The sequence below is a fragment of the Actinomadura rayongensis genome (assembly GCF_009831215.1).
Taxonomy (GTDB): Bacteria; Actinomycetota; Actinomycetes; order Streptosporangiales; family Streptosporangiaceae; genus Spirillospora; species Spirillospora rayongensis.
The window spans coordinates 395,451-452,014 of the sequence record NZ_WUTW01000005.1 but is presented as its reverse complement, the minus strand read 5'-3'; the positions used below and the strand labels follow the sequence as shown (position 1 = coordinate 452,014).

At 72.8% G+C, this 56,564-nt stretch carries 49 protein-coding genes and 1 pseudogene (2 of these 50 cut by a window edge); 26 read left to right on the top strand and 24 right to left on the bottom strand.

The features are described from left to right. On the bottom strand, nt 1–1,431 hold the 5' portion of the coding sequence (locus tag GQ466_RS23600; protein ID WP_202420968.1) for an MFS transporter. 42 nt of this gene lie to the left of the window's left edge; only the first 1,431 of its 1,473 coding nucleotides appear in the window; the start codon lies at nt 1,429–1,431; its stop codon lies off the left edge, out of view. A gap of 104 nt (nt 1,432–1,535) precedes the next feature. On the opposite strand from GQ466_RS23600, the gene GQ466_RS23595 reads away from it, so the two are divergent. Next, a complete protein-coding gene (locus tag GQ466_RS23595; RefSeq protein ID WP_161105174.1) occupies nt 1,536–2,372 on the top strand; it encodes a helix-turn-helix domain-containing protein in 837 nt (278 codons plus the stop codon). Here GQ466_RS23595 and GQ466_RS23590 read toward each other — a convergent pair. From GQ466_RS23590 to GQ466_RS31910, 3 genes are read right to left on the bottom strand one after another with little or no spacing between them, the layout of a single operon-like run. Further along, nucleotides 2,369–2,866 carry a DinB family protein gene (locus GQ466_RS23590; protein WP_337193600.1) on the bottom strand — a complete coding sequence of 166 codons (498 nt, stop codon included), beginning with the start codon at nt 2,864–2,866 and terminating at the stop codon, nt 2,369–2,371. The two genes, GQ466_RS23595 and GQ466_RS23590, sit on opposite strands and share 4 nt — an antisense overlap. Nucleotides 2,867–2,871: 5 nt before the next feature. Continuing rightward, complete coding sequence (locus GQ466_RS32955; RefSeq protein ID WP_161105172.1) at nt 2,872–4,107, bottom strand: nucleotide disphospho-sugar-binding domain-containing protein; 1,236 nt, start codon at nt 4,105–4,107, stop codon at nt 2,872–2,874. A gap of 11 nt (nt 4,108–4,118) precedes the next feature. Then, nucleotides 4,119–6,722, bottom strand: coding sequence for an MFS transporter (locus GQ466_RS31910; protein ID WP_337193599.1), 2,604 nt, complete (start codon nt 6,720–6,722; stop codon nt 4,119–4,121). Nucleotides 6,723–7,012: 290 nt separating this feature from the next. On the opposite strand from GQ466_RS31910, the gene GQ466_RS23575 reads away from it, so the two are divergent. The 3 genes from GQ466_RS23575 to GQ466_RS23565 all read left to right on the top strand — a co-directional run bounded on the left by GQ466_RS23575 (nt 7,013) and on the right by GQ466_RS23565 (nt 16,321). Further along, nucleotides 7,013–13,456, top strand: coding sequence for a type I polyketide synthase (locus tag GQ466_RS23575; protein WP_161105171.1), 6,444 nt, complete (start codon nt 7,013–7,015; stop codon nt 13,454–13,456). A gap of 30 nt (nt 13,457–13,486) precedes the next feature. Then, nucleotides 13,487–14,812 (top strand): crotonyl-CoA carboxylase/reductase, encoded by a 1,326-nt coding sequence (gene ccrA / locus GQ466_RS23570; protein WP_161105170.1) that lies wholly within the window; start codon nt 13,487–13,489, stop codon nt 14,810–14,812. A 237-nt stretch (nt 14,813–15,049) separates the two neighbouring features. After that, nucleotides 15,050–16,321: a PucR-like N-terminal domain-containing protein gene (locus tag GQ466_RS23565; protein ID WP_337193598.1), complete on the top strand. Its 1,272-nt coding sequence runs from the start codon at nt 15,050–15,052 to the stop codon at nt 16,319–16,321. Between the two features lie 197 nt (nt 16,322–16,518). Here GQ466_RS23565 and GQ466_RS23555 read toward each other — a convergent pair whose 3' ends face one another. After that, nucleotides 16,519–16,770, bottom strand: a complete 252-nt coding sequence (locus tag GQ466_RS23555) for a type II toxin-antitoxin system prevent-host-death family antitoxin (protein ID WP_161105168.1) — start codon at nt 16,768–16,770, stop codon at nt 16,519–16,521. A gap of 246 nt (nt 16,771–17,016) precedes the next feature. On the opposite strand from GQ466_RS23555, the gene GQ466_RS23550 reads away from it, so the two are divergent. From GQ466_RS23550 to GQ466_RS23535, 4 genes are all read left to right on the top strand, one after another. After that, on the top strand, nt 17,017–17,835 hold the full coding sequence (locus tag GQ466_RS23550; protein WP_161105167.1) for a helix-turn-helix domain-containing protein: 819 nt from the start codon (nt 17,017–17,019) through the stop codon (nt 17,833–17,835). Beyond that, nucleotides 17,832–18,032: a DUF397 domain-containing protein gene (locus tag GQ466_RS23545; protein ID WP_161105166.1), complete on the top strand. Its 201-nt coding sequence runs from the start codon at nt 17,832–17,834 to the stop codon at nt 18,030–18,032. Before GQ466_RS23550 ends, GQ466_RS23545 begins: the two co-directional genes overlap by 4 nt. A gap of 191 nt (nt 18,033–18,223) precedes the next feature. Continuing rightward, nucleotides 18,224–19,057, top strand: a complete 834-nt coding sequence (locus tag GQ466_RS23540; protein WP_161105165.1) for a hypothetical protein — start codon at nt 18,224–18,226, stop codon at nt 19,055–19,057. 46 nt (nt 19,058–19,103) lie between these two features. Then, nucleotides 19,104–19,646 carry an NUDIX domain-containing protein gene (locus tag GQ466_RS23535; protein ID WP_161105164.1) on the top strand — a complete coding sequence of 181 codons (543 nt, stop codon included), beginning with the start codon at nt 19,104–19,106 and terminating at the stop codon, nt 19,644–19,646. Here GQ466_RS23535 and GQ466_RS23530 read toward each other — a convergent pair. Beyond that, on the bottom strand, nt 19,619–21,127 hold the full coding sequence (locus GQ466_RS23530) for a glutamate-cysteine ligase family protein (RefSeq protein WP_161105163.1): 1,509 nt from the start codon (nt 21,125–21,127) through the stop codon (nt 19,619–19,621). The two genes, GQ466_RS23535 and GQ466_RS23530, sit on opposite strands and share 28 nt — an antisense overlap. 191 nt (nt 21,128–21,318) lie before the next feature. Between GQ466_RS23530 and GQ466_RS23525 the strand changes: the two genes are divergently transcribed. Next, nucleotides 21,319–22,665, top strand: coding sequence for a sensor histidine kinase (locus GQ466_RS23525; protein WP_161105162.1), 1,347 nt, complete (start codon nt 21,319–21,321; stop codon nt 22,663–22,665). A gap of 26 nt (nt 22,666–22,691) precedes the next feature. Here the strand turns inward: GQ466_RS23525 and GQ466_RS23520 are convergent, their stop codons facing one another. The 4 genes from GQ466_RS23520 to GQ466_RS23505 are packed head-to-tail and all read right to left on the bottom strand — an operon-like array spanning nt 22,692 to nt 27,737. Further along, entirely contained in the window at nt 22,692–22,916 is a 225-nt protein-coding gene (locus GQ466_RS23520) for a hypothetical protein (RefSeq protein ID WP_161105161.1), read from the bottom strand. Continuing rightward, a complete protein-coding gene (locus GQ466_RS23515) occupies nt 22,913–24,919 on the bottom strand; it encodes a hypothetical protein (RefSeq protein ID WP_161105160.1) in 2,007 nt (668 codons plus the stop codon). The genes GQ466_RS23520 and GQ466_RS23515 overlap by 4 nt, the downstream gene beginning before the upstream one ends. Then, nucleotides 24,916–26,484 (bottom strand): peroxidase family protein, encoded by a 1,569-nt coding sequence (locus tag GQ466_RS23510; protein WP_161105159.1) that lies wholly within the window; start codon nt 26,482–26,484, stop codon nt 24,916–24,918. Before GQ466_RS23510 ends, GQ466_RS23515 begins: the two co-directional genes overlap by 4 nt. Next, nucleotides 26,481–27,737, bottom strand: a complete 1,257-nt coding sequence (locus GQ466_RS23505) for a cytochrome P450 (RefSeq protein WP_161105158.1) — start codon at nt 27,735–27,737, stop codon at nt 26,481–26,483. The genes GQ466_RS23510 and GQ466_RS23505 overlap by 4 nt, the downstream gene beginning before the upstream one ends. 202 nt (nt 27,738–27,939) lie before the next feature. On the opposite strand from GQ466_RS23505, the gene GQ466_RS23500 reads away from it, so the two are divergent. Further along, nucleotides 27,940–28,890, top strand: coding sequence for an acyl-CoA desaturase (locus GQ466_RS23500; protein ID WP_161105157.1), 951 nt, complete (start codon nt 27,940–27,942; stop codon nt 28,888–28,890). A gap of 7 nt (nt 28,891–28,897) precedes the next feature. On the opposite strand, the gene GQ466_RS23495 is transcribed toward GQ466_RS23500, so the two are convergent. Further along, entirely contained in the window at nt 28,898–29,452 is a 555-nt protein-coding gene (locus GQ466_RS23495) for a YceI family protein (protein WP_161105156.1), read from the bottom strand. Between the two features lie 128 nt (nt 29,453–29,580). Here GQ466_RS23495 and GQ466_RS23490 point away from each other — a divergent pair, with 128 nt between their 5' ends. Continuing rightward, nucleotides 29,581–30,213 (top strand): TetR/AcrR family transcriptional regulator, encoded by a 633-nt coding sequence (locus GQ466_RS23490; protein WP_161105155.1) that lies wholly within the window; start codon nt 29,581–29,583, stop codon nt 30,211–30,213. A gap of 15 nt (nt 30,214–30,228) precedes the next feature. Further along, the gene (locus GQ466_RS23485; RefSeq protein WP_237418263.1) at nt 30,229–31,017 is read left to right on the top strand and encodes a group II truncated hemoglobin; all 789 of its coding nucleotides are present in this window, start codon (nt 30,229–30,231) and stop codon (nt 31,015–31,017) included. Nucleotides 31,018–31,020: 3 nt separating this feature from the next. Here the strand turns inward: GQ466_RS23485 and GQ466_RS23480 are convergent, their stop codons facing one another. Beyond that, nucleotides 31,021–32,205, bottom strand: coding sequence for a lipid-transfer protein (locus GQ466_RS23480; protein WP_161105154.1), 1,185 nt, complete (start codon nt 32,203–32,205; stop codon nt 31,021–31,023). Nucleotides 32,206–32,437: 232 nt separating this feature from the next. On the opposite strand from GQ466_RS23480, the gene GQ466_RS23475 reads away from it, so the two are divergent. From GQ466_RS23475 to GQ466_RS23465, 3 genes are all read left to right on the top strand, one after another. Continuing rightward, nucleotides 32,438–32,857, top strand: a complete 420-nt coding sequence (locus GQ466_RS23475) for a PASTA domain-containing protein (RefSeq protein ID WP_161105153.1) — start codon at nt 32,438–32,440, stop codon at nt 32,855–32,857. Nucleotides 32,858–32,961: 104 nt separating this feature from the next. Then, nucleotides 32,962–33,258: a GIY-YIG nuclease family protein gene (locus GQ466_RS23470; protein ID WP_161105152.1), complete on the top strand. Its 297-nt coding sequence runs from the start codon at nt 32,962–32,964 to the stop codon at nt 33,256–33,258. A 102-nt stretch (nt 33,259–33,360) separates the two neighbouring features. Further along, on the top strand, nt 33,361–34,209 hold the full coding sequence (locus GQ466_RS23465) for a MaoC/PaaZ C-terminal domain-containing protein (protein WP_161105151.1): 849 nt from the start codon (nt 33,361–33,363) through the stop codon (nt 34,207–34,209). Nucleotides 34,210–34,392: 183 nt separating this feature from the next. On the opposite strand, the pseudogene GQ466_RS31905 reads toward GQ466_RS23465, so the two are convergent. The 5 genes and pseudogenes from GQ466_RS31905 to GQ466_RS23440 all read right to left on the bottom strand — a co-directional run. Next, a pseudogene (locus tag GQ466_RS31905) lies at nt 34,393–34,569 on the bottom strand (BldC family transcriptional regulator); the annotation flags it as partial. A 125-nt stretch (nt 34,570–34,694) separates the two neighbouring features. Next, nucleotides 34,695–35,129, bottom strand: a complete 435-nt coding sequence (locus GQ466_RS23455) for an ATP-binding protein (protein ID WP_272918080.1) — start codon at nt 35,127–35,129, stop codon at nt 34,695–34,697. A gap of 105 nt (nt 35,130–35,234) precedes the next feature. Then, nucleotides 35,235–35,852, bottom strand: coding sequence for an HAD family hydrolase (locus GQ466_RS23450; protein WP_161105148.1), 618 nt, complete (start codon nt 35,850–35,852; stop codon nt 35,235–35,237). Further along, on the bottom strand, nt 35,849–36,424 hold the full coding sequence (locus tag GQ466_RS23445; protein WP_161105147.1) for a hypothetical protein: 576 nt from the start codon (nt 36,422–36,424) through the stop codon (nt 35,849–35,851). Before GQ466_RS23445 ends, GQ466_RS23450 begins: the two co-directional genes overlap by 4 nt. A 153-nt stretch (nt 36,425–36,577) precedes the next feature. Then, nucleotides 36,578–36,742, bottom strand: coding sequence for a helix-turn-helix domain-containing protein (locus GQ466_RS23440; protein ID WP_161105146.1), 165 nt, complete (start codon nt 36,740–36,742; stop codon nt 36,578–36,580). Nucleotides 36,743–37,098: 356 nt separating this feature from the next. On the opposite strand from GQ466_RS23440, the gene GQ466_RS23435 reads away from it, so the two are divergent. From GQ466_RS23435 to GQ466_RS30970, 3 genes are read left to right on the top strand one after another with little or no spacing between them, the layout of a single operon-like run. Then, the gene (locus GQ466_RS23435; RefSeq protein ID WP_161105145.1) at nt 37,099–37,944 is read left to right on the top strand and encodes a peptidoglycan-binding protein; all 846 of its coding nucleotides are present in this window, start codon (nt 37,099–37,101) and stop codon (nt 37,942–37,944) included. Nucleotides 37,945–37,990: 46 nt separating this feature from the next. Then, the gene (locus tag GQ466_RS23430; protein WP_161105144.1) at nt 37,991–38,878 is read left to right on the top strand and encodes a peptidase inhibitor family I36 protein; all 888 of its coding nucleotides are present in this window, start codon (nt 37,991–37,993) and stop codon (nt 38,876–38,878) included. 60 nt (nt 38,879–38,938) lie between these two features. Continuing rightward, on the top strand, nt 38,939–39,844 hold the full coding sequence (locus tag GQ466_RS30970; protein ID WP_202420967.1) for a SpoIID/LytB domain-containing protein: 906 nt from the start codon (nt 38,939–38,941) through the stop codon (nt 39,842–39,844). Between the two features lie 43 nt (nt 39,845–39,887). Here the strand turns inward: GQ466_RS30970 and GQ466_RS23420 are convergent, their stop codons facing one another. Further along, the gene (locus GQ466_RS23420; RefSeq protein WP_161105143.1) at nt 39,888–40,727 is read right to left on the bottom strand and encodes an NBR1-Ig-like domain-containing protein; all 840 of its coding nucleotides are present in this window, start codon (nt 40,725–40,727) and stop codon (nt 39,888–39,890) included. 234 nt (nt 40,728–40,961) lie between these two features. Between GQ466_RS23420 and GQ466_RS23415 the strand changes: the two genes are divergently transcribed. Both GQ466_RS23415 and GQ466_RS23410 read left to right on the top strand, forming a co-directional pair. Next, on the top strand, nt 40,962–43,253 hold the full coding sequence (locus GQ466_RS23415) for a sodium-translocating pyrophosphatase (RefSeq protein ID WP_161105142.1): 2,292 nt from the start codon (nt 40,962–40,964) through the stop codon (nt 43,251–43,253). Nucleotides 43,254–43,454: 201 nt separating this feature from the next. Next, a complete protein-coding gene (locus GQ466_RS23410; protein WP_337193597.1) occupies nt 43,455–43,916 on the top strand; it encodes a SixA phosphatase family protein in 462 nt (153 codons plus the stop codon). A 4-nt stretch (nt 43,917–43,920) separates the two neighbouring features. Here the strand turns inward: GQ466_RS23410 and GQ466_RS32950 are convergent, their stop codons facing one another. The 5 genes from GQ466_RS32950 to GQ466_RS23385 form a co-directional block, all read right to left on the bottom strand. Continuing rightward, the gene (locus tag GQ466_RS32950; protein WP_161105141.1) at nt 43,921–46,128 is read right to left on the bottom strand and encodes an FUSC family protein; all 2,208 of its coding nucleotides are present in this window, start codon (nt 46,126–46,128) and stop codon (nt 43,921–43,923) included. A gap of 52 nt (nt 46,129–46,180) precedes the next feature. Further along, on the bottom strand, nt 46,181–47,398 hold the full coding sequence (gene serB, locus GQ466_RS23400) for a phosphoserine phosphatase SerB (protein WP_161105140.1): 1,218 nt from the start codon (nt 47,396–47,398) through the stop codon (nt 46,181–46,183). A 64-nt stretch (nt 47,399–47,462) separates the two neighbouring features. After that, nucleotides 47,463–48,488, bottom strand: a complete 1,026-nt coding sequence (locus GQ466_RS23395; protein WP_161105139.1) for an S-adenosylmethionine:tRNA ribosyltransferase-isomerase — start codon at nt 48,486–48,488, stop codon at nt 47,463–47,465. Beyond that, complete coding sequence (locus tag GQ466_RS23390) at nt 48,485–49,822, bottom strand: MFS transporter (RefSeq protein ID WP_337193596.1); 1,338 nt, start codon at nt 49,820–49,822, stop codon at nt 48,485–48,487. Before GQ466_RS23390 ends, GQ466_RS23395 begins: the two co-directional genes overlap by 4 nt. Beyond that, the gene (locus tag GQ466_RS23385) at nt 49,819–50,493 is read right to left on the bottom strand and encodes an SDR family oxidoreductase (RefSeq protein ID WP_161105138.1); all 675 of its coding nucleotides are present in this window, start codon (nt 50,491–50,493) and stop codon (nt 49,819–49,821) included. The genes GQ466_RS23390 and GQ466_RS23385 overlap by 4 nt, the downstream gene beginning before the upstream one ends. 150 nt (nt 50,494–50,643) lie before the next feature. On the opposite strand from GQ466_RS23385, the gene GQ466_RS23380 reads away from it, so the two are divergent. From GQ466_RS23380 to GQ466_RS32945, 5 genes are all read left to right on the top strand, one after another. Then, nucleotides 50,644–51,777 carry a GAF domain-containing sensor histidine kinase gene (locus GQ466_RS23380; protein ID WP_161105137.1) on the top strand — a complete coding sequence of 378 codons (1,134 nt, stop codon included), beginning with the start codon at nt 50,644–50,646 and terminating at the stop codon, nt 51,775–51,777. Between the two features lie 17 nt (nt 51,778–51,794). Beyond that, nucleotides 51,795–52,424 (top strand): response regulator, encoded by a 630-nt coding sequence (locus GQ466_RS23375; protein WP_161105245.1) that lies wholly within the window; start codon nt 51,795–51,797, stop codon nt 52,422–52,424. A gap of 40 nt (nt 52,425–52,464) precedes the next feature. Further along, nucleotides 52,465–53,250, top strand: coding sequence for a PP2C family protein-serine/threonine phosphatase (locus GQ466_RS23370; protein WP_202420966.1), 786 nt, complete (start codon nt 52,465–52,467; stop codon nt 53,248–53,250). Nucleotides 53,251–53,609: 359 nt separating this feature from the next. Beyond that, nucleotides 53,610–54,041: a DUF2752 domain-containing protein gene (locus GQ466_RS23365; protein ID WP_337193595.1), complete on the top strand. Its 432-nt coding sequence runs from the start codon at nt 53,610–53,612 to the stop codon at nt 54,039–54,041. A 95-nt stretch (nt 54,042–54,136) separates the two neighbouring features. Then, the gene (locus tag GQ466_RS32945; RefSeq protein ID WP_161105136.1) at nt 54,137–54,832 is read left to right on the top strand and encodes an RDD family protein; all 696 of its coding nucleotides are present in this window, start codon (nt 54,137–54,139) and stop codon (nt 54,830–54,832) included. A gap of 50 nt (nt 54,833–54,882) precedes the next feature. Here the strand turns inward: GQ466_RS32945 and GQ466_RS23355 are convergent, their stop codons facing one another. Next, nucleotides 54,883–55,635 (bottom strand): hypothetical protein, encoded by a 753-nt coding sequence (locus GQ466_RS23355; RefSeq protein WP_161105135.1) that lies wholly within the window; start codon nt 55,633–55,635, stop codon nt 54,883–54,885. Nucleotides 55,636–55,812: 177 nt separating this feature from the next. Here GQ466_RS23355 and GQ466_RS23350 point away from each other — a divergent pair, with 177 nt between their 5' ends. Further along, nucleotides 55,813–56,564 carry the 5' portion of an ABC transporter ATP-binding protein gene (locus GQ466_RS23350; RefSeq protein ID WP_161105134.1) on the top strand. Its footprint extends 37 nt past the window's final position, so only the first 752 of its 789 coding nucleotides appear in the window; its start codon is at nt 55,813–55,815; the stop codon falls past the right edge of the window.

Below are 56,564 nucleotides of genomic sequence, written 5' to 3'. Positions count from 1 at the left end.
TGTGGAGAGCAGCGCCAGGATGAGGCCCAGGGTGTGGAACGCGCTGGTGAAGCCCGCTGCCAGGGCGGCGTGGTGGGCCTCGGCGACCTGGCCTTGGACGGCTTCGCCGGCGATGCGCGTTGCGATGGTTGACGGGACGTCGTTCAGTCGGGCGGCCGTCAGGGTTGTGAGGAGCGCTGCTGCTCCGGCTACGGCGACCGACTCGCCGGTGATGCGCATCGTGTTGAAGATGCCCGCCGCCGCGCCCGCGTTCGCGACCGGGACGGTGCTGACGGCCGCGTTGTCCATCACGCCGAACGCCAGCCCCACCCCGGCGCCGAACGGCAGCAGCGGCAAGGCCAGAGCCCACCATGAGCCGCCGCTGTGCAGGGTCGTCAGCAGCAGCGCGCCGAGGACGATCAGCGCGGACGCCCCGGTCAGCACCGCCCGCACGGACGTCCGCGCCGCGAGGCGGCTGGCGGCCAGCGGGAGAAGGAGCACCGGGGCGGTCATCGGGAGCAGGAGCAGGCCGCTCGCCGTGGTCGTCCGGCCGCCGACGCCCTGGAGGTAGGCGGGCAGGTAGACCAGCATGATCACGAAGCCGAGCGTCACCGTGAACGGCTGGCAGACCACCGCGACGAACTCGGGACGGCGGAACAGGCGGACGTCGAACATCGCCCGTCCGGCCAGCCGCAGCTCCACCACCGCGAACAGCGCCACCAAGGCGACGGCCGCCACGAGCAACAGCAGCGTGCTGAAAGCGCCCCAGCCTGCCGAACCCGCCTGGACGAACGCGAACGACAGGCACGCCAGCCCGGCCGTGAACGTCACGAGCCCGGCGACGTCCACAGCGGGCGGGGAAGGGTTGCGCGACTCGGGAGCGCGCGTCGCGCACAGCCATGCGGGCACCGACATGGCCGCGACCAGCAGGAACACCGAGCGCCAGCCCGCCGCGTCGACCAGCGTCCCGGCGACCAGCGGGCCGATCGCAAGGCCCGTCCCGAACGCCGTGCCGAGGAGGCCGAAGGCGAGCTGGCGGCGCCGTCCGGACGTCGAGTGCGCCAGCACGGCCGCGCCCGACGCGAGGACGGCCGCCGCCCCGGCGCCCTGCACCGTCCGCGCCACATCGACCAGGGCCATCGACGGTGCCAGCGCGATCAGCAGCGACAGCGCGCCGACCAGCACGATGCCGGTGAGCAGCACGCGGCGGCGACCGAGGCGGTCCGCGAGGCTTCCGGCGGCGAGGGGCAGCGCGGCGAACGTGATGTTGAAGGCGTTCAGCATCCACTGCGCGCCGCCGACCGACGAGCCGAGGCGCGCCGCCATGCTCGGCAGCGCCACGGCCGCCCCGGTCACCGAGAACGGCAGCATCATGCTGGCGGACGCGACCGCGACGACCGTCGGCCAGTAGCCGCGCTGGGCGCGGGACGTGTCGAGAGTGAGGGTGGACATGCCGCCGATCGTCCGCGCGGGGCGACGACCGGAGGAAGAGAGCGCGGTTCCCTGGGAACGACAGGGCCACCCTCAACAGGACGGACTCGCGCATACTGGACGGCATGGCCGACCTGATCGTCACCAGCCTCGGCGACTACCTGCGCGTTCGGCGGGGCAAGGTGTCGCCGGCGGACGTGGGGCTGCCCGAGACCGGGCGCCGTCGCGTGCCGGGGCTGCGCCGGGAAGAGGTCGCCGAGCTGGTCGGGCTCAGCACCGACTACTACGTGCGGCTGGAGCAGGGGCGCGCGGATCGTCCGTCCGCCGAGGTCCTGGACGCGCTCAGCCGGGCGCTCCGCCTCAACTCCGCCGAGCACGCCCATCTGCACGATCTGGCCCGGCTGACCCGGCGGGCCACGGCGCCGGTCGTCCGGCGCGACGTGCTCCGGCCCGCGCTGCGGCGGCTCGTCACGGCCGTCCCCGGCGCCCCGGCAGTGATCATGAACGACCGCAACGACGTGCTCGCCTGGAACCGGCTCGCGGCGGCGCTGATGGCCGACTTCCCCAACCTCCCGCCGCGCGAGCGGAACATGGCGCGTCGGATCTTCCTGGACGAAGCGGCGCGCGACGTCCACCCGGACTGGGACGAGGCCGCGCGCAACACCGTCGGCATCCTGCGCATGGCCGCCGGACGCCGCCCGCACGACCCGGACCTCGTCAGGCTCGTCGGCGAGCTGTCCCTCGGCAGCGAGACGTTCCGCAGGCTGTGGGCGAGCCACCACGTCTGCGAGAAGTCGCACGGGCCGAAGCGGTTCCGGCACCCGGCGGTCGGCGAGGTCGCGCTGAACTACGAGACGCTCCGGGTGCCCGGCGCGGAGCACCACATGCTCGTGATCTACTCGGCGGGGCCGGGAAGCCCGGCCGAGGAGGCGCTGAACTTCCTCGCGAGCTTCGCCGGCTAGCGCCCGGTGGCGCCGTCGAGCCGTTCGCGCAGGATGTCGGCGTGGCCCGCGTGCCGGGCCGTCTCCTCGATCATGTGGACGAGGATCCAGCGCAGCGACGGCCCGGGCGAGGAACGCCGCGCCCGGACGCCCGGCGCCGCCAGGTCGTCGCACGCCGCGGCGATCGCGTTGCAGCGCGCGGTGGCCGCGCGGTAGGCGGCGCGGACGCTCTCGATCGTCTCGCCCTCGTCCGGCGTGAAGCTCAGGCTGGCGGGCGTGATGTCCTCGCCCGCGTATCCCCAGACGAACCAGTTCAGCTCGGCGCCGGTCAGGTGGTGGACGAGCCCGAGCAGGTTCGTCCCCGACGCGACGCCCGGCGTGCGGGCCTCCGCCTCGGACAGGCCGTCGAGCTTGGCGGCGACGGCCTCCCGCAGGTAGTCGAGGAAGGTCAGGAGCGTCGTCTTCTCGTCGGGTCCGGCGAGCGGCGGGCCGACGTCCCCGCGTGGCGTGGTCACGTCCGTCACGATACGGCGTCCAGAACGTCCAACGCGCGGGCGATGCCGTCCTCCGCGCGCAGCCGGGCGCCGACCACGGCGGCGCGCTCGCGGATCGACGGGTCGCTCGTCGCGCGGCGCAGGCGTGAAGCCAGGTCCGGGACGGTCAGCGACCGGAACGGCAGCGGCGACGGCCCCGCGCCCAGTGCCGCCACCCGCTCGCCCCAGTACGGCTGGTCGCCGAAGAACGGGCACACGATCGTCGGGACGCCCGCGCGCAGGCCCGCCGCCGTCGTCCCCGCCCCGCCGTGGTGGACGACCGCCGCCACGCGCGGGAACAGCCACGCGTGCGGGACGTCCCGGACGGCGAGCACGTCGTCGTCGGACGTCGCCGGATCCCCCTGCACGATGCCGCGCAGCCCCGCGACCCGCAGCGCCGTCCGGACGGTCAGGTCCGTCAGCTCCGGGTCCTTCGCGACCATGCTGCCGAACCCCGCGTAGACCGGCGGCGGCCCGGCGGCGAGGAACGCGGCGAGGTCGGCGGGCGGCTCGTAGGCGGGCTCGTCCAGGAACCAGTAGCCGGTGAGGTGGACGTTCGCGGGCCAGTCCGCCGGACGCGGCACCACCGCGTCGCTGAAGCACGCGAGGACGGGCCGCGCGTCGTCGCGGGGGGCGCCGCGCAGCGGGAGCGGCGCGAGGCCGAGCGCGTCCCGCCGCCACGGGTTGATGAACGGCCGGGAGAGCTGCCAGGCGATCTGGTCGACGGCGGTGAAGCTCGCCCGGTTCGCCCACGGCCCGAGCCGCCGCGCCTGCGGGACGAACGGATGCGGGAACGCGCCCGTCGCCCGGCTCGGCTGGAAGTGGATCAGCGCCCACGGGATGCCGAGATGCTCGCCCAGATGCGCCGGGAGCATGCCGAGCGTCGGGCCGAGCAGCAGATCGGCGCCCTTGCACGCGTCGCGGCACTCGGTGAGCAGCCGTTCGGCGAGCGGGCCGAGGATGCGGCGGAACCCGCCGAGGAAGCGGATCGGGTTGCGTCCGCCCGCCAGCAGCTCCTGTCCCGCGTCGGAGTCCAGGATCTCGGTGGGGTCGGCGGTGAGCGGCGCCAGCTCCAGCCCGGCCGCGTGCGCGAGCGGCGCGTACCGGGCGCTCGCGACGAGCCGGACGGTGTCGCCGCGCGCCCGCAGCGCCCGGCCGAGCGCCGCGCACGGCTGGATGTCGCCCCGCGACCCGGCGGCGAAGATCACGATGGTGCGGCTCACGGGGGCTCCTCTCACCGGGCGTCCGGACGGTCCGGAACGTCCTCGGGAGTGTAGGGCGCGTAATAACCCTCCGGCGGGGGCGGCGGCCACGGCCGGTCGTCGTCCGGCTCCGGCGCCCTCGGCCGGGCGCCCCGCGGTGGCTCGACCTGCCACCACCAGGGCAGATGCCCCCCGGTCGGCGGGACGGACGCGAGCGGATCGTCGTCCGCCGGCCCCCGACTGGAGACACGCAACGACTCGGTCCGCTCGCCCCGCGTCGGCTCTTGACCCGCGGGATTAAGAGACGCCCCGCGCCCTGGGCCGCCCCGCCGCCCGCCGGACGCGGGAACCTCGCGCGGCTGTTCGCCGCGCGGCACGGCGGGAGCTTCGCGCGGACGCTCGTCCACGGACGCGTCGTACGGCCGCCCGGGCGCGGGCGCCGCGTGCGGACGGTCGTCGGCGGGCGCCCCGTGCGGGCCGTCGCCCAGCCGTCCGGCGGTTGCGGGAACCTCGCGCGGGCGGTCGCCGCGCGGCGCGCCGGGCGTTTCGCGCGCCCGATCGTCCGCGGGCGCGCCGTGCCGCCGGTCGCCCGGCCGCCCGGCGGGCGCCTCGTGCAGGCGCTCGCCGCGCGGCGCGGCGGGCGCCGCATGCGGCCGTTCGTCCGCGGGCGCGCCGTACGGCCGCTCGCCCGGCTGTCCGGGTGCAGGCATTGCGTGCGGAAGCTCGTCGGCTGACGCGCCGAGCGGGCCCTCGCCCAGCCGCGCAGCGGGCGTGGGGACCTCGCGGAACCGGTCGCCGGGCGCGGCGGGCGCGGGCGTTCCGTGCGGGCGGTCGCCGCGCGCGCCGTCGCCCGAGCGTGCGATGGGTGTGGGCGCGTCGACCGGGCGGCCGGGTGCGGGCGTCGCGGGCGGGCGGCCGTCCGTGGGTGCGCCGTGCGGGCCATCGCCCAGGCGCGCGGCGGGCGCGGGGACTTCGCGCGGGCGGTCGCCGTGCGGCGCGGTGGGCACCGCGTGCGGACGGACGTCGGTGGGCGCGCCGTACGGGCCTTCGCTCGCGCGCGCGGTGGGGGTTTCGTGGGGGAGGTCTGTGGGCCAAGGGGTCGGGTCGTAGGGGCGGGACGCCAGGAGGGGGGTTGTGGCGTGGGCTCCCACTAGTTCGGCGGGTTCCAGGGCGGGGAGGGGCTGGACGCTCGGCGCCGGGGTCAGGACGGGTTCGGCGGTGGGCGGGGACGAGCGGCGGCGGCCGTGCTTGGGGCCCATCCAGCCGCGCTTGGACGGCAGGGTGACGCCGCTGATCATGCCGCCGAACAGGACGAGGGCGGCGCCGAGGATCAGGCCGGAGGCCATGCCGTCGCGGAAGGAGTCCAGGGACGCGGTGCTGGCGTGGTCGGCGGGGATGTCGTGGATGAGCAGGCCGAGGATCGCGATGCCGAACGCGCCCGACATCTCGCGGATGACGTTCAAGATGCCGCTCGCGACCCCCGCCTGGTCTTCGGGCACGGCCTTGAGGACGTACATCACGAGCGGCATGCACATCGCCGAGCCGAAGCCGGTGATGAGGACGCCCGGCATGAGGTCGGCGAAGCCGTAGTCCCGCTCGATCATCGAGAAGAGGATCATGCCGCCGGCCATCAGCGTCATGCCGCCGCCGATCGCCATGCGCGGCCCGAGCTTGGCCGCGATCCAGAACGAGATCGGCGTCGTGATCATGACGACGATCGCGGACGGCAGCATGACCAGCCCGGCCTTCGGCGGGGAGAAGCCGAGGTAGCGCTGCAGGAACGTCGCCGCGTAGAAGATCATCCCGTTGAAGCCGATGCCCCAGAGCATCTGGGACAGCAGTCCGCCGACGAACACCCGGTTCCGGAAGAACCGCATGTTGATCATCGGGTCGGGCGCCCAGCGCTCCACGACGACGAAGCACGCGAACGCGATGGCCGCGAGCGCGAAGACGCCGAGGACGGCCGGGTCGCCCCAGCCCTGGTGGCGTCCGGTCTCCAGGCCGTAGACGAGCGCGAACAGCATCGTCGCGGAGATCAGCACGCCGGGCAGGTCGACGCGGGCGCTGCGGTTCTCGCCCTTGCTCGTCAGGACGACGAGCCCCAGCAGGATCACCAGGATGCCCGGCACGATGTTGATGAGGAAGATCCAGCCCCACGCCCAGTTCTGGACGATGAGCCCGCCGATCGTCGGCCCGAGCGCCGTCGCGCCCCCGGCCGCGCCGACCCAGGCGATGGTGCCGAGGGAGCGCTGCTTGTCCGTCCGGCCCACGGTGATCATGACCTGGGTGGCGGGCAGGGCGAGCGCGGCGCCCGCGCCCTGGACGATCCGGCCGAGGATCAGCACCGAGTCCACCCCGGCGAGCCCGCACACGGCGGACGCCGCGGTGAAGATGGCCATTCCGCTCACGAAAGCGGTGCGGCAGCCGTAGATGTCGGTGATCCGGCCGCCCGCGATCATGAGGCAGGAGAACATGAGGATGTAGCCGGTCGCGACCCAGTCGAGCGCGGTCTTGTCCATGCCGAGATCGCGCTGGATGCTCGGCAGCGCGTTGGCGACCACGGTGTTGTCCATCGTGATCATGAATGCGGAGACGGCGACGACCGCCAGCGCCCATCGGTATCGGCCACGGGTCACGTTGGTCACGCGGCGACAGGCCCCGCCGCCTGCGGGGGGATCGTCCGCTTCCCCCTAGTTCCGTCGCTGGGTATTGTTCCGGTACATCGACATCTCGGTGCACACCGTTAGCCCGTTACAGCGATGTCGAAACTATCCCATCACGCCACACGTCTGACCAGTCCGTCTTGTCACGACCATGACAAGGAAATACGGAGAAAAGTTGCCTGGGTGCGCATCGTGAGGTGACGATCCTGGGTCATCGTGGTCCCTCCGCTTCGAACGATCCCGTAGTTGGGGGAACCCCGCGCATGCAGAGCAGCAGTGGTCGTTCGGGAGCCGCGCAGGGCGACACGCGCATCGGCGAGGACGTGATTCGCCGGCACCTCATCGAGCAGATCGCGCGCCGCTCCCGGATCGCCGAGAACGAGGTCGACGCCGACCGTCCGCTGGAGGAGTTCGGCCTCGCGTCCCGGGACGCCGTCGCCATCGCCGGCGACCTGGAGCAGATGCTCGGCCGCTCGCTGCCCGCCACCCTGGTGTGGGAGCACCCGACGATCAACCGGCTGTCGGTGGCGCTGGCCAACGGCGCCGACCTCGCGCCCGCGCCCGTCCCGGAGCCGGCCGAGGCCCGTCCGGTGCTGGACCGCGAGCCGATCGCGGTCGTCGGCATCGGCTGCCGGTTCCCCGGCGGCGACCGCGACCTGAACGGCCCCGCCGACTACTGGCGGTTCCTGACCGGACGCGGCGACGCGATCCGCGAGGTCCCCGAGGGCCGCTGGGACCCGTTCGACGACGGCTCGCCCGAGGTCGCCGACCTGCTCGCGCAGACGACCAAGCTCGGCGGGTTCCTGAGCGACGTCGCCGAGTTCGACGCCCAGTTCTTCGGCATCACGCCGCGCGAGGCCGCCGCGATGGACCCGCAGCAGCGGCTCATCCTGGAAGTGGCGTGGCAGGCGTTCGAGCACGCGGGCATCGGCCCGGCGTCGCTGCGCGGCAGCCGCACCGGCGTGTTCGTCGGGGTGTCGGCGCCGGAGTACGCGGCGTTCACGGCGTCCGACCTCGCGTCCCTGGAGGCGTTCACCGCGACCGGCGCGGCGCTGAGCATCATCGCCAATCGGCTGTCGTACCTGCTCGACCTGCGCGGCCCCAGCATGATCGTGGACACGGCGTGCTCGTCGTCGCTGGTCTCCACGCACCTCGCCGTGCAGGCGCTGCGCAACGGCGAGGCGGACGTGGCGCTCGCGGGCGGCGTGAACCTGCTGCTGTCGCCGACCGTCACGATGACGTTCGACCTCGCGGGCGCGACCGCGGGCGACGGCCACTGCAAGGCGTTCGACGCGTCCGCCGACGGCATGGTCCGCGCGGAGGGCTGCGGCGCGGTCGTGCTGAAGCGCCTGTCGGACGCCGTCCGCGACGGCGACCGCGTGCTCGCGGTGATCAAGGGCTCGGGCGTCAACTCCGACGGCCGCTCCAACGGGCTCGTCGCGCCGAACTTCGACGCCCAGCGCGCCCTGCTGCGCGACGTGTACGCGGCGGCGGGCATCGACACGCGCGAGGTCGACTACGTCGAGGCGCACGGCACCGGGACGTTCATCGGCGACCCGATCGAGGCCAAGGCCGTCGGCGAGGTGCTCGGCGCGGGCCGGGACGCCGACGAGCCGCTGCTCATCGGGACGGCCAAGTCCAACCTCGGCCACATGGAGTCGGCGGCGGGCATCGCGGGCCTCATCAAGACCGTCCTCGCGCTGCACCACCGGACGATCCCGGCGAGCCTCCACTACAAGGAGCCGAACCCGCACATCCCGTTCGAGGAGCTGCGGCTCGCGGTCGTCGCGGAGGAGATCCCGTGGCCGGCGCGGTCGCACCCGCCGCGCGCGGGCGTGTCCGGGTTCGGGTTCGGCGGGACGAACGGCCACGTGCTGCTGGAGGCCGCGCCCGCGCAGGTGGTCGAGCGCGAGCCGCTGACCGTCCGGACGTTCCCGCTCTCGGACACGTCCGCCGACCGGATCCGCGACCACGCCGCGCTGCTCGCCGACTGGCTCCCCGAGGACGCCGAACTCGCCGACATCGCGCGCACCCTGCACGGACGCAACGGCCGGGGCCGCGCCCGCGCCGCCGTCGTGGCGCGCGACCGGGCCGGGCTCGCGGCGGGCCTCGCCGCGCTGGCCGAGGGACGGCCGCACCCGGGCGTCGTGTCCGGGACCGCGCTCGGGACGCCCGGCCGCCCGGTGTTCGTGTTCTCCGGCTACGGCGCGCAGCGGCCCGGCATGGCCAAGGCGCTGCTGGAGGAAGAACCGGCGTTCGCCGAGGCCATCGACGACATCGACGCGCTGTTCGCAGAGGAGGACGGCCCCGAACTCTGGTCCCTGCTGGAGTCCGGCGCGGAGCTGACCGGCGGCCCGGCGCAGGTCATGCCGGTGCTGTTCGCCGTCCAGATCGGCCTCGCGCGGATGTGGAAGGCCTACGGCGTGACGCCCGCCGCCGTCGTCGGCCACTCGATGGGCGAGGTCGCGGCGGCCGTCGTCGCCGGACGGCTCTCGCTCGCCGACGGCGCCCGCGTCATCTGCCGCCGCTCCCGGCTGCTGAACGGCCTGGTCGGCGGGGGCGCGATGGCGGTGCTCGGCGCGTCCGCGCAGGACGTCGCCCGGCTGGCCGCCGACCTCCCGGACGTCCACGCCGCCGTGTTCTCCTCACCGCGCCAGACCGTCGTGACGGGCGACGCCGCCCAGATCGGGACCGTGTTGGAACGGGCCGAGGCCGAAGGGCGCCTCGCCCGCCGCGTGCAGGCCGAGGGCGCCGGGCACTCCCCGCAGGTCGACCCGCTGCTGGACGACCTGCGCGCCGCCCTCGCCGACCTCGGCGAGGAGCCGGGCACCCCGCTCGCCGAGGGCATCGCGTTCTACACGACCGCGCTGGAGAACCCGCGCGGCGTCGGCGAACTGGACGCGGACTACTGGGCCGCGAACCTGCGCAACCCCGTCCGGCTGACCGACGCCGTAGCCGCCGCGTCCGAGGACGGCCACCGGACGTTCGTGGAGATCAACGCGCACCCGATCCTGTCGCACGGCGTCGGCGAGACGCTGGACGGAAGCGGCGCGCTCGTCACCCACACGCTGAAGCGCGCCCCGAAGGGCCAGGACACCGACGACGCGGTGACCTTCCACGCCCAGCTCGCGCTGCTCGCCGCGCACGGCCTGGCCGTCGCCGGGCCGGCCGACGGCGGGATCACCGACGTCCCGCACGCGCCGTGGCGGCACGAGCGGCACTGGCTGGACACCTCGCGCCGCGCCGGGTCGGGCCGCGACGAGCACCCGCTGCTCGGCGCGCACGTCGAGCTGCCCGGCGAGGACCGGCACGCCTGGCGCGCCGACGTCGGCACCGCCGTCCACGCCTGGGCGGCCGTCCACGACCTGCCGGTGCTGCCGGTCGCGGCGTTCGCGGAGATGGCGCTCGCCGCCGGGGCCGAGGCGCTCGCGACGGACGCCGTCCGCGTCAACAGCCTGTGGATCGAGCGCCCGCTCGCGCTGACCGACCACACGACCGTCACGACGACGTACGACGAGGTCGAGCAGCGCGTCGAGATCCACACCCGCACCGCCGCCGGGACGTGGACGCGCATCGCCAGCGCCGACGTCGGCGCCGACGCCCGTCCGGTCGTGCCCGGCGAGTTCGCCGGGCCCGTCACCGAGGTCGCGGGCGCCGAGCGCGGCAGCCGCCACTACCGGCTGCACCCCGAGGTGCTGGACCGGGCGCTCGGCGTCCTGTCCGCCGAGGCCGAGACCGTCACCGGCACGCCGGGCGTGTGGCTGGCCGAGACGATCGGGGCGCTGCGCGTCCACGGGCCGACGCACCGGGGCGGGCACGTCCGCGTCGCGGTGACGCACGACGGCGACGACGTCCTCGGCGCGCTCCAGATCGCCGGACCGGGCGGGGAGATCCTGGCCGAGGCGACCGGGATCGTGCTGCGCCGCGCCGAGCGCTCCGACGTGCCCGTGCCGCTCGCCGACAAGCTGGTCGAGCTGGTGTGGGACGAGACCGACGTCCCCGCGCCGCGCGCCGAGGCCGGCGCCTGGCAGATCCTCGCCGAGGACGACGACGCGCTCGCCCGCGCCGTCGCCGCCGGGCTGGCCGAGGCCGGGCACGCGGTCGTCCGCCGCGCGCTGGACGCCGGGGTCGACGGGACGCCGAGCGATGTCCTGTTCGTCCCGCCGCCGTCGCTGGTGGACGAGAACCTGGTCCTCGCCGTCGCGCGCCTGTCCACCGCGCTGCCCGACGGGCCGCGGCTGTGGATCGCGACGCGCGCCGCGCTGAGCGTCCTGCCCGGCGAGGCGGGCCTGCACCAGCAGGCGCACGTCCGCGCGCTGACCCGCGTGCTGGCGTTCGAGCGGACCGTCCAGCGCGCGACGCTCGTGGACGTGGACCGTCCGGCCGACCTGGTCGCCGAGCTGGTCGCGAACGCCGACGCCCGCGAGGTCGCCTGGCGCGGCGGCGTCCGCCGCGTCGCGCGGCTCGACCGGGCCGCGCTGCCGGACGTGACGCCGCGCAAGGTCGTGCGGCGCGGCGGCGCGTACATCGTGACCGGCGGCTACGGCGGCATCGGGCTCGTCACCGCGACGCTGCTCGCCGAGCGCGGCGCCGCCCGGATCGTCCTGTCCGGCCGGTCCGGACCCGGCCCGGACGCCGAACGCGCCATCACGCGGCTCCGCGAGCGCGGCACCGACATCGCGGTCGTCCTCGGCGACATCGCCGAGCCCGGCACCGCCGAACGGCTCGTCCGGGCGGCGCGCGAGGGCGGGCTGACGCTGCGCGGCGTCGTCCACGGCGCGGGCGCGATCGACGACCGCCTCATCACCGACCTCGGCGCGGACGACCTGCACCGCGTCTGGTCCGCCAAGGTCACCGGCGCGCGGCGGCTCGACGCGGCGCTCGGCACCGGCGACGGCCTGGACTGGTTCGTCGTCCACTCGTCCGCCGCCGCGCTGCTCGGCTCGCCCGGCCAGGCCGCCTACGCCGCCGCCAACGCCGCCATCGACGCGCTGATGGCCGAGCGCCGCGCCCACGGACGTCCCGGCACCGCCATCGACTGGGGCACGTGGTCGCAGGTCGGCGGCGCGGCGGAGACGGCCGTCGCGGTCATCGAGCCGATCAGCCCGGCCGAGGGCGCCGAGGCGCTGGAGGCGCTGCTCGCGCTCGACCGCGCCGACACCGGCGTCCTGCGGTTCGATCCGGCCGCCGCCGTGGGCCTGTTCCCCGAGATCCGCAACATGCCGTACTTCGCGGCGCTGACGGCCGCCGCCGCCGAACTCGGCGCGGACGGCGTCGCCGCCGACTGGCCCGGCATCGACGCGGTGAAGGAGCTGGACCCGGCGAGCGCGCGGGCCGCGATCGCCGCGCAGGTGCGGTACCGGATCGCGTCCGTCCTCGGGTTCGCGCCCGAGCGGCTGGACCCCGCGATCCCGCTGACCGACCTCGGGCTGGACTCGCTGGTCGCCGTCCGGATCAAGAGCGGCGTGGAGCACGACCTCGGGCTGACGGTCCCGGCGTCGGTGCTGCTCCAGGGCGCGAGCGTCAACGTCTTCGAGGAGTGGGCGGCCGGCGAGCTGGGCCTGTCGGACGCGCCCGCGCCCGCCACGGGCGGCTCGGCCGTGTCGAACGCCGAGGCCGGGTACGTCCTGGCGCGCGACGAGGCCGAGCGGCTCGCCGTCCGGATCTTCGAGGACGTCCTCGGGCTCGACCGCGTCAGCGCCACCGCCGACTTCTTCGCCGACCTCGGCGGCCAGGACCACCAGGCCGACCAGGCCGCCGCGCTGATCAACCGCGAGCTGGCCGCGGCGGGCGCGAGCGCCGTCGCGCGGACCGAGCTGTTCGCCACGCCGACCCCCGAGCACGTCGCCGAGTACCTGCGCGCGGCGGACGAGGAGGCGGCGCGGCAGACCGTCCGGCCGCTGCGGACCGGCGGCGACCGGCGCCCGCTGTTCCTCGCGCACCCGGCGGGCGGCACCACGGCCTGCTACCGGCAGCTCGTGGCGCTGCTCGGCCGCGACCAGCCGGTGTACGGACTCGAACGCTTCGAGGACGCCCCGTCCGTCGAGGAGCGCGCCGCCCGCTACGCCGAGCACCTGGTCGCGGCGCAGCCCGAGGGCGCGTTCCGGATCGGCGGCTGGTCGTTCGGCGGCGTCGTCGCCTACGAGACCGCACGGCAGCTCACCGCCGCCGGCCGCGAGGTCGAGTTCGTCGCGCTGCTGGACGCGGGCTTCCCGCTCGCCGTGGACGACGAGTCCGAGAGCCTCGCCCGCCGCTTCTCCGCGTTCGCCGACTACATCAACGAGACGTACGAACTCGACGTCAGCCTCGGCTACGACGAGCTGGCCGGGCTGGACGAGGAGGCGCAGTTCGCGCTCGTCCTCGAACGCGCCGCGCCGCTCGTCGACCACATCCCGCCCGCCGCGCTGACGCACCAGCTCACGTCCCACCAGGACACCCGCTCCCTGGAGGCGTACCGGCCCGGTCACTACGACGGGAAGGTCGTCCTGTACTACGCGCCGGAGGAGACGCCCTGGGCCGTCCGGGACGCCCGCTATGTCCTGGACGGGACCAACGGCTTCGGCCCGTACTGCACGGACCTGGAGATCGTGCCGATCGCTGGCGCGCATCACCTCAACCTGCTCGACCCGCCCGCCGTGGAAGCGCTCGCCAGGAACCTGGACACCCGGCTCGCCGCGCGGGACAGGAAGGCCGCACCGGCCCGCTGAGTTCGACCGCCCCGCCAACCCGGAGGAAACATGGCCCAGTCCGACGCACTGCTCGAAGCGGCTCGCAACGGCGCGAGCGAGCGGGAACTCCTGGACATCGACCTGCCCACCCGGTTCCGTGCCGCGTTCACCCTCAAGGACGAGGTCGGGATCTTCGAGGGCGAGAAGGACAAGGACGTCCGCCGGTCGCTGCACGTCGGCGAGGTCGACATGCCCGAGCTGGCCCCGGACGAGTGCGTCGTCGCGGTGATGTCGGCGGCGATCAACTTCAACACCGTCTGGTCGGCGATCTTCGAGCCGGTCCCGACGTTCGCGTTCCTGGAGAAGTTCGGCCGCCAGGGCTGGTACGGCGCCCGGCACGACCTGCCGTACCACATCCTCGGCTCGGACGGCTCGGGCGTCGTCGTCCGGACGGGCGCGGGCGTCAAGCACTGGAAGGTCGGCGACCGCGTCGTCCTGTCCCCGTCGTACGTCGACGAGGAGGACCACGGCTCCTACGACGACGGCATGATGAGCGAGACGCAGCTCGCGTGGGGCTTCGAGACGAACTTCGGCTCGCTCGGCGAGTACTGCATCGTCAAGGCCAACCAGCTCATCCCGAAGCCGAAGCACCTGACGTGGGAGGAGGCCGGCGCGAACACGCTGTGCGCCGCCACCGCGTACCGGATGCTCGTCGGCTCGCACGGCGCGCGGATGAAGCAGGGCGACGTCGTGCTGATCTGGGGCGCGACCGGCGGGCTCGGCTCGTACGCGACGCAGTTCGTGAAGAACGGCGGCGGGATCCCGGTCGGCGTGGTGTCGTCCGACGAGAAGGCCGAGCTGGTCCGCGCGCAGGGCTGCGACTACGTCATCAACCGCAACGACCTGGACCTCGGCGAGCAGGGTCTGCGGCACCCGAAGGCGGGCCGGATGCTGGGCGAGGCGATCCGGCGGCAGGTCGGCGAGGACCCGGGCATCGTGTTCGAGTACCTCGGCCGTGAGACGTTCGGCGCGTCGGTGTACGTCGCCAAGCGCGGCGGGAAGATCGTGACGTGCGGCTCGTCCACCGGGTTCAAGCACGAGTACGACAACCGCTTCCTGTGGATGCGGCTCAAGAGCATCATCGGCTCGCACGGCTTCAACTACCACGAGGCCGTCCAGACGAACCGGCTGATCGGGCTCGGCATGATCCACCCGACGCTGTCGGCGGTGTTCCCGCTGGAGGGCGCCGGGGACGCGACGCGGGCCGTCCAGACGAACCGGCACATCGGCAAGGTGGCCGTGCTGTGCGGCGCGACCGCCGAGGGCCAGGGCGTGGACGACCCCGAGCTGCGCGAGCGCGTCGGCGAGGACAAGCTGAACCTGTACCGGCGCTGACCTGCACGGACGCCTGCACGGACGTCCCGGGGCCGCGACGGCGGTTCCCGGGACGTCTGCTTTTAGCCGGAACTTTTACCTTCGGCCGTTCGGGGAAGGCGGGAGCGCAAGAAAGCTCGTCCTACACTTTGCTCGCATCCGAGCGAAGAGTCATGCTTGGACCACATGAGCCACATTGGTCAGTTATCAGATCTCGTGTCGGGTTCAGTGGGCGCGGGGCACCAGCCGGGAGGACACGTGGCGGAGGACGCGGACCGACGTCCCTGGGCCGAGCTGCCCCGGGACCTCGCCGAGCACATGCGGCCCCACCTGGACGAGGTGGCGGACGACATGATCCAGGAGATCCAGGCCCGGGTGCGCGAGTACGACCGGCAGGGCGAGGGCCCCTACTCCGGGACGCTGCGGATGGCCGTCGAGCGCGTCCTCCAGTACTTCGTGGACCGCGTGGCCGAGCCCGACAGCGAGCCGTCCTCGGTCACCGACTTCTTCCGAGCGATCGGCCGCGGCGAGGCCGGCGAGGGCCGCAGCCTGGACGCGATGCAGACCGCGATGCGCGTCGGCGCCATGATCGCCTGGCGGCGGATCACCGCCGGGGCCGTCAACCTCGGCGTCGAGCCCCGGACGCTCGGCGCGGTCGGCGAAGCCATCATGATGTTCCAGGACGAGCTGGCCGTCGCCGCCGCCGAGGGCTACGCGCAGGCGCAGGCCGCCGTCGCGGGCGAGATGCAGCGCCGCCGCAAGCGCCTGCTGGACCTGCTGCTCGCCGACCCGCCCGCCACCGGCGAGGCCATCGCCGACCTCGCCGCCGCCGCGCGCTGGCCGGTGCCCCGGACGGTCGCGGCCGTCGCGCTGGCCCGCCGCCACTCCGACGGCCGTCCGCCCGCGTTCCCGCAGGACATCCTGGTCGACCTCGCCCGCCGCAACCCCGCGCTGATCTTCCCCGACCCCGACGGTCCCGGCCGCGCGCGGCTGGTGGACCGCGCGCTCGGCGGGATGCTCGCGGTCGTCGGCCCGACCGTCCCGATCGGCGAGGCCGCCCGCTCCATCGCCTGGGCGCGCCGGACGCTCGGGCTGGTCGAGCGCGGCGTCATCGAGGCGCCGAAGAACGCGGGCGTGATCCGCAGCGTCGAGCACATGTCCACGCTGATCCTGTTCCAGGACGAGGCCCTGATCAACGGGCTGGCCGCGATCCGGCTCGCGCCGCTGGCCCATCTGCGCCCGAGCCAGCAGGACCGCCTGGCCGAGACGCTGCTCGCCTGGCTCCAGGCGGGACGCAACGCCAACGAGGTCGCGATGCGGCTGCACGTCCACCCGCAGACCGTCCGGTACCGGCTGCGGCAGCTCGAAGAACTCTTCGGCGACCAGCTCATGGACCCCGACCTGCGGTTCGACCTGGAGATCGTCCTGCGCGCCCGCGCGCTGCTGGCCGAGGGCCCGGGCGAGCACATCGTCCCGGCCGGCAAGGCCGCGTCCGGCGAGTCCGCCGAAGTGGTGACCTTCCGCCGCTGAGGACGTCCGGGCGCCGCGCCCGTTCGGTGTGCTCGTCGTAGTCGGCCTGCTCCTCGTCGCGGTGGACCTGGTGCGGGCCGGCCGACAACTCGGCGAGCGTGATCGCGCTGATGGCCATCTCGTCGGGCAGTTCCGCCGGGTCGATCCTGCTGCGCAGGATCATGATGTTGGTGCCGAGCAGTCCTTGCGCCTACCGCTCAGCGGTCATAGGGGTTGCTCGCGTCCTGGTCGGCCCGGAATGCCTCCAGGGCGAGGGCGGGCGCGTTGGTGGACATGGCCGCGAACTCGGCACGCGGGACGAACCGGCGGCGGCGCCGCAACGGGACCAGCTTGCCGATCTTGTGGCCGTCGCGCGTCACGGTGAACGCCTGGCCGCGCTCGACCGCGTCCATGATCTCTTTGGACCGGCTGCGCAGGTCCCGCTGGGTGACCTCGGGCTGAGCCCTCATACCGGCCAGGCTAGAGCAGGCCGTGGCATGGCGTGCTACAAGGTGCTACACCCCGGCCCGGCATGACGGCGCATAGCGCCGACCGATACTCCGCGAGACGCCGCTGATGGAAGCCTTGATCCTTTCGGCGGTTCGCCTTCGTCCTCTATCTCCGCGCTTTCGCGGGAGTTCCGTCACGGGCGCGCGTGTCCGATGTAGCCTCCGTCGAGAAGGCCGAAAGCGCGCCGAGGCGAAAGGTTCAGCATCATGGCCCGCCCCCCGAAGAAGCTCAACCCGAATGAGTCATTCGCCCAGCATTACGGGGCGAAAATCCGGTCATATCGGGAAAAGAAGGGCTGGACGCAGGATGAACTGTCGCGCAAGCTCCTGTGCGACGAGTCCCAGGTCAGCCGCTACGAGCACGGGCAGGCCGTCCCGGACGACAAGGGCGCCAAGATCCTCGACATGCTCTTCGAGACGGACTACTTCACGGAGCACCGCGAGGTGGCCGCCGTCAGCCGCATCCCGCCGAACGCCCGGGAACTCGCCAAGTACGAGTCCGAGGCCAAGAGCATCCGCGCCTTCTCCCATGGCGCGGTCATCGGCCTGCTCCAGTCCCCGTCCTACGTCCGCGCGCTGGCGAGGGGTGGTCTGACGCCGCAGGACGCCGACGAGATCGTGGAGGAGCGCGATCGGCGACAGGGCATCCTCGACGCCGACCCGCCCGTCAAGCTTCAGGCGATCATGAACGAGGCGGTCATCCGCAGCCTCGCTCACAATCCGGATATCGCCCGGGAGCAGATCCAGAAGCTCCTCGATCGTGCGGATCAGTGGAATGTTCAGATCCAAATTGTGAGGCTGGCCGATTTCACGCACCCGGGGCACCAGGGCGGAATCCATCTCATCGAATCCCGTAAGAAGGGATCCGTGGTCGCCTGGCATAGCGGGGTCGGCAGGTCGGGCCGAATCATCGACGATGACGAGGTGATCGTCGATCTGGTCGAGGGCTATGATCTCATCAGGTCAGCGGCGATGCCTGCGGCCGAGAGCTATGACCTGCTGAAGAAGATTCAGGAGTCCTTGTGAACCAGATCAGTCCCCGCAACTGGCGCAAGTCCAGCTACTCCGGCGGCGAGCACGGCGAGTGCGTGGAGGCTGGGTCGATGAGCGGTGTGGTGGCCGTTCGTGACACGGCGGCTCGCGACGCGGGCGTGATCACGCTCCCGGCGGCGCAGTTCGCGACCTTGCTGGCGGCGGCCCGCACCGGCGCCCTCGCCCTCTGAACAACTCCCGGAACCCCCGCCCCCCGGCGGGGGTTTCTGCGTTCCTGCCGCCGGGTTGTGACCCAGAAGAGCGTGGTGGCGGTTCGGGTGAGCAGGTGGGGCTTACCCGGGCGCGAGACCTGGGTCCGGGGAAGCTGAGAGAACCGTCACTCGGGCCGCGCCGTACATGCCTCCGGCGCTACAACAGGAGCGTGCTCCCGCCACGACGGTTCCTCTTCGTTCTCGCCTTCGCCTCCCTCCTGCTCGCCGCGCCCGCGTCCGCCGCGAGCGCCGCCCCCGCCGCTCCGGTCTCGCCGCGCGCCTGCGCGGAGACGCTGACCTGCCGGATCGGCGACATCGCGCGGATGCCGATGGCCGACCGCCTGGTCCTCGTCCACGCCCTCCAGGAGGGCCGGGCGCAGTCCTTCGAGAAGGGCTTCGCGCGCTGGAACGTCATCGAAGGCGTCATCCAGGTGTTCCTGGACGAGAAGATGGGCGCGCCCGGCACGTGGGCGTCCTACACCAACGCCGGGGACATCGAGGCGATCCTGCGCGGCGTCGCGCTGGCGGCGGGCGTCAGCGACGACGACTACGGCGATCCGGGCGCCCGGCCCTGGGCCCGCTACCTCACCGATCTGAAGGCGGGACGGCTGGCGCGCAAGGCCGTCCACGACAACGAATGGGGGACCGCCGAGCAGGCCGCCATCGACTGGGGCCGCGACCCGGCCAACAATCCGGCCCGGCCGGACCGCAGCGAGAACGCCATCTTCGTGGCGAGCCAGGCCTACCGGGCGCTCCTGCGCAACGAACCGGCCCTCATCACCGTGCTCCGCACTCTGCACGACCCGGTGCTCAGCCGCTGCTACGACTGGCTGACCGACGTCACGAACCGCAAGGCGATCCGGGTGGCCGGGAACACGATCATCACCATCGCCCGGGACCCCCTGAACGTCCCGGCCGTCGCCCACGCCCTCGCCCGGCTGGGGTCCCTGTTCCCCGAATGCGCACGCGGCCCGGACCCACGGGCCATGAGCACGGACGCCTGACCGCCCTCGGCGGCTCGTGCGGCGGGCGCGCTCCTAGACTGCGCGGATGAGCGACGTACGGAGGCTGGGCGGACGGGTCGTCTACGAGAACGCGTGGATGAGCGTCCGGGAGGACGAGATCGAGCGGCCGGACGGGTCGCGCGGCGTCTACGGGGTCATCGACAAGCCGGACTTCGTGGTCGTCCTGCCGTTCGAGAACGGCGGCTTCCACCTGGTCGAGGAGTACCGGTACCCGGTCGAGCGGCGGTCGTGGAACTTCCCGCAGGGGTCGCTGCCCGGCCGCCGCGCCGGGGACCCCGAGGAGGTCGCCCGGCGCGAGCTGGCCGAGGAGACGGGCCTGCGCGCCGCGACGCTGACGCGGCTCGGCCGGCTGGACGCCGCGCACGGCATGAGCAGCCAGCGCTACGCCGTGTTCGTCGCGACGGACCTCACGGCAGGCGAGCACGCCCGCGAGCCGGAGGAACAGGACATGCGGCAGCAGTGGTTCCCGGAGGCGGACGTGCGGCGCATGATCCGGGACGGCGTCATCACCGACGACTCGTCCGTCGCCGCGTACGCGCTCTACGTCCTGAGCACCGACGAGACCTGACCCGTCAGGCTCACGGGCCAGGTGTGGACGGGCTCGTTCGTCCGCATGTGCTCGGCGTACCGGCGGACCATCGCGCGCAGCGCCTCCTGGCGCGGCACGCCGGTCTCTTCGAGCGCGGCGACCGTCCGGATCTGCCAGTCCGCGCCGGTCTGCCCGGTCTCGGCCCGTCCGGCGATGATCCCGAGCAGCCGGTCGCGCCGCGCCGGGTCGACGCCCCACGCGTCCAGGCCGCGATGGGCCAGCGGCAGCAGGTGGTCGAGGACGAGCGAACGCGCGGAGATCTCACCGGCGCCCGGCCAGTACAGCGTGGACTCCATGCCGTGGCGGGCGGCGCGGTGGAGGTTGTCGCGGGCGGCGTCGAAGGACATGCGCGTCCACACCGGCCGTTCCTCTTCGGCGAGCGTCCGGACGAGCCCGTAATAGAAGGCGCCGTTGGCGATCACGTCGGCGGCGGTCGGCCCGGCGGGCAGCACCCGGTTCTCGATGCGCAGATGCGGACGGCCGTTCAGCACCGCGTAGATCGGGCGGTTCCAGCGGTAGATCGTCCCGTTGTGCAGCGACAGCTCGCCCAGCTCGGGAATGCCGCCCGATTCCAGCACGGCGAGCGGGTCCTCGTCGTCGCAGAGCGGCAGCAGCGCCGGGAAATAGCGGGTGTTCTCCTCGAACAGATCGAAGACGGACGTGATCCACCGCTCCCCGAACCACACCCGGGGCCGGACGCCCTGCGCCTTCAGCTCCTCCGGGCGCGTGTCGGTGGCCTGCTCGAACAGGATGATCCGCGTCTCGTGGTGCAGCCGGTGCCCGAACAGGAACGGCGCGTTCGCGGCCAGCGCCACCTGCGGCCCCGCGATGGCCTGCGCGGCGTTCCAGTACGCGCCGAACTGGTCCGGGCTGACCTGGAGGTGGAACTGGACGCTCGTGCAGGCGGCCTCGGGCAGGATCGTCTCGGTGTGCATCCGGAGCGGTTCGGGGCCGTCCACCGCGATCCGGACCTCTTCGCCGCGCGCCGCGATGATCTGGTCGTTGAGCATCTTGTAGCGCTCGTTGCCGGAGATGGCCTCCTCGCCGATGTCGCCCCGGCGCAGCGTCGGCAGGATCCCGATCATGATGAGCCGGCCGCCGACCTCCTCGGCGCGCCCGTCGGCGTGCTCGACGTGCTCGCGCACCTCGGTCTCCAGCTCGCCGGTCCGGTTCCCGCCGAGCTGCCGGGGCGGGATGTTGATCTCCAGGTTGAACTGGCCCAGCTCGGTGTCCCAGGCGGGGTCGGCGATGGCCTTCAGGACGTCGGAGTTCCGCATCAGCGGGTCGCCGGCGGCGTCGATGAGGTTGAGCTCGATCTCCAGCCCGATGTGCGGGCGCTCGAACTCGAACTGCGACTCGCCGAGCATCCGCGCGAGCACGTCCAGGCACTGCCGGACCTTCTCCCGGTAGCGCCGCCGATCCTCTCCGCTCACGGTGATCGCCGTGACGTCCCTGCCCATGTGACCGTCCCTGCGTCCGGATGAGTGTCACAAAACGGATGTCCCCGGTGGACGAGGGCGAAACCCGGCCCCGGGTTTCGGATGCCCGTTTTGTTACCCCCGGGTACCTTGAGGTATTCGGCGGACGATCCCGCCGTTGTGACCCACAGTGAGAGAACGACCCCGGCGGGCTCATCACGGGCGGGAGGACCATGCGGCTGCGACCCCGGTCGATCCGGGCACGCGACACGCTCGTCTCGGCCGTGCTCGCCGTGCTCGTCTTCGGCGCGATCGCGGCGGCGGCGGACTTCTCGATCCGCGCGGGCGTCCAGGCGTCGCTGCTGTCGCAGGTGCAGCAGGCGGCGTTCCGCGTCAGCGGCAGCGTCCGCGACGGCACGCTCCGCCACCCCATCCCCGACGACTCCGGCGGGCGGATCGCGCTCCAGGTCGTCGCGCCCGGCGGACGGGTCGTGGACGCGTCCGCCGCGACGCGGGGCCGTCCGCCGCTGAGCCGCCGGTGGCCGCGACCGGATCGCCGCGTGCAGAACTACACGCAGTGCGTTCCGCGTCCGGGGCCCGGGGATCGGTGCACGCTCGTTGAGGCCGTCCGGGCTACGACCGCGCCGGATTCGGTCGTGGTGTACGCGGCGCGGCCCGTCCCGTCCTACCTGTCCAACGGGGTGCTGGAGGCGATGCTCGCGCTCACGGCGCTGGTGCTCGCGGCGCTGGCGGCGGGCATCACCTGGGGCGTCGTCGGGCGGACGCTGCGTCCCGTCGGGCAGATCCGCGCGCAGCTCGCCGAGATCAGCGGCAGCGACCTCAGCCGCCGCGTCCCGCAGCCCGCCGGACAGGACGAGATCGCGCAGCTCGCCCGTACCGCCAACCAGACGCTGGACCGTCTGGAGCGGGCCGTGGCGCGGCAGCGGCAGTTCGCGTCCGACGCGTCCCACGAGCTGCGCACGCCGATCACCGGGCTGCGCGCCAACCTGGAGGACGCGTCCATGCATCCGCACGACACCGACCTGGTCGAGGTCGTGCGGACGGCGCTGCGCGACACCGACCGGCTGGAGTCGATCATCACCGACCTGCTGCTGCTCGCCCGGATCGGCACCGGCGGGACGGCCGCGCAGGAGACCCTGGACCTCGCCGCGCTCGCCCGCGCCGAGCTGGCGTCCCGCCCGGCGGTCGACACGGTGCTGGCGGACGGCGTGCGGGTGCGCGGCGTGCGGATGCAGCTCGTGCGGCTGCTCAACAACCTGCTGGACAACGCCGAGCGGTACGCGGGCGGGCCGGCGGAGATCCGGGTCGTCCGGTCCGACGCCGAGGCGCTGCTGATCGTCGCCGACCTCGGGCCCGGCATCGACCCGGCCGACCGCGAGCGCGTGTTCGAGCGGTTCACGCGGCTGGACACCGCGCGCAGTCGGGGCGCGGGCGGCACCGGGCTCGGGCTCGCGATCGCCCGGGAGATCGCCCGCGCGCACGGCGGCGACCTGACGATCGAGGACGCCCGGGCCGGGGCGCGGTTCGTCCTGCGGCTGCCGCTTGATCCGGCGCGGTGAGGGTTTTCCCCAGGCTGTGGAGAACTTCAGGGCGTGACGGCGCGGGAGTAGAGGCGCGCGGCGGCCTCGGCGAGGTCGTTGGACGCGATCACGCACGCGGTGATGTGGTCGTTGAGCGCGTGGAAGACCCAGGGCGGGGCGTCTTGTTCGCGGAGCCGCGCCGCGAGCGCCCGCAGTTTCCCGGCGCGGTCGGCGAGCGCGGCGGCGTCGGCGTCCAGCGTGCGGGCGTGGTCGATCAGCGCTTCGGTCATCCGGGGACGCTCCGCAGGCTCCGGTGGGCGCGGGCGACGACGCAGAACACCGGGCGGGCGCCGTCCAGGCCCAGTTCGCGCAGGTGGCGGGCCATGGGATGCTCGTCCGGCCCGGCGGTCAGGCGCAGGCCCGGCGCGGGGTGGGCTTTTCGCGGGCCGCGTTCTTCCACGCACGACGGGGTGAGCGTGCCGTTTTTCAGCGTGCTGACGGTGTGCGTCCCGCCCGCGAGCGGGACTCCCGGGCCGAGCGCGCCCGCGAGCGTCAGGACCGGGCCGCCCGCGTCGACCTCGGCCCGCGTCCACCGTGCGCCGCCGCCCGCGCGGACGTCCGCTTCCGTCGCGGGCTGGCCGAACACCTCGGTCGCGACCGCGTGCGCGAGGCCGGTGGACTGCGCGGACGCGAGCAGGCACGTCCCGAACCCGCGCGTGAGGACGCCCACGCTCGCCTCCCCGAACCGTCCGAGCGTGCCGCGCCGGTGTTCCGCTATGTGGACGGCGACGAGCGCCCGTCCGCGCACGGTCACGGTCTCGTCCGGCAGCCCGGCGGCTCGGACGGTGAAGTAGGCCGTGACCGCGTAGCCGTCGTCGCATCGGACCGGCAGTTCCACTGGCCCGTGGGTGGTCGTCGCCCGCCGCGTCACGCCGCCGTCGCTGTCGTAGAGCTGGTAGACGTGCGTGCGCGTCACCGGCCCCCGCAGCGGCGACAGGCGCGCGTCGACGGCGTCGCGCGCTTCGGGCAGGTCCTCGGCGAGGTTCCGCGTGTAGTGCTCGATGCTGTGGCACGCCGGGAAGACGTGGGACGGGTCGGTGTAGTCCACCACGTACCAGTCGGGGTGCAGGTCGAAGCAGTTCCCTGCGCCCTGGCCGTCCAGCGTCGGGATCAGGTCGTGCTGGTTGGTGATGCTCGCGACCCACGTCCGGGGGTCGGCGGGCTGCTTGAAGTCGACCGGCGAACCGACCGCCACGATGTGCGTCACCGTCCACCTTGCGCAGAACGCGGCGTCCTGCGCGAGGCTCAGCGCCGCCGCGCCGCCCGCGCTGTGCCCGACGAACGCGATCTCGGCGCCGTCCGGGACGCAGTCGGCGACGGCCCGGCCGAGCGCGCGGCTGTACGGGCCGCTCGCGCGGACGGTCGCGCTGAACGCGCCGAGCAGGTCGGCGGGGGAGGCGTCGTCGGGACGGCCGAGCCGCATGCCTGGGACCAGGACGACGTAGCGCTCGGTGCCGTCCGGGCCCTGCACTGCGCGGATCGCCACGCGTCCGGTGGGGCCGAGGACGCCGATGTCGCCGAGGAAGGCGAGCAGGGAGCCGTCCGTCGACAGGTGCTCGTCCGGTGCGAGGACGGTCCGGCGCGCCGCGCCCGCGCCGACGTCCAGCGCGGCGACGGCCCGGTTGCTCAGCCCGGTCAGCGGGTCGGCGGTCGCGGTCGCCGTGCCGGTCGCGATGAGCCAGGCCGTGCGGTCGTTCAGCGGGCTGCGGTCGCGCAGGGCGCGCAACGCGAGGATCTCGCCGAACACCGGCGCGAGGGCCGTCAGCGCGCGGGCCGCGCCCCGGTCCCGGACGAGCGCGACCAGCGCCCGCGCGGCCTCGATCTCCCGGCCCTCGGTGACCGCGTCGTTCAGCCGCTTGAGCAGCGGGCCCTCGGCGAGTTCGGGGTGGGAGAGCGTCACCGCCGCGATACGCAGGCGTAGCGACGTCGTCAGCACCCGGACGGCCAGGCTCTCGGCCCGCAGCGCGCCGCCGAGCTTGGCGCCGAGCGTCCCGAGCGGGCCCCCGGCGGGCGCGCCGAGGCCGCGCGGGTTCGTGACGGCGCGCAGCAGCGCCCGCTGCGCCCTGAGGCCGGGCCGCCGACGGGCCGTCGGCGCGGTGCCGGTCAGCGCCGCGGTGGCGTGGACGGACGCCGTCCGGATCGCGTCCGCCGTCTCGGCCAGCTCGCGCGCGGCGTCGCGCAGCGCGTCGCCGGTCGGGTCGGGGGTTGGGTCGGGGGTCGCGTCGGGGGTCACAGTGCGCCTCGCCAGGTCATGCTGACGAACCTCGGCTTCGGGTCCTCGGGGATGTTGCGGTGCAGGACGTCCGACAGCGTCCGCGTGCTTCCGATGATCCGCATGCCGAGCGGGGTGAACGTCCGGGCGTTGGCGACGCGGGGCGCGAGCAGCGGGTTGGTCAGCGCCTGCGAGAACGCGTCGATCGCGATGATCTTCGTGAGCAGCGGCGGCAGGATCGCGCGCGGCGACCCCGGCTCCTCGGCGAACAGGCCGACGTAGAGGTCGACGTCGTCCACGCTCGCGTACAGGTCGCGCAGTGCGCCGCTGACGCGAGGATCGGTGCTGACGTGCTCGAACCGGCGGGCGCGCGGGAACCGGCAGTGCTCGCGGTAGGCGTTGTAGGGGGCGAGGTGGAGCGCGCGGGATCCGGCGATGGAAGCCACGTCCACGTCGCGCAGCGCCGGGTCGGTGTTGAACAGGCCGATGCGTCCGGCCCGCTGCTCGGACGCGTCCTCGAACAGGCGGCCGAGGCCCGGTCCGGGGATCAGCGCGCTGCCGAACAGCGTCGCGGCGAGCGGCAGTTCACGTCCGCCGACGTCCAGCGCGGACGGGACGAGCTGGTGCCACCGGTACACGAGGTTGAACTCCACCGACGCCCAGTTCTGCCGGTGCCACACCGCGCGCGACAACCGCCGAGTCAGCGCCGGATCCAGGACGAACCGGAAGTGGTACGGCGTGATGTGGTTGATGTACTCCTCAAGGACGAGCTTGATGACGATCGCGATGACGATGTTGCGGGCCGTCTGGAACAGCCGCTCGTCGTCCCAGCGCGGGTTGTCCTCGGCGAGCAGCCGCGCGACGCGGTTGTGCTCGCGCAGGAACAGGATCGTCAGCAGCGCGAACCCGATCTGGGCGTTGCCCCGGTCGCCGCCGAAGGCGAACAGCGTGTCGCGGGCCGGCGCGTCCAGCAGGTCCATCCGGGCGACGCTCAGCGCCGCGAACTCCGGCTTCACCTCGCCCTTCTCGCACAGGTGGGGCGGGAACTCGCCGCCGTCGATCTCCTGGGACTTGAGCAGGCCGCCGTCGAACGTCCGGACCGCGGCGGTGGCGGCGGCGTCCAGGCCGTAGAGCTGGTTCAGGTCGATCTCGTGGTTGGAGCTGTTGACGCGGGGGTCGCGGGGAAGCTTGGTGTCACCGCGCAGGAAGCCGTCGGTGAACCACTGCGCGAAGTACGCGAACAGCACCGTGGACTTCGGGCACGGGACCATCGTGTGGCCGCGCGTGAACAGGTCGGCGGCGCGCTCGGGGGACGGGCGGGCGTCGTCGTTCCCGGGGTCGGGCGGCAGGTGGCGGCCCATGAAGGAGCGGTCGGTGAGGGACGTCCAGGACGTGTAGGGCGCGAGCGTGCTGAGCGGTTCGGGCCGTCCCGGCATCTCCCGGACGGCCCGGTCGATCAGCGCCGCGTTCAGCCGCAGCCGCACCGGCGGGACGGCCTCGGCGAGCCGCCACAGCGGACGGCCGCGGGTCAGCGCGAGCAGGCGCAGGCGGTTCTCGACGCCGTCGGCGGCGATCGTCCGGGTCATCGGCGCTCCCCGAGCTCCAGGACGAACCGGTCGGGGAAGACGTCCCGGTCGCGGACCACGTCGCCGTCGGGGGACGGCAGCAGCCGCACGCCCGGCCGGCGCAGCAGCCGCCGGACGGTCTCGGCGATGACGACCGCGCCCGGATGCACGCCGAGGCACGCGTGCGGGCCGTGCCCGAAGTGCAGGTAGGCGTGCGCGGGACGGTCGAGGCGGAAGCGCTCCGGGTCGGGGACGACGTCCGGGTCGCGCATCGCGGACGCGACCGCCGCGAGCACCGGCGACCCGGCGGGGACGGGCGTCCCGGCGAGGACGTGGTCGTCGGCGCAGGTCCGGGCGATCATCTTCAGGAACGGGTCGAACCGCAGCGCCTCCCAGACGTACGGGTCGAACCGGGCGGGATCGTCGGCGCGGGCGGCCTCGGCGGCCTCGGCGCGCAGCACCGCGTCGCCGAGCAGGTGCCGGACGATGTGCGTCATCGACCCGGCCGCGTTCTCCACGAAGCCGAGCAGCAGCGCCGCGACGTTGGCGGCCAGCCGTTCGTCGTCCCACCCGGGCGGCGGCGCGACGCGCAGGAGGCGGCCGAGGACGTCGTCGCCGGGCGCGGTGCGCCGCTCGGCGACGAGTTTCCGCAGGTAGGCCATCATCTCCGCGCCCGCCGCGACGGACTCGGCGTGGATCTCCGGATCGCCGGCGAGGTTCGCGGTGACGTCGGTGATGATCGTCCGGGACCAGCGCGAGAGCGTCGCCGCGTCCGGGCCGGGGAAGCCGAAGTACTCCGCGCAGACCGCGAGCGGGACGTGCCGGAACAGCGCGCCGACCGCCTCGATCGTCCCGCCCGGCGCGGCCGTGTCGAGCGCGGCATCGGCGCGGCGTCCGGCCAGGTCGCGGACGCGCCCGGCGTCCTCCGGGGCGAGGACGACCTGCATCAGCCCCTTCTCGCGCCAGTTCAGCGCGGACGCGTCGCGGCTCAGCATGACCGGGCCGCCGAGCGCGCCGTCGAGCCGCGGCGCGTACGCCGCGACGGTGAAGGCGCGGTCGCGAGTGAGGACGGCGGTGACATCGGTGTACCGGGTGACGAGCGTGAAGCCCGGGGTGACAAGGACGGGTTGTCGTTCGCGCAGTTCGGCGAATAACGGCTGCGGATCGGTGCGCAGCCATCCGGCGAGCAGGACGGTCGCCCCGGCCGGGTCGCGCGCCGCCACGTTCGTGTAGCGCTCCAGGTAGCCGTCCGTCACGTGATCGTCGTCGTTCATGCGACCGGACTCTCGTCGGGGGCGTGGGCGCCCGGTGGGTGTGCGGGAGCCGACCGTAGCAACGCCTTCTGCCGATTCGCTACGCCATGTAGGGATAATGACGCAAAGGGTAATGGTTGAGTGTCCTGTCGGTTACTACCTTGTTGCACAGAGTGGCCGTTCTATAGAGGGGCCCGCCTGTTCCGATGTGAAGGAGGGCGGTATGCCCGACCCATTACGCCGGGAGACGGCTCCGGTTCCGGCCGGACGCCGGGGCGCCTACCTCGTCGTGCTCGTCCTGCTCCCGTTCGCGGCGCTCGCCGCCGGGGTCGCCGTCGCCTGGGAGGACGGCGTCGGGCCGCGCGACCTGGCCATCGCGGCCGTGCTGTACGTGGTCAACATCTTCGGGATCAGCGTCGGCTACCACCGGCTGCTCACCCACCGCGCGTTCCGCTGCCGCCGGTTCCTGCGCGTCGGGCTGGCGGTGGCGGGCGGGCTGGCGCTGGAGGGCCCGGTGTCGCTGTGGGCGGCCGAGCACCGCCGCCACCACAAGTACGCGGACCGTCCGGGCGACCCGCACTCGCCCTGGGCGTACGGGGATTCGGGGTTCGCGCTGGTCCGGGGCCTGCTGCACGCGCAGATCGGCTGGTTCTCCTCGGCCCGGCGCCGGTCGCTGCGCGAGCACTGGGTGCCGGACCTGCTCGCCGACCCCGACATCCGGCGGCTGGACCGCGCCTATCCGGCGGTGGTCGTCCTGTCGTTCGCGCTGCCCGCCGCCGCGGGGGGCCTGCTGTCGCTGTCGTGGACGGGTGCGCTGACGGCCCTGTTCTGGGGCGGGCTCGTTCGGTACGCCGTCGTCCACCACGTGACCTGGTCGGTCAATTCGGTGGCGCACATGTTCGGGGGGCAGGAGTTCAGGACGCGCGATCGGTCCACGAACGTCCGGTGGGTGGCGATGCTGACCCTGGGCGAGGGGTGGCACAACTGGCACCACGCGGAACCGACGTCCGCGCGTCACGGCGTCCTGCGCGGACAGCACGACGCGAGCGCGTGGCTGATCCGGCGCTTCGAGCGGCTGGGCTGGGCGTACGACGTCCGCTGGCCCGATCCCGAGCGCGTCGCCGCGCGCCGGACGCACCGCGAGGCCGCCCTGACGGACGGCCTCGCGAAGTGACGTGCGGTCAGGCGCGGACGGCCTGGATCTCGAGCTGGATCGCGACCTTGTCGCCGAGCAGCGCCTTGTCGCCGCCGAGCGGGACGTTGAACTCGATGCCCCAGTCCTTGCGGTTGATCTCGGTGCTGGCGGTGAAGCCGGCGCGGAAGCCGCCCCACGGGTCGTCGCCGACGCCGTTGAACTCGACCGCCAGGCTGACCGGACGGGTGACGCCGCGGATCGTGAGGTCGCCGTCCAGGTAGTGGTCGCCGCCCTCGGAGCGGACGCCCGTGGACGTGAACGTCATCGTCGGGTGGTTGTCGACGTCGAGCACGTCGGCCGTCCGGACGTGCTTGTCGCGGTCGGCGTTGCGCGTGTCGATCGACGCCATCTGGATCTCGACGGTGGCGGTGGAGTCGGCCAGCTCCTCGGCGATCTGGAAGGCGCCGGAGAACTCGGTGAAGCTGCCGCGGACCTTGGACATGAGGTGCCGGATCGCGAACGTGACCTCGGAGTGGGACGGGTCGATGTTCCAGGTGCCGGCGGTCAGGCCCGGAGCGACGGCGGCGGTGGCGGTGCCCATGGCGTTCTCCTTACGTTTGAACGTTCAACGATGAACGCTGCGAGGTTAGTTGATTTTTCAAGAACGTGTCAATCGGCGGGGTTGTTCCCGGCGCGGCGTCCGGTTCGTTCCTGGATAGGCTGCGGGACATGCCGACGCCGACCCGTCCGCGCCGCACGCAGGAGGAGCGGACCGCCGCGACCCGCCGCGCCCTGCTGGACGCCACGATCGACTGCCTGGTCGAGTACGGCTACCACGGAACCACGACGACACGGGTAGTAGAGCGCGCCGGGGTGTCCAGAGGTGCACAGGTGCACCACTTCCCGACGAAGAACGCGCTGGTGCTCGCCGCCGTCGAACACCTGGCCCGCCGCCGCGCCGCCCAGTTCCTCACCCACGACCTGGGCCGCCTCGGGTCCGCCGACGACCGCGTCGGCCGCGCCCTGGACCTGGTCTGGGAGGTCTACCAGGGGCCGCTGTTCGACGCGTCGATGGAGCTGTGGGTGGCGTCCCGCACCGACCCGGACCTGCGCGCCCACGTGGCCCGGTTGGAACGCGACGTCACGGCCGGGATCCTGGAGATCGGCCGCGCCCTGCTCGGCGATCGCGTCGAGGACCCGGAGATCCGCAACGACCTCTACCTGGTGCTGGAGACGGTGCGCGGCCTGCGGATGCACCAGTTCGTCCAGCCGACGTCCCCCGACCGCGTGGCCGCCCGCTGGGACCGCACCCGCGAACGCCTGCGCATGATCGTCGGTCGCTGGAACCTGGAGGTAGGGTAGCGATTACTTGATTACATGATTACGAGGGCGGTCGCGATGATCGTGGAGTACATCCGCTACCGGGTGCCCGCCGACCGGGCCGCCGAGTTCGAGGCCGCCTACGGACGGGCCGCCGTGCCGCTCGCCGCCGCGCCGGAGTGCGTGGACTACGAACTCGCCCGCTGCGTGGACGAGCTTGGCGTCTACATCCTGCGCATCACGTGGACGTCCGCCGAGGACCACCGCGACGGCTTCCGCCGGGGCGAGCACTTCGCGGCCTTCTTCGCCGAGATCAAGCCGTACGTCGAGCGGATCGAGGAGATGCGCCACTACGAGCGCACCGCCGTGGTGGGGTCCGGGTCGTCCGTGCCGACGCTCTACGCGTGGGCGGGCGGCGCCGAAGCGTTGGCCCGCCTGACCGAAGCCTTCTACGCCAAGGTGCTGGCCGACGACCTCATCGGCCCGCTGTTCGCCCACATGGACCCGGGCCATCCGCGGTACGTCGCGCTGTGGCTCGGCGAGGTCTTCGGCGGGCCGTCCGCCTACAGCGAGACGCGCGGCGGCTACCACCACATGCTGACGCAGCACCTCGGCAAGGCGATCACCGAACCGCAGCGCCGCCGCTGGGTCGCGCTGCTGATGGACGCCGCCGACGACGTGGAACTCCCCGACGACCCCGAGTTCCGCGCCGCGTTCGCGAGCTACATCGAGTGGGGGACGCGGCTGGCGCTCGGCAACTCCCAGCCCGGCGCGCGCCCGCCCCTGTCGGCGCCGATGCCGCACTGGGGCTGGGGCGTCGCGCCGCCGTACGTCCCCGGGACGTGAGCGTCAGCGCCGGTAGAGCGTGACGACGGCGGCGCCGCCGAGCCCGATGTTGTGCTGGAGGGCGCCGGTGACGCCGTCCACCTGCCGCGCGTCGGCCGTCCCACGCAGCTGCCAGGTCAGCTCGGCGCACTGCGCGAGGCCCGTGGCGCCCAGCGGATGCCCCTTGGAGATCAGCCCGCCGGACGGATTGACGACCCAGCGCCCGCCATAGGTGTTGTCCCCGGCGTCCACGAGCTTGCCGCCCTCGCCTTCGGCGGCGAGCCCGAGCGCCTCGTAGGTGATCAGCTCGTTGGTGGAGAAGCAGTCGTGCAGCTCGACGACCTGGACGTCGTCCACGCCCATCTGCGCCTCGTCGTACGCCCGCTCGGCCGCGAGCCGGCTCATCGTCGCGCCGACGATCGTGATGGCGCTCTTGGACGTGAACGTGTCGGCGGTGTCGGTCACCATGGCCTGCCCCGCGATCTCGACGGCGCGGTCCCACAGGTCGTGCTCGTCCACGAAGCGCTCACTGGCGATGACGGCCGCGCCCGACCCGTCCGACGTGGGCGAGCACTGCAGCTTGGTGAGCGGTTCATAGACCGTCCGGGACGCCAGAATCTCGTCGAGGCTGTACTCGTCCTGAAATTGGGCATAAGGATTGTTCACCGAGTGCCGATGGTTCTTCCGCCCGATCTCAGCGAACTGCTCGGCCGTGGTCCCGTACTTGGCCATATGCTCACGCCCGGCCGCACCGAACATGTAAGGCGCAAGAGGCTCCCCGCCCCACTCAAAAAGCGGAAACAGCTCCTTGAGGTGGTTGAGCATAGGCTGCTCGCGGTCTTCAAACGTAGACCCCAGCGACCCCTTCTGCATCTTCTCGAACCCGAGCGCCAGAACACAGTCCGCAACCCCGGACTTAACAGCCTGCCGAGCAAGAAAAAGCGCAGTAGACCCAGTAGAACAGTTGTTGTTCACATTGACCACAGGAATCCCAGTGATCCCCAGCTCGTACACGGCCCGCTGCCCGGACGTCGACTCGCCGTAGACGTACCCCACGTACGCCTGCTGGACCAGGTCGTACGCGATGCCCGCGTCCGCCAGCGCCTTGCTCCCGGACTCCCGCGCCATGTCGGGGTAGTCCCACTCCCGGCTGCCGGGCTTCTCGAACTTGGTCATGCCGACGCCGACGACGAACGTCCGGTTGCTCATCCACGCCTCCTCATCCGCCTGCGACGCTAGCCCCCTCCAAAGAAACAGTCAAGCCTGTATGTATCTTGCCCGGGCCCCGCCCAGGCCGGGTGAGGCCACGGTGACAACGCGCCGCGTCCACCGGCCGTCCCACCGTCACGCCCCACGCCGCCACCGAGCCCCAGGAGCCACCGTGTACCCGCCGCCACCACCCCCGCTCGCCCCCGCCGGGCCGCCGCCCCGGTCGGTCCCGATGCGGATCGCGATCCTCGCCGGCGGCGGCGCCGGCCTGCTCGGCCTGCTGTTCGGCTGCGGGGCCGGCGTGGGAATCGGCGCAGCGAGCAGCGCTCCGACCGCCACCGCGACGGCGCGCTCGACGGTGACGGTCACGGCGAAGGCCCGCGCGGCGGCCCCCGCCAGAAGGACCGCGGCGCCCTCACCGAGCGCAAAGCCAACCACCGTGCGCATGCCGAACCTGATCGGTCTGAACGGGACCGTGGCGACCAACCGGCTGCGAACGCTCGGCATCACGGACGTCACCTACGGCAGCGCGGACCCGAACGCGTCGGTGGTGCTCCTGCCCCAGAACTGGAAGGTCACCGCCCAGGACCCGGCGCCCGGAAAGAAGGTCCGTCCGAACGTCGCGACAGTGCTGACGATGGTGAAGCAGTAGCCCGAACGGCCCGGCCCTCACCGCGGACGGCGGGCCGTTCGGCCGGGCTTCGGTGTAAGCCTTTCGGGTCTCGTTATGGGAGACGTCGGCATAGCATGCATCGCATGGACGCGCGGCGCTTCAAGGTCGTCTACCGGATCACCTATCCGAACGGGAAAATCTACGTCGGCAGCGACACGACCGGCAGCGCGAACTACTTCGGGAGCGCCAGCAGTGACTTGATCGCGCAGGACTTCACGCGGGAGGAATTGCGGGACTTCACGATCCGCAAGGAGATCCTGTGGGAGTCGCAGGATGCGGCGGACTCCGAGGTCCGCAGGATGGAAGGCGAGTTCATCCGGAAGCTCCGCTCGAACGATCCGTCCATCGGCTATAACCGGACCCACCGGCCCAGGCGCTAGCCGCCGAGGGCCCGCACGCCCGTCCGGGCGCATGGGCGGGGGGTTTGGGGGCAGAAACCGGCAGAGCTGTATGTTTCTGGCAGAGTCCTCCGGAGGTGCGCCATGTCCGAGCCGCAGCTGAACACCGAACGCCTCGGCGTCTGGAGCGACCCGTTCGAGTTCAAGGTCGAGCGGGATCGCACCGTCGCCTACGCCGAGGCGACCAACGATCCGAACCCGCGCTACCTGGACGGGACGATGGCGCCGCCCGTGTTCGCCATCGTCCCGGTGTTCGACGGCATGATCGCGCCGCTGTTCGAGGTCGTCCCGGACAGCCTGATCCCGTTCGTCGTCCACGGCGAGCAGGACATGGTCTTCCACCGGCCGATCGAGCCCGGCATGACGCTGGTGTCGCGGGCGAAGGTGACGGGGTTCTCGTCCAAGACGTCCGGCACGACCGTCGCAGTGAAGCTGGAGAGCCGCACGGACGGCGGCGACCTCGTCAACGAGCAGTGGATGGTCTCGTTCTTCCGCGGCTTCCAGGCGGGCGAAACGGTCGGCGAACTTGCTCCCGCGCACCGCTTCCCCGAGGACCTGCGCGCCGCCGCGCCGCTCGCCGAGGTCGTCCAGCACGTGGACGACGACCAGACGTTCCGCTACGCCGAGGCGTCCGGCGACCCCATGCCGATCCACCTGGACGACGAGTTCGCCCGCTCCGCCGGCCTGCCCGGCATCATCGCCCACGGCCTCTGCACGATGGCCTTCACGTCCCGCGCGGTGATCGAGTCGGCGGCCGACGGCGACCCGTCTCGCCTGCGCCGCCTCGCCGTCCGCTTCTCCCGCCCCGTCCTCCCCGGCCAGGACGTAACAACCCGCATCTGGCGCCAGGACTCCACCACCTTCGCCTTCGAGTCCACCTCCACCACCGGCGACGTCGTCATCAAGGACGGCCTAGCCGAAATCACCCCCTGACCCATCGCGCAGGGCGCGGCAGGCCCAGCCCGCCGCGCCCCGACGTCACGCTCGGCTGAGGACGTCGACGACGGCAGTGACATCCCCGTCGAAGTAGTCGCGGACAACCCCGTGCAGAACCGCGAGCGCCCGGCCGGACGGCGCGGACGGCGCCGCGTCGGCCCCGCTCGCGTTGCCGAGGTCGAGCAGCTTGTGGATCTCGGACGCGCGGTAGCGGCGATGCCCCGACGGAAGCGTGACCGGATGCAACGTCCCGGTCTTGGCCCACCGCGTGACGGTCTTGGGATCGACGCGGAAGAGCTGCGCGACTTCGGCCGGCGTGTAAAGGGTCGGCTGTTCTGGCTGCTTTTTCTGTTTCATCCTCAGTTCCCGGTGAAGGACGGCCCGGCGGTCGGCGCCGTCTGATTCTTGGCGAGCGGCAGGTGGGCTTCCCGACCGCCCCGTCCCCGCTCGGCGGGACGGCGTCGGAGACCGCAGGGAAGGCGTCAGCACGTCCGTTCCTGCCCGCAGGCCAGGGCTGCGCAGACCCATTTGCCGCGCGGCGGCGTCGGCTCGACCCAGTACGCGGAACAAAGGCTCTGGACGATCGCCAGGCCCCACCCGCCGTTGTCATCCCAGTCGCCCTCGCTGAGATCGAGCTTTTCCCGCAGCGACTCGACCTGCTGCGGGCGAGGGAGCGAGGCGGCGCCGTCCCAGACGGCCAGGATGACCTGGTCGCGCTCGACTCGGACGTGAACCGTGACCGTGTCCAGGACACCCGAGGCCTCGATCGCATTGGCCATCAGCTCCCCGACGACCAGGACCGCGTCCGGCACCGCCAGATCCCAGCGGCACAGTGCGTTCCGAACCTGGTCGCGTGCGACCCCGGCGGAGGCGCGCGATGTCGGATACCGCCGTGTCCGCTCTCTCCGGCGTTGCATCGACGGCCTCCTCCAGGACGGCTACCTCGTGTCCTGGACGGTAGGCGCGGACGAGAACGCTCATCGGCAATCCGATGACGGGGTGGCAGTGACGTTCCGGGTCAGCTATCCCAGACGCAGGAGCTTTTCGATCTTCGCGATTCCGGTAGAGACGTCAGAGAAGTGGACCGTCGCCATGCCGAGCTTCTCGGCGGGCGGCAGGTTGTGGGCGGTGTCGTCGACGAACACGCATTCGCGCGCGTCAGTCCCGATCTTCTCGGCGGCCAGCAGGTAGATCTGCGGGTCGGGTTTGCGCAGACCGACCTGGTCGGAGATCACGACGGCGTCGAACCGTTCCTCTAGGTCGTAGCCGTCATAGGGGTCGTACTCGCCGGTGCCCCACGAGTTCGACAGCACCGCCGTGGCGATCCCGGCGGCCCGCGCCCGACCGATCAAATCGAGAACCGGCGGGCACGGCTCCAGGTCGGCCAGCATTCGGCCGAGCAGACCCGTCGAGTCCACGCCGAGCAGGCGAGCAAGAATCCGCTCGTACTCGCGTTGGGGGAGGCTGCCATCCTCGACGCCCGCCAGTGCGGATCTACCTTCGTCGGTGTCGCGCAGGATGTGCTCCACCGCGTTGGCGCCCAAGCCCTCGCGGACGCCGAACGCGCGCAGGGCCGCGTAGAAGTCGGTGGTGACCACGCCGCCGAAATCCACGATCAGCCCGCGATGAGAGGCGGTCATGCCGTGGCCTTCAGCTCGATCAGCTTCTCGCCCAGGCTCCGGACGGCCGGTGTCCGAGTCGCCTTGACGATGTCGTAAAGAGCTTCCACCCTGCGGAGGCTATCGGCGTGCCGCGTCGAGGCGACGATCATCAGCGCGTCGATCGTGTGAGCGGCGCCGTTATCAAGGCTCCGGTCGCGGATGAACCCCTCGGCCAGGTCGATATGTGCGGTATGAACGGTGGCGGCATCGACCAGGCGCTCGCAGGCGAGGTCGTCGCCGCTGTAGGCGGCGTGGAAGGCCCGGCAGCCGAGCGTGAAGGCCATGAGTTCGGGGTCGCCGATCTGCTGGGCGGCACGCGCGGCAATGCTCAAACAGTGTTTCGCGGCCTCGTGATCGCCGACGTCGAGCGTCAGCATCACGCCGATCAACCCGCCCATCTGGCCGATCATCGACACGATCCGGTTCCGATGCTCACCCGCGTCGGGAGCCAGCTCGACCAGGACGTTCATGGTCCCGTAGGCCGGGCCGAGCAGAGCGAACGCCGACACCGACCGGTACGCGCGCGGGTAGCCCAAGGTGGTCTGCTCCAAGCCGGTGAAAGTCTCGTCGTCCAGTCGGACGCGCCCAGCCCGGACGGCTTGCATTCGGCTCGCCGTCTCGTCCGCGTCCGCTTGGCGACCCAGAAGGTCGAGGACTGACACGACGGTGGCGGTCGCCTGCGCGAAGAACCATCGGTGCTGCACCTACCGGGCCAAGCTGAGATTGTCCAGACGGATCACACCCGTCTCGACTTTCGACACCCAGCTCTCACTTCGTCCGATCATGTCGGCGAACTGAATCTGGGCCAGCCCGCGCCGCCGCCGCGCGACGGCGATCCGCTGGCCGACCATTTTGTCGCTCTTGTCCAAGGCGTGCATACCTTCGGGACAGAAGTTGCGTTTCATAGCTCGCGGCCCTGGCGGCGTGCATTCGAGGTGCCGTTGGGGACGCGGACTGCCTCGCTGACGATCTTCGGCGGCGAGCGCGTTGGCGGGGAGATCGACCGGGGCCTCGACGGTGTGTCGAGGGGTCGGCGGTTGTCCTGTGGTGGTGCGGTGTTCAGGGCTCTGACCTGCGTTAACGCTGTCAGATGACGTGGACATCTGTCCGAAAGAGTCCGTCGGACAAGCTGACAACACGATCTTGTTGTGCGTTCACCGATCGCTCCGTGAGGGTGGGGCTTGCCACGGGGACCGGCCGTGGCGGGTCGCGCTTGGGAGGGTCGATGAAGATTCGTGTGTTCGGTGTTGTGCTTGCGGCGGTGGGGCTTGGGTCTTGTCTTGTTGGGGGGTCTGCGGCTTCGGCTGATCAGGGGGTCGGGGTTCGGGCTTTGCCTGTCTTGGACATGGAGGCCACGGTCAAGGCGGCGCAGATTGATCCTCGGCGGGCGGATGACGCGCTCACGCCGGGGGCCAAGGCCAGTGTGCTTCTTGTTGAGCGGGCTTTGGTCGCTCGGCGGTTGCTCGATAAGAAGTGGGTGGACGGGTACTTCGGTACCACCACTGTTGCTGCTTATGTGAAGTATCAGAAGTCGCTCGGGTATTCGGGGCTTGCCGCCAATGGGTTGCCGGGGAAGGCTTCGCTTGTTCGGCTTGGGAGTGGGCGGTTCACGGTTGGGCGGGTTGTTGAGCCGGGGCGTCGGGTTTTTCTGGATGGGTTTGTTGTTAATGCTCGTACGCGGGCGATGCTTGGTGAGGCTGAGCGGCTGGCTGGGCGGGATCTTGTTTTGGAGCAGGGGTCTTATAACCCCGGTGGGGATCCTACTTCTGCTGGGACTCATGACGGGGGCGGTGTCATCGATGTCTCCGTCAAGGGGATGAGTGGCGCCACCCGGACTTCTGTTGCTCGTGCTTTGCGGCGTGTCGGGTTTGCTGCTTGGGTGCGTTCGCCTCAGCAGGGGGACTGGCCTTGGCATATTCATGCCGCCGCGATCAATGACACCGACCTTTCGCCGCAGGCTCAGCATCAGGTCGGCGACTACTACCTCGGGCTCAACGGGCTTGCCAACCGGCGTCCGGACGACGGGCCCAAGGTGCCGATCGTGACGTGGGAGGAATATCGGCGTCGCTGATCTTTTTCGGAATCCGAAACACGCAAGGAAACCCCAGGAGGATGGCATGAAGACGTTCAGCAAGTTCGGTGCCGTGGCGGCTGCCGTGTTCGCGCTCGGCGGGACGGTCGTCGCCCTCGCGTCGCCCGCTTCGGCGGCGGGGCGCAACGGTGTGTGCGACAGCGGCGAGTTCTGTTACTACTACAACAGCGACAACAAGGGGTCGGTGTCGGACTTCACCGGGTCGGTCGCCGATTACGGGGCTTCGCAGCCCTCGTGTTACGACTTCAAGGGGGCGGGGGCCGGTAAGGGCGTCTGCGTGAAGAACCACGCCGCCTCGGTGTGGAACCGCAGTAGTAAGACCGTCCGGGTCTACTACAACAGCAACTACGGCGGCACGTACCAGGACTTCAAGGCCGGTGCCAAGGGCAACCTGAAGGCCGGGCTCAAGAACCAGAACGCCTCGCACCAGTTCGCCCCGGCGTCGCGCACCAACATGTCCTACGCGCTCTACAAGACCAGCGGCGGACGGATCAGCTGCGGCTTCGACGGCTACTCCAGCACCCCCGGGCGGCACGAGGGCATCGACATCGCCCGGCGGGTCGGCTCGAACGTGTACGCCCTGGTCAGTGGGCAGGTCATCTACATCGCGCGCGGGCGCACCGGCAGCGGCGGGCTCTCCACGATCGCCGTCTACAACGCCTCGCTGAAGAAGACCGTGATCTACCTGCACTCCGCTCCGCTGTCCTCGCTGCGGACGGGGCAGACGATCGCGCGCGGCCAGCTCATCGCGCAGGAGTCGTGGCGCGGCGTCTCCAGCAGCGGGGCCGGGCACACGCACGTCGAAATGCGGCTCGGGCGGCAGACGCACGCGGCCAAGAGCGTCGGCGACCCGCACCTGGACAACCCCAACCCGACCTCGTTCTGGCAGTCCCAGGGCTACAACGTCCGCTGACGCGCGGCCTCGGAGAAAGGGACGGCTGTGTCGAGACGGACCATTCGGCGGATCGGTGCGGTGACGGCCGCGGCGGCGCTCGGCGGGACGGCGTTCGTCGTCGCGTCGTCGCCCGCCCTGGCGGCCAGCCGCAACGGTGTGTGCGACAGCGGCGAGTTCTGTTACTACTACAACAGCGACAACAAGGGGTCGGTGTCAGACTTCACCGGATCCGTCGCCGACTATGGCGCGGCGCAGCCGTCGTGCTACGACTTCAAGGGGGGCGGCGCCGGAAAAGGCGTCTGTGTGAAGAACCATGCCGCCTCGGTGTGGAACCGCACCGGTAAGACGGCGCGGGTCTACTTCAACAGCAATTACGGCGGCCGGTATCAGGACTTCAAGGCCGGCGCCAAGGGCAACCTGAACGCGGGGCTGAAGAACCAGAACGCCTCGCACCAGCTCCTGAGTTCGACGCCGCCGAGCCAGTGCAAGACCGACGGCACGAACAGCAAACTGCCCACTTCGATCCTCGTGTACCGGGTGTCCGCCGGACGCGTGGACCGGGTGGACTTCAGGACCTACGTCAAGAACGTCCTGCCCAACGAGTGGAAGGCGGGCTGGCCGCAGGAGTCGCTGAAGGCCGGCGCGATGGCCGTCAAGAGTTACGGCTGGTACTGGGCGCTGCACTCCACGCGCAGAACGTCGTGGAACCAGTGCTTCGACGTCTACGACACCACGTCGAGCCAGGTCTACAAGCCCGGCTCGGCGCAGCAGCGGACCAGCGCCGCCGTGGACGCGACCTGGGGCACCCGGATGACCCGGGACGGGAAGATCCTCCACGCCCAGTACTGCTCGACCACGACCGCGTGCGGCGCGTGGGTCGACGGGAACTGGATGTCGCAGTACGGCTCGCGCGACAAGGCCAACGCGGGCTGGACGTACGCGCGGATCCTCAAGGCCTACTACCGCGGGATCGCGCTCTCCTGAGGAAAGGGTTCCCCGCCGTCCTACGAAACGGCGGGGAACCCCTTCACCGGACGATGAGCTGGAACGTGACCGGACGGCTCCCGGGGAACGCCACCTTCCCGGCCGCGTCCACCATCTTGAACCGGACGTAGCACAGGCCCGGCTTTCTCGGCGTGAGGACGTCCGTGCGGATGTCCACCATCTTCCCGGGCTCGGTGTCGTTCACCGGCACGTCGGAAATGGTCTGGCATTGGTCGGCCCGCTGCGGGACGCCGAGGCGCCGCAGCGAATAGCCCTGCCACGGAACGGTCCCGGAGTTCTTGAACCGCCACACCTTGGTCAGGCTCCGGCCGCCGGGGACGGTCGTGCAGTCGGGCAGCGTGATGTCGGCGATGAACGTCGCCGCGTCGCCCCGGTGCGTCGGCGGGGCCAGCGGCGGGCTGGACGCGTGCACCGGGCAGTCGGCCGCCGACAGCGCCGCCTGCGACGGGTCGGCGGACGGGCCGCGCCCGGATCCGGGACCCCGGCTCAGGAGGGTCGCGCCGATGACCACGGCGCCCACGGCGCCCGCCGCGAGCGCGACCGTGATCGCCGCGCGGGCGGGCCGGCGGCGCACCGGCGCGGGGCCGTCGGCCGCGGTCTCGCCGGGCGCGGTCTCGCCGGGCGCGGCGGGCGTGCGCTCAGGCGTCTCGCGGTACGGCTCGGGAGCGACGGGCTCCAGGGCGCTCTCGGCGCCCGCCGAGCGGACGGCGCGGTTCGCCGCCTCCCAGCGTTCGCGGTAGTCGGCCGGGTCCGCGCCGCACGCCTTGACGAACTCGGCGGTCGTCCCCCAGCTCGGGAGCCGGTTGCCCTTGGTCGCCTCGTGCAGCGTCGTGTGGGAGATCGCCCCGGAGCGTCCGGACATCTCGCGAAAAGACGGGTTGCCGACCGAGGCGCGAAGATCTCGTAAGGCTGATGCGAAGTCACCGATCGTCTCCGCGCGTGCACGCATGTCGCCCACCGGACGAAGTTAACAGCAACGCGAGCGGCCAAGGAACGCCTCCCGCGAGGTGTGTGTTCTGTGTCACGTTTAGTGGGTATGAGTGGTGAATCACCCCTCGTGTGGTGCGGCGTCACCACCCCCCGTCGAGGAGGACGGATGTCCGAATCCTCCCTCTCTGCCAGTGATCTCGAACTGCAGGGCGCCGATCTCGCACTGGTCGTCATCGTCGCCGGAGTCGCGCTGCTCGCCCTCGCCGTCGCCGCCGTCCTCGTCCGCGAAGTGCTCGCGGCGGGCCAGGGCACCGAGAAGATGCGCGAGATAGCGAAGGCCGTCCAGGAGGGCGCGCTCGCCTACCTCCAGCGCCAGTTCCGCACGGTCGCCGTGTTCGTCGTGCTCATCCCGTTCGCCCTGCTCCTGCTCCCCGCCGACGGCACGGGCGAACGGATCGGACGGTCCGTCTTCTTCGTCGTCGGCGCCCTGTTCTCCGCCGCCACCGGCTTCCTCGGCATGTGGCTCGCCGTGCGCGGCAACGTCCGCGTCGCCGCCGCCGCGCGCGACGAGCAGCAGGGCGAGCGCGCCGCGCTGCGCATCGCGTTCCGCACCGGCGGCGTCGCCGGAATGTGCACGGTCGGGCTCGGGCTGTTCGGCGCGGCCGTCGTCGTCCTCGCCTACCGGGGCGACGCCCCCAAGGTGCTGGAGGGCTTCGGGTTCGGCGCCGCGCTGCTCGCCATGTTCATGCGGGTCGGCGGCGGCATCTTCACCAAGGCCGCCGACGTCGGCGCCGACCTGGTCGGCAAGGTCGAGCAGGGCATCCCCGAGGACGATCCACGCAATGCCGCCACCATCGCCGACAACGTGGGCGACAACGTCGGCGACTGCGCGGGCATGGCCGCCGACCTGTTCGAGTCGTACGCGGTGATGCTCGTCGCCGCGCTGATCCTCGGTGTCGCGGCGTTCGGTACGCAGGGGCTCGTTTTCCCGCTGCTCGTACCGATGATCGGCGTCGTGACGGCCGTGATCGGCATCCTCGCCGTCGCCCCCCGCGCCAAGGACCGGACGGGCATGACGGCCATCAACCGCGGCTTCTTCGTATCCGCGATCGTCTCAGCGGTCCTCGTGGCAGTGGCTGCGTTCACCTACCTGCCGTCGTCGTTCGCAGACCTCAAAGGCGTGACCGACCCGCACGTCCGCGCCCTGGACCACGACCCACGGTGGATCGCGCTCGGCGCCGTGCTCATCGGGATCGTCCTCGCGAGCGTCATCCAGCTCCTCACCGGCTACTTCACCGAGACGACGCGCAAACCCGTCCAGGAGGTCGCGAACAGCTCCCGCACCGGCCCGGCCACGGTCGTCCTCGCCGGGATCTCACTCGGCCTGGAGTCCGCCGTCTACACCGCGCTGGTGATCGGCGCGGCCGTCTATGGCGCGTTCCTGCTGGGCTTCGGCAACACGACGGTGGCGCTGTTCGCCGTCGCGATGGCCGGGACGGGCCTGCTCACCACCGTCGGCGTCATCGTGTCGATGGACGCGTTCGGTCCCGTCTCCGACAACGCGCAGGGCATCGCCGAGATGTCCGGCGACGTCACCGGCGAGGCGGCGGCGGTGCTCGAACGCCTCGACGCCGTCGGCAACACCACCAAGGCGATCACCAAGGGCATCGCGATCGCGACGGCCGTCCTCGCCGCGACCGCGCTGTTCGGCTCGTTCCGCACGACGGTCGTGGACGCCCTCGGCGGCACGAGCGCGGACGCCAAGGACGCGCTCGGCCCGTTCGCGTCGTTCAGCCTGTCCATCGACAGCCCGAACGTCCTGGTCGGCCTCATCGCGGGCGGGGCCGTGGTGTTCCTGTTCGCGGGCCTCGCCATCGCGGCCGTCGGACGGGCCGCCGGACGCGTCGTCGTCGAGGTCCGCGAGCAGTTCCGCACCAAGCCCGGCATCATGGACGGCACCGAGAAGCCCGACTACGACCGCGTCGTGGACATCTGCACCCGCGACGCCCAGCGCGAACTGGCCACCCCGGGCCTGCTCGCGATCCTCACCCCGATCGCGCTCGGCTTCGCCCTCGGCTACGCGCCGCTCGGCGCGTTCCTCGGCGGCGCGATCGGCACGGGCGTGCTCATGGCCGTGTTCCTGGCCAACTCCGGCGGCGCCTGGGACAACGCCAAGAAACTGGTCGAAGAGGGCGCGCATGGCGGCAAGGGCGGCGACGCGCACGCCGCGACCGTCATCGGCGACACGGTCGGCGACCCGTTCAAGGACACCGCGGGACCGGCGATCAACCCGCTGATCAAGGTGATGAACCTGGTCGCGCTGCTGATCGCGGACGCCGTCGTCACCCACGCGGGGAACCCGTGGCTGCGGACCGGCATCGCGGTGGCGGCGCTCGCGGTGGTGGTCGCGGCCGTCGTCGTGTCCAAGCGCCGCGCGGACCCGATCGCGGCGGCCTGAACGGCGCGTGCCCCGCCCGGACCCCGCCCCCGGGCGGGACACGCGCGGACCGCCCGTACGCTGGGGACGACCCCAGTCGAGGAGGCGCCCGGTGAGCGGCGGAAAGTCCATGATGTCCGGCCCCAAGGGCTTCACGATCGCCCTGGTCGGGATGCTCGGCATCATTCTCGTCCTGTTCGGCCTCGCGGCCCTGGTGGCGCCGTGACGTCCACCCTCCTCGTCCTGCGGCACGCCAAGGCCGTGGACGGCGGGGACATGCCCGACGCGGCCCGCCCGCTGGCCCCGCGCGGACGCGCCGACGCGGCGGCGGCCGGCGACTGGCTGCGCGCGAACGGCCTGGTCCCGGGCGCCGCGCTGTGCTCCACCGCCGTCCGCACCCGCGAGACGCTGGACGCGCTGGCGATCGACGTGCCCACCGACTACGAGCCGCTGATCTACGACAACGACGCGTCCGTCCTGGCCCGGCTCGTCCGCGAGTCCGACGCGCCGGGGACGCTGCTGCTCGTCGGGCACAACCCGTCCGTGCAGCAGCTCGTGTTCGACCTCGCCGGCGAGGGCCCGGCCGCCTACCCGACCTGCACGCTCGCCGTGATCACGTTCGACACCGGCTGGCCGGACGCGTGGCCGGGCACCGGGACGCTGAAGACCGTCCGCACGGCCTGAAGCCTCAGGACGTCCGCAGCGCCGCGCCGATCAGCTCGGCCACGTCGTCGCGCAGCTCCCGCAGGGCGTGCCGCGTCCCGGACACCTGGACGAGCGCGTGCTGCAGCGGCGTCAGCTCGTCGCGCGGCGTGCCGCCCTCCACCTCGGCGCGGCGGCGGCGGGCGAGGCCGGACAGGTGGTCGTCCAGGTCGGCGAACTCCTCGTCCAGCCGGACCTTGGGGGAGACGTCCACGTTGTCCCGCTCGTCCATGATCGACGCGGCCTCGTTCAGCTCGTCGGCCAGCCGGTCCAGGATCTCCGGGATCGGCCCGGAATCGACGCTCTCCTCCCGCGACATCCGGCCGACCGCGATGAGGTGGTCCCGGATCCGGTAGGCGGTCCGCGCGACGCCGCGCAGCTCCCCGATCAGCTCGGTGTCGGGCACCCGCTCGTTCTCCAGCCGCCGCCGCGTGTCCGCGACGGACTCGATGGCCTTCTCCGCCGCGCGCAATGTGTCGGGCGCGACCGATCCCGCGCCGTCGCGCACCACCGCCGACGTCGCCCGGACGAGGTCGGCCTGCGTGCTCAGCACCTTCACCACCTGGACGGGCATCCGCTCGTTGAACCCCGGCGGCCACAGCAGCCGGACGGCCAGGAAAACGAGCACGCACCCGGCCAGCGTCAGCGCGATCCGCTCGGCGGCGACCGTCCAGCCCGAACGGGTCGAGAAGCTGAGCAGCATCATCGCCAGCGGCGTCCCGAACAGGCCCCAGAACGTGAAGTTCACCCGGCGCAGGCTGAACCCGACGGCCGCGAACGCGAACACGACGAACGCCGCGCCGAGCTGGTCGGGCGCGACGGCGAGCAGCACGGCCGCGATCGCCGAGCCCGCGACCGAGCCGCCGACGCGCTGGAGCAGGTTCGTGACCGTCTCGCCGTACGTCGTGCGGACGCCGTTCATGACCGTCAGCGTCAGCCACTGCCCGTGCCTGAGGTGCAGCGCGGCCGTGAGCGCCATCGCGACCGCCACCGCGACGGCGACCCGCGTCATCTGCCGGAAGCCGGGCGAGCGGGTGCGCAGCGCGCTGCCCGCGCGGTCCAGGACGGCGGCGGGCGAGATCAGCGGCAGCCGGGGCGGGCCGACCCCGACCCGGACGCCGGACGCCGCGATCCGCCGCGCCGACTCGACGTTCCCGATGATCCGGTCGACCGAGCCGCGGATCTGGGAGACGAGCGCGGCGGCGACCATGTCCTCGTCGCCGGCGAGGCTCGCGCGGCGGATCTCGTCCGTCCGCCGGACGAGCCGCCGCACCGCCGGGGACCCCTCCGCGCCGAGCGGGAACTCACCGCCGGACCGGACGGCCCCGCCGATCAGCCGCAGCCGTGCGGCGAGCGCGAGGATCGCCACGCGCGCCTCCAGCTCCCACTCTCGGCCGGGCGGACGGCGATCGGCGGCGTCGACGAGCGTCCGCAGCGCGACGGTCTCGTGCATGATGCGGCCGAGCGCCTCCACGAGCCGTTCCGGCCGGGACGGCCCGCCGCCCGCGGCGTAGTGCCCGAGCGTCGTGCGGGCGTTGCCGAGCGCTTCGCGGGCGGTGCGGCGGCGGTCGTCCCACGCCTTGGCCCGCGCGACGTCGGCGAGGTCGGACCGGACGGCGTCCAGCGCCCGCGTGTCCCGGTCCCCGATGTCGGCCGCGACGGTGTCCAGCGCGGCGGCGACGGCCTCGGCCGCCCCGCCGAGCGCGCTCCGCAGCGGCTTCAGGCGGCGCGCGGGCCACGGCGAGAGCAGCAGCAGCGCCACCCACACGCCGCCGATCAGCTCCACGACCCCGTTCAGGACGATGTGCGTGCCGGGCGGGCGGACGGCCGTGAGCAGCACCGTCAGCGCCGCCGTCTCCCCGATCCACCGGACGGTGCTGCCGAGCGCCACGATCACCGGCACGACCGCCGCCGCGACCCACGGGTGCCCGGCGAGGTTCCCGCCGACCGTCGCGCCGACCGCGACGATCAGCGCCGCGCCGAACAGGTTCTTGGCCTGCTTGCCGTAGGGGCCCTCGGGGCCGCGCAGCGCCACCAGGTAGGCGCCCTGGGCGAGGACGGACCCGAGCGCGGCCCGTCCGGTGAGCGCGCCCGCGACGAGCGGCGCCGCCATCGCGAACGCGACGGTCGGCCCGTAGAAGAACGCCGCGCCGCCCTCGAAGCGCGCGTACGCGTCCCGCACACGCTGGAGCACGCTCGGTTCACCCCCGGTCCGGGACGTACCCGGAAACCGGTGGAACGATCTTTCAGTGACCCTCGGGGTGCGGAGCGTCGTCGGCGGCGTCGGCCGCCTCGACCTCCTCGCGGGAGATGCCGAGCAGGAACAGGATCGTGTCGAGGTAGGGCACGTTGACGGCCGTGTCGGCGGCCCGCCGGACGACCGGCTTGGCGTTGTAGGCGATGCCGAGCCCCGCCGCCTGGAGCATGTCGAGGTCGTTGGCGCCGTCCCCGATCGCGACGGTCTGGGCGATCGGCACGCCCGCCTCGCGCGCGAAGCGCTCCAGCGCCGCCGCCTTGCCCGCCCGGTCGATCACCGGTCCGACGACCCGGCCGGTGAGCTTGCCGTTCTCGATCTCCAGCGTGTTGGCGGCCGAGTAGTCGATGCCGAGGTCGTCCACGAGGGCGTCGGTGACCTGGGTGAACCCGCCGCTGACGATCGCGAACTCGTAGTCCAGGCGCTTCAGCGTGCGCACCAGCGTCCGGGCGCCCGCCGCGAGCTGGATCTTGTCGCGGACCTCGTCGATCGCGGACGCGTCCAGCCCGGCCAGCAGCGCGACGCGCTCGCGCAGGGAGCCCTCGAAGTCCAGCTCGCCGCGCATCGCGGCCTCGGTGACCTTGGCGACCTCGGGCAGGCAGCCCGCGTGCTCGGCCAGCAGCTCGATGACCTCGCCCTGGATGAGCGTCGAGTCGACGTCCATGACGATCAGCCGCTTGGCCCGCCGGAACAGCCCGCCGTGCTGGACGGCGACGTCCACGCGCTGCTCCACGGCCTCCTGCGCCAGCTCGGCGCGCAGCCGGTCCGGGTCGGCGCCGGAGACGTGCATCTCGATGCAGGTCACCGGATAGTGCGCGAGCCGGTCGATGCGGTCGATGTTGGCGCCGCTCGCGGCGATGCGTCCCGCGATGCCCGCCATCGCGGCGGGCTTCAGCGGCGCGCCGAGGACGGTCACGTGCAGCCGGCCGCGTCCGCGCGGGAAGCCCTTGTCGCGCCCGGTGGACACCTCGACCTCCATGTCGAGGTCGGCGGCGACGCGCTCGGCGGCGTTCCAGACCCGTCCGATGTCGGTCCCGCGGGCGTAGGAGACGAGCACGCCGAGGACGAGACGGCCGCGGATGACGACCTGTTCCACGTCCACGACCGTGATCGGGAAGTCGGCGAGGGTGGCGAAGAGGCGCGACGTCACTCCGGGGCGGTCGCGGCCGGTGAGCGTGATCAGCAGCGTGCGCCGCTCTGATGCGTTCATGGCGATCTCCACGTTACCGGCCGCCGGGGACCGTCCGCGCAGCGTGTCCACCATGCGGACGCCGTCAGGGCAGCAACAGATTCGCGTCCCCGAACTCGTGGAACAGGTAACGCTCGGTGAGCGCGGCGTCGTAGACCCTGTCCAGCAAGGCGTTTCCGGCGATGGCGCGCAGCATCCGCAGGTGCGACGAGCGGGGTTCGTGGAGCCCGGTGAGCAGGCCGTCCACGATGCGGACACCGGATTCGGGCGTGACGAGATGCCGCGTCCAGCCCGAGCGGGCGCGGACGCGCCCGTCGGCCCCGGCCGTCTCCAGCGCGCGGACGACCGTCGTCCCGACCGCGATGACCCGTCCGCCGCGCGCCCGGACGTGCTCGACCAGCGCGGCCGTCGCCGCCGGGACCTCGTACGGCTCGGCGTAGGGCGGTTCGTGCGCCTCGGGGGACGCGACCCCGGTGTGCAGGGTCAGCGGTGCGATGAGCACGCCGCGTGACACGAGCCGGGTGACGATCTCAGGGGTGAACGCGCGGGCCGCGCTCGGCATCTCGGCGCTGCCCGCGCCCCGGTCCAGGGCGAACGCGGTCTGGTAGGCGCTGATGGGCCACTCGCGGTCCACGTACGGGTAGGCGATCGGTACGCCGTGGCGTCGCAGGTAGGGGACGACGTCGGTGGTCAGTCGCGCCTCCCACAGGCGGGGTGTGCGGCGTCGCAGCAGGGTGAGGGTCGCGCCGCCGGGCATCGGGATCCACTCGCCGGGGGTGCCGCCCCCGTACGGGACGCTGGACGTGCCGCGCCGGCAGCGCAGTTCCACCAGCCACGCTCCGTCACCGTCACCATCATCGGGTGCCGGGGTCGAGAAGTGGACCGTCAGCCGGTCGAGTCGAACGGCCGCCGGAAGCGTGGGTGAGACATTCACCACAAGGAGGTCGGCGGGCCGGAGCAGGTCCGGCAGATCGGTGAACGCGTGGTGGGTCACGGCCTGTTCGGAACGCCGTCCGACGAGCAGGCGGACGCCGTCGCGTCCCACGCCGCGCGCCTCGGGCGGCTCGTGCGCCTCCAGGGCGCCGGGCAGGGTGAAGGTGTCGGTCGTCATGAGGTCTCCAGTCGTCGTGCCGCGATCACCGCGAGGACCGCGACGGCCGTGCAGAGCAGGCCGGCCACCGCCAGCCCCGGCGCGAGCCGGGACCCGAAGGCCGACAGGACGGCGCCGGACGCGCCGATGAGCAGCGCGGACCCGAGCGTGTCCCCGATCTGGAGCGCCGAGCTGTGGACGCCCTGCGCCCCGTCCGGGGACGCGCCGAGCAGCAGCACCGACAGCGCCCCGGTCGCGCAGCCCATCCCGGCGCCGCCGAGCGCCCACACGGGCGCGACGGCCCAGCCCGACGCCTGCGCCGCGAGCGCCGCGCCCGCGACGCCCGCCGCGAGCAGGACCGCGCCGAGCACCGCGAAGAACGCCTGCGGCCGGGACGAGCGACCCTGGTACTGCGCCGCCGCCGACCACGCGATGGCCCCGGACGTCAGCGCGACGCCCGCCTGCGTGGGGCTGAACCCGTGCAGGCCGGTGAGCGCGAGGGGGATGAACGCGTTCGTCCCGAAGAACGCCCCGCCCATGAGTCCGCGCGCGAGGACGATGCTCGGCAGGCCGCGCCGCAGCCGCAGCGTCCCGGCGGGCAGCAGCCGGGGCAGCCCGAACCCGAGCCCGGCCAGGCCCGCGATCCCGAGCGGCAGGGCGCGCGGATGGTCCAGCGCGTACAGCAGCACGGCCGCGCCCGCCGCGACGGCCACCGCCGCCCCCGTCCGCCGCCGGTCCCGCGCGGGCGCCGACCGCCCGTCGCCCGTCGGCGCGGGGGGCAGGGTGCGCAGGGCCGGGACGAGGAGCGCCGCCGCCGGGACGACCAGCGGGATCAGCCCGAGGAACACCCAGCGCCAGCCCGCGTGGTCGGTGATCAGCCCGGCCAGCGCGGGACCGGCCAGCGACGGCACCACCCACGCCGCCGCGAGCGCCGCGAACACACGGGGCCGCAGCGCGTCGGGGTAGGCGCGGGCGATGAGGACGTAGAGCGCGACGAGCGTCGTCCCCGCCCCGAGCCCCTGGACCGCCCGGCCCGCGACGAAGACCGGCATGGACGGCGCCGCCCCCGCCGCCGCGAGCCCGGCCGTGAACAGCGCCAGGCCGGTCAGGACGGGCCGGGCGGGACCGCGCCGGTCCGTCCAGCCGCCCGCGAGGACGGTCGCCAGCAGCGTCGCGATGAGCGTCGCGCTGAACCCCCAGGCGTAGAGCGCGAGGCCGTCCAAAGAGCGCGCGACGGTCGGCAGCGCCGTCCCGACGGCCATCTCCTCGAACCCCAGCAGCGTCGTGACCAGCACGATCCCGGCCGTGGGCCCGCGGTGGCCGGCGGCGAGCAGGGGCGGTGCCGTGAGCGTCACGGTCTCTCCCGCAGCCCGGCGGCGCTGTACCGACCGCTCGGCGACCGATCGGCGACCAACCGCAGCAGGGCCGCCGCCGCGTGGTCGGGGGACGGCGCGGCGTCCGCGTCCTCGCCCGCCGCGCGCAGCATCGCCGTGTTCATCTCGCCCGGGTCGGCCCACCAGACGCGCAGGCCCGGCTCCTCGACCGCGAGGACGGCCGAGAGCTGGTCCAGCGCCGCCTTCGTCGCGCCGTAGCCGCCCCAGCCCGGATACGCCTCGCCCGCCGCGTCCGAGGTGATGTTCAGGACGGCCCCCGACCGCGCGCGCAACGCGGGCAGCACCGCCTGGACGAGCGCGAGCGGCGCCAGGACGTTCGTCGCGAACGCGTCCGCGAGGTCGTCCACCGGCTGGTCGGCGAGCGCGGGCAGCGGGACGGTCCCGAGCGTGCCCGCGTTGTTGACGAGCAGGTCGAGCCCGTCCGCCACCGCCGCCGCCAGCTCCGCCCGGTGCGCGGCGGACGCGACGTCGCCCGCGATCGCCGCGGCGCCCAGCTCGGCCGCCGCCGCGTGCAGGGCGTCCGCGCCGCGCGCGTCGAGCACCAGCCGCCAGCCGTCGCGCGCCAGCCCCCGCGCCAGCGCCAGGCCGAGTCCGCGCGAGGCGCCCGTGATGAGTGCGGTCCGTTGTGTCATGTCCTCGACGCTAGAAATCCGTGACCGTTTCCCGCATCGGCCGTCCGAGCCCCGTCTCGTCTGCCCTTGGTCGTAGGACCTGCGGACCACCCGGCGCCGGACACCGCGCAGCGAGTACGGTCGTTACCGAGGGGCATGAAGGGGGGCGTGATGGCCGAGCGGGACGCGAACGCGACGCTGCACGCCGTCAGTTCCGCCGTCCTCGCCGTCACCAGCCACCTGTCGGTGCACGAGGTGCTCCAGGTGATCGTCCGGGCCGCCGCGCGGCTGCTGGACGCCCGCTACGCCGCGCTCGGCGTCCCCGACGACGAGGGCTCGTTCGCCGAGTTCGTCGTCGCGGGGATCAGCGCCGAGCAGTGGGAGGCGATCGGCCCGCTGCCGCGCCAGCACGGGATGCTCGCCGCGATGCTCAGGGACGAGACCCCGCACCGCCTCTCCGACATCCGCGCCGCGCCCGAGTTCGAGGGCTGGCCGGTGGCGCATCCCGTGCTCAAGGACTTCCTCGGCGTCCGGATCACCGACGGCGCGGACGTCCTCGGCATCATCTTCCTGGCCAACAAGGAGTCCGGCGGCGGGTTCACCGCGGCCGACGAGGAACTGCTCACGCTGTTCGCCGCCCACGCCGCCATCGCGATGTCGAACGCGCGGCTGTACGAGCGCAACCGCGAGCTGACCGTCGTCGCCGAGCGCAACCGGCTGGCGCGCGAACTGCACGACGCGGTCGCGCAGAAGCTTTTCTCGCTCCGGCTCACCGCCCGCGCCGCCGCCGCGCTCGCCCCCCGCGACCCGGCCCGGTCGGCGGCCGAGCTGGCGCGGGTGGAGGAGCTGGCGGGCGAGGCGCTGGCGGAGCTGCGCGCGGTCATCTTCGAGCTGCGGCCCGCCGACCTCGCCGACGGGCTCGTCCCGTCGCTGCGCAAGCACGTGGACGTCCTGGACCGGGTCAGCGACGCGTCCGTCCGGTACACCGGCGCCACGGCCGTCGCGCTGACCGAGGAGCGCGAGACGGTCGTGTTCCGGATCGTCCAGGAGGCGCTGTACAACGCGCTCCGGCACGCCGACCCCGCGTCGGTCGAGGTGCGGCTCACCGCGGACGGTGGGGCGCTCGCGCTGGAGGTCGCCGACGACGGGACGGGCTTCGACCCCGCCACCGAGACCGGCGGCAAGAACGGCGGCGGCCTCGGGATCGCGTCGATGACCGAACGGGCCGCGTCGGTCGGCGGCGCGCTGACGATCGACGCGACGCCCGGAAAGGGCACGGTCGTCCGGCTGGAGGTGCCGCTGTGAGTTCGCCCGACCCCGTTGTGATCCGCGTGCTGATCGCCGATGATCATCCTGTGGTGCGCCAGGGGCTGCGGACGTTCCTCGGCGTCCAGGACGACATCGAGGTCGTCGGCGAGGCCGCGGACGGCGTGTCGGCGGTGACGCTGGCCGAATCCCTGAAGCCCGATATCGTGCTGCTGGACCTCAAGATGCCGGGCGCCGACGGACTCGCCGCGCTGACGGAGCTGCGGGCTCGGGGGGTTCCGGCACGGGTGCTCGTCCTCACGAGCGTGACGGAGCGAGGGCACGTGCTGCCCGCCGTACGGGCGGGTGCCGCCGGGTACCTCTACAAGGACGTCGACCCGATGGCGCTCGTCCAGGCGATCCGGGCCGTCCACGACGGGCACGTCCTCTTCGCGCCCGACGCCGCGGAGGCGATGCTCGGCGGCGGGGCCGGCGACGACCGCGGCCTGGCCGCGCTGACCGAACGGGAGCGGGAGGTGCTCGTGTGCATCGCACGGGGCGGGTCCAACCGGGAGATCGCACGCGCGCTCGTGGTCTCCGAGAAGACGGTCAAGACCCACGTCAGTAATCTGCTCATGAAATTGGGAGTGCAGGATCGGACGCAGGCGGCTTTGTACGCCGTCCGTCATGGGCTCGCCGGCGACTGATACAAACAACTTCCCTGACAGGATCGTCATCGAAATCGGTATGAACGTAGCAATCAGATACGCAGCAGGCAGCGACATCGGCTGCAGCCGGGAGAACAACGAGGACTCCGGCTATGCCGGTGCGCGGTTGATCGCGGTCGCCGACGGCATGGGCGGGTACGCGGGCGGCGAGGTGGCCAGCTCCACCGTCATCGGATCGCTGCGCTCGCTCGACACCGACGAGCGGACGGACGACCTCGTCGGGAGCCTCGGCCGTGCGGTGGCGGAGGCGAACGAGAAGCTGCGCATCGTGCGCGAGGAGCGGCCCGACCTCAGCCGGATGGGCACCACGCTGACCGCGATGCTCTGGGCCGGGACGTCCGTCGCGCTCGCCCACATCGGCGACTCGCGCGGCTACCTCCTGCGCGACGGCGAGCTGTTCCAGATCACGCAGGACCACACGATGGACGAGCTGCTGAAGGCCGAGGCCGAGCAGTCCGGCGGCACGGCCGACCCGGCGGAGACGTCGCGGCTGTCGCACGTCCTGTACCGGGTGCTGGACGGCCGCGACGACCGCGAACCCGACCTGCGGCTGCGCGAGGCCCGGCTCGGCGACCGGTACCTGCTGTGCTCGGACGGCCTGAGCGGCCCGGTGGACGCCCAGACGATCTACGAGGTGCTGACGGCCGAGGCCGAGCCCGCCGGGGCCGTCCGGCGGCTCATCGAGATCGCCCGCGACAACGGCGGCCCGGACAACATCACCGGCGTGGTCGCCGACGTGGTCGAGGCCGACCACCTCACCGAGCACTCGGGCCCCACCACCGTAGGCGCAGCCGCGCAGGCCTGAGCAGCCCGGCGCGCACCCGCGCCCGCACGAACGCGCGTGCGGGCCGATACCCCCTGTGTGACGTTCCGCACCGGTCGAGGAAGCCTCCCGGTGCGGCCCCGCCCCGCGCGCAGCCGCGCGTACCCGCGCGCTCACCGGCTCCGGAGTGACGGTGCGGGGTCCCGAGGCGAACGAGAACAGTGGGTGAAGTTCGCCCATGGCCGACGCGTTTGTCCTAGTGTGGACCCCCGGACGAGGCGGTCTCGGGGGAGATAACAGTCTGATCGCGGATTTTTCCCTGGGGTTGACCTCAGCCCGGACCAAGCAGATATACGGGTCACTGGACTCATGTCATCGAGGCGGAGGATGCGTTGGGGGGAGTGCCCGGGGCGACCGTGCGCGCCCGCGCGTCCGGCGGCGGTTTCGGCCGTGTCCTCGGCTCCGCGCGGCACGGCCCGAAAGGGACGGCGCTGCGCGTCGCGGTGATGGCGCTCGCCGCCGTCGGCGTGGCATGCGTCCACCGCGTCAACGACCCCGGCGTGCTCTGCCCCCTGCGGGCGATCACGGGGATTCCCTGCCCCCTGTGCGGCGGCACCACGGTGTTCATCGAGCTGGGCTCGGGCCGTCCGGTCCAGGCCGTGCTCGCCAACCCGGTGGCGTTCGCCGGCGCCGTCGGCCTCGCCGTCGCGCCGCTCGGGGCGGGAGTCCGGTGGTGGGCACTCCGGCCGGGGACCCGCGCGTGGATCCTCGGCGCAGCCCTCGTGGCGTCGGAGCTGTGGCAGCTCGCCCGGCTCGGGCTGTTGCGGGTCTGAGGCCGGCGCCGGCGGAAACCGGCCGGGCTCGCGGAGCCTTCAGGGCTCGGCGGACGTCACACCAACCACAGGGTCGAAACGACTAAGGAGCAAGTGTGGGCAACCCCTACGACCCGTACGGGCAGCAGCAGCCCGGCTACGGCCAGCAGCCCCCGCAGCAGCCGGGGTACGGGCAGCAGCCCGGGTACGGTCAGCAGCCGCCGCAGCAGCCGGGATACGGTCAGCAGCCGCCCCCGCCCGGGTACGGCCAGCAGCCCCCGCCGCAGCCCGGCTACGGCCAGCCCCCGGCCCCCCAGCCGGGCTACGGGCAGCCGCCCGCGCAGCCCGGCTACGGCCAGGAGGTCCATCACCACCACTACGGCTCGACGGGCCAGCTCGCCGAGTGGGGCAGCCGGGTCGGCGCGACGCTCATCGACGGCCTCATCATCGGTGCGCCGGTCGCCATCGTCTACTTCATCGGCAGCCTGCTCGCGGCCAGCGGCAGCGGAGCGGCCGGGGCGCTCGGCGCGCTGATCATCCTGATCGCGCTCGCCGGGTACGCCGCCGGGATGATCTGGATGATCTACCAGGAGGGCACGACCGGCCAGACCATCGGCAAGCGCCAGATGGGCATCCGGGTCGTCAGCGCGCAGACCGGCCAGGTGCTCGGCTTCGGCGGCGCGTTCGTCCGTCGCCTCGCGCACGTCGCCGACGGCTTCGCCTGCTACATCGGCTTCCTCTGGCCGCTGTGGGACGACCGCAAGCAGACCTTCGCCGACAAGATCTGCAACACGCTGGTCGTCCGGGCCTGACGGTCCGGAAGACGAACGGGGCGTCCGGCCGGACGCCCCGTTTCGCGTTTCTACGGGACGGGATCGAACGCGCTGTTGCAGGCCGCCACGAGCGCGCGCCGCACGGCGCCGTCCAGCATCCGCAGCGCCTGCTCGCGGCGGTGCATCGCGTCGGACGTGAGGCCGCGCGCCTCCATCCGCCGGGCCAGCGCGACGACCCGCGACAGCCGTCCGGCGAGCGCGGCGACGCGGTGCGCGCGGGCCGGGTAGCCGGGCGCCAGCGGATGGCCGTGCTGGCCGGGGTCGCGCAGGTCGGCGAGGGCGTCGGCGACCTGCGGCGGGACGCCGTCGACGTCGTCCACGGTCAGCAGCGCCTCGGTCGCGTCCCGCATCGCGAGCGTGAGGTGCCGGTCGGCCTCGGCGAGGGACGGGACGTCCGGCGGGGAGGGCGCGGCGTCGCACGGCTCCCAGCGGACCCCGACATAGGACGAGCCGCGCCGGTCCTCGGCCGGGACGAGCCCGATGGCCCGTTCCCCGAGCGCCGCGACGACCGCCGCGCCCGCGTCCACGGCCCGCGCGTTGAACGCCGGCGGGCCGGTCAGCCCGAGCGGGTCGCCGGGCGCGGGCAGCGCGAGCCGCAGCCCGGTCAGCCCGCCGACGCGCAGGTCGCCGAGGCCGCGCCGCAGCGGCGCCTCGGCGGGGGCGGTGCCGAGGAGCTGCGGTCCGGCGACGCGCTCGACGGCGTCCACGGCCTCGTCCAGGCCGACGTTGCCCGTCAGCCAGGCGTTGCCCCACGCGACCAGGGCGATGGCTGCGTCGTTCATGCCGTCCCCAAACAATCCCCTATGGGCATGCGAACCACCATAAGCGTTCGGATCGCCTGACCCACTCGATAGCGTGAGGGGCAAACCGGTCCGCGGGAAGACCTGCCCGCGCGATCGCATAAGTTCACTCCGGGGGTCGATCACTCCTGTGAGGCGAGATTGGGGACAGGGCGCACGATGGCCGGCGAGGTACTGGAACTCAGCGGAGTCGGGGTCAGGCGCGACGGAGCGGATCTCCTGCGCGACGTCTCGTGGTCGGTGGACGAGGGCGAGCGGTGGGTGATCCTCGGCCCGAACGGCGCGGGGAAGACGACGCTCCTCCAGGTGGCGGGCTCGCTGCTGTACCCGACTTCGGGTGATGTGGACATTTTGGGCGAGCGGTTGGGCCGGACGGACGTTTTCGAGCTGCGTCCGCGCATCGGCCTGGCCTCGGCGGCGGTGGCCGAGCGGGTGCCGCCGGGGGAGACCGTCCTCGACCTGGTGGTGACGGCGTCCTACGCGATCCTCGGCCGCTGGCGCGAGGAGTACGAGTCGGCCGACCTCGCGCGCGCCGCCGCCCTGCTGGACGCCCTCGGCGCCGCCGACCTGGCCGACCGCCGGTTCGGGACGCTGTCGGAGGGCGAGCGCAAGCGGGTGCAGATCGCGCGGGCGCTCATGCCGGACCCGGAGCTGCTGCTGCTGGACGAGCCCGCCGCGGGCCTGGACCTCGGCGGCCGGGAGGACCTCGTCCGGCGGCTCGGCGTGCTGGCCGACGACCCGGCCGCGCCGACGACCGTCCTTGTCACCCACCATCTCGAAGAAGTGCCCTCCGGGGTCACACATGCCTTGCTTCTCCGTAAGGGGACGATCCTGGCGCAGGGCAAGGTGGACGAGGTGTTCACGCCCGAGCACCTGTCCGAATGCTTCGGGCTGCCGCTCACGGTGGAGCG

What these genes read in the sequence shown, in the direction of transcription:
- GQ466_RS23420 (WP_161105143.1), bottom strand. Translation starts at nt 40,727, where the DNA reads ATGTCCGGACGCTCCGGGGCGATCTCCCACACGACGCTGCACGAGGCG.
- GQ466_RS23510 (WP_161105159.1), bottom strand. Translation starts at nt 26,484, where the DNA reads ATGACCCGGACGATCGCCGCCGACGGCGTCGAGAACCGCCTGCGCCTG.
- GQ466_RS23575 (WP_161105171.1), top strand. Translation starts at nt 7,013, where the DNA reads ATGCAGAGCAGCAGTGGTCGTTCGGGAGCCGCGCAGGGCGACACGCGC.
- GQ466_RS23505 (WP_161105158.1), bottom strand. Translation starts at nt 27,737, where the DNA reads ATGAACGACGACGATCACGTGACGGACGGCTACCTGGAGCGCTACACG.
- GQ466_RS23450 (WP_161105148.1), bottom strand. Translation starts at nt 35,852, where the DNA reads ATGACCGCCTCTCATCGCGGGCTGATCGTGGATTTCGGCGGCGTGGTC.
- GQ466_RS23395 (WP_161105139.1), bottom strand. Translation starts at nt 48,488, where the DNA reads ATGACGACCGACACCTTCACCCTGCCCGGCGCCCTGGAGGCGCACGAG.
- GQ466_RS23525 (WP_161105162.1), top strand. Translation starts at nt 21,319, where the DNA reads ATGCGGCTGCGACCCCGGTCGATCCGGGCACGCGACACGCTCGTCTCG.
- GQ466_RS23465 (WP_161105151.1), top strand. Translation starts at nt 33,361, where the DNA reads ATGTCCGAGCCGCAGCTGAACACCGAACGCCTCGGCGTCTGGAGCGAC.
- GQ466_RS23595 (WP_161105174.1), top strand. Translation starts at nt 1,536, where the DNA reads ATGGCCGACCTGATCGTCACCAGCCTCGGCGACTACCTGCGCGTTCGG.
- GQ466_RS23475 (WP_161105153.1), top strand. Translation starts at nt 32,438, where the DNA reads ATGCGGATCGCGATCCTCGCCGGCGGCGGCGCCGGCCTGCTCGGCCTG.
- GQ466_RS23435 (WP_161105145.1), top strand. Translation starts at nt 37,099, where the DNA reads ATGAAGATTCGTGTGTTCGGTGTTGTGCTTGCGGCGGTGGGGCTTGGG.
- GQ466_RS23480 (WP_161105154.1), bottom strand. Translation starts at nt 32,205, where the DNA reads ATGAGCAACCGGACGTTCGTCGTCGGCGTCGGCATGACCAAGTTCGAG.
- ccrA (WP_161105170.1), top strand. Translation starts at nt 13,487, where the DNA reads ATGGCCCAGTCCGACGCACTGCTCGAAGCGGCTCGCAACGGCGCGAGC.
- GQ466_RS23535 (WP_161105164.1), top strand. Translation starts at nt 19,104, where the DNA reads ATGAGCGACGTACGGAGGCTGGGCGGACGGGTCGTCTACGAGAACGCG.
- GQ466_RS23520 (WP_161105161.1), bottom strand. Translation starts at nt 22,916, where the DNA reads ATGACCGAAGCGCTGATCGACCACGCCCGCACGCTGGACGCCGACGCC.
- GQ466_RS23370 (WP_202420966.1), top strand. Translation starts at nt 52,465, where the DNA reads ATGAACGTAGCAATCAGATACGCAGCAGGCAGCGACATCGGCTGCAGC.
- GQ466_RS23470 (WP_161105152.1), top strand. Translation starts at nt 32,962, where the DNA reads ATGGACGCGCGGCGCTTCAAGGTCGTCTACCGGATCACCTATCCGAAC.
- GQ466_RS23455 (WP_272918080.1), bottom strand. Translation starts at nt 35,129, where the DNA reads ATGCAACGCCGGAGAGAGCGGACACGGCGGTATCCGACATCGCGCGCC.
- GQ466_RS23495 (WP_161105156.1), bottom strand. Translation starts at nt 29,452, where the DNA reads ATGGGCACCGCCACCGCCGCCGTCGCTCCGGGCCTGACCGCCGGCACC.
- GQ466_RS23555 (WP_161105168.1), bottom strand. Translation starts at nt 16,770, where the DNA reads ATGAGGGCTCAGCCCGAGGTCACCCAGCGGGACCTGCGCAGCCGGTCC.
- GQ466_RS23415 (WP_161105142.1), top strand. Translation starts at nt 40,962, where the DNA reads ATGTCCGAATCCTCCCTCTCTGCCAGTGATCTCGAACTGCAGGGCGCC.
- GQ466_RS23530 (WP_161105163.1), bottom strand. Translation starts at nt 21,127, where the DNA reads ATGGGCAGGGACGTCACGGCGATCACCGTGAGCGGAGAGGATCGGCGG.
- serB (WP_161105140.1), bottom strand. Translation starts at nt 47,398, where the DNA reads ATGAACGCATCAGAGCGGCGCACGCTGCTGATCACGCTCACCGGCCGC.
- GQ466_RS23355 (WP_161105135.1), bottom strand. Translation starts at nt 55,635, where the DNA reads ATGAACGACGCAGCCATCGCCCTGGTCGCGTGGGGCAACGCCTGGCTG.
- GQ466_RS23430 (WP_161105144.1), top strand. Translation starts at nt 37,991, where the DNA reads ATGAAGACGTTCAGCAAGTTCGGTGCCGTGGCGGCTGCCGTGTTCGCG.
- GQ466_RS23500 (WP_161105157.1), top strand. Translation starts at nt 27,940, where the DNA reads ATGCCCGACCCATTACGCCGGGAGACGGCTCCGGTTCCGGCCGGACGC.
- GQ466_RS23380 (WP_161105137.1), top strand. Translation starts at nt 50,644, where the DNA reads ATGGCCGAGCGGGACGCGAACGCGACGCTGCACGCCGTCAGTTCCGCC.
- GQ466_RS23385 (WP_161105138.1), bottom strand. Translation starts at nt 50,493, where the DNA reads ATGACACAACGGACCGCACTCATCACGGGCGCCTCGCGCGGACTCGGC.
- GQ466_RS23550 (WP_161105167.1), top strand. Translation starts at nt 17,017, where the DNA reads ATGGCCCGCCCCCCGAAGAAGCTCAACCCGAATGAGTCATTCGCCCAG.
- GQ466_RS23485 (WP_237418263.1), top strand. Translation starts at nt 30,229, where the DNA reads ATGATTACGAGGGCGGTCGCGATGATCGTGGAGTACATCCGCTACCGG.
- GQ466_RS23490 (WP_161105155.1), top strand. Translation starts at nt 29,581, where the DNA reads ATGCCGACGCCGACCCGTCCGCGCCGCACGCAGGAGGAGCGGACCGCC.